Genomic DNA, 46,832 nt, shown 5'->3' on the forward strand with positions numbered 1-46,832 from the left:
CTGGCTTGGCGGCCGGTTTGGCAGCAGCGGTTTTAGCCACTGGCTTGGCGGCCGGTTTGGCAGCAGCAGTTTTAGCCACTGGCTTGGCGGCTGGTTTGGCAGCAGACGTTTTAGCCACTGGCTTGGCGGCTGGCTTTGCAGCAGCGGTTTTAGCCGCAGGCTTGGCAGCTGTTTTTGCAGCAGCCTTCGGCGCAGTAGCTTTTGCCGGCGTACGAGCGCCCAACGCTTTAGTCACGGCTTCCTTCACACGACCAACGCCCTGGGCCAGTTTCAGGCTTTCCTGAGCATCGCGTTTGAGTTGGGAAATGTAGGTGCGGGTTTCAGCTTGACGATCTTTAAGAGCATCCAGCAGGTCTTCAAGTTCTTTGACCGCGTCTTTGGCTTTGGCTTGTGCCTTGGCCTTGCCGGCTGTGGCGGCGCCTTGCAGTTTGGTGCGGGACTTGTGCAATTTTTCTTGCGCTTTACCGCGTTGCTTTTCCAGTTTGGCGAGCAGTTTTTCTGCATCAGCCAACGCTTGGGAACACGCGCTTTCCAGGTGTTCGAGCAAGCTGCCCGAAAGTTGTTGGAGTAAGTGCAACGGGGTATTTACAGGCTTCTGTTTGGCCGACATGGTTTACCTCCTGGCTGACGTGGGTGCGGCTCATACTAGCCCTCTGCTCTTACCGCCGCTAGGGCATGTTGACAGTATCGTTTGCCTTGCGTTGCACCTTCACAAAATTCTTATTGTTATAACGAAAAACCACGGCACTTTTTGCGTACTCACACTGGCATAATCCGTCGCACTTTCGGCGGGAGAATGCAGATGTCGCGTTACCTTTTTCTAGCACTTGGTTTGGCGATTTGCACAGCCAATGCAGGCGAGCAATCGCCGCCCAAAACCACTGACCAAGACTCCCACGACCTCGCGTACAGCTTGGGCGCAAGTCTCGGTGAACGCTTGCGCCAAGAGGTTCCCGACCTGCAGATTCAGGCCTTGGTCGACGGCCTCAAGCAAGCCTATCAAGGCAAGCCACTGGCGCTGGACAACGCACGTATCCAACAGATACTTGCCCAACACGAAGCGCAGAACGCGGCCGACGCTCAAGCGCCGCACAGTGAAAAAGCACTCGTTGCCGAACAGCAATTTTTAACCAGGGAAAAAGCCGCAGTCGGCGTGCGTGAGTTGCCGGAGGGCATTCTACTCACCGAACTGACGCCCGGCAGCGGCAACAAGCCATCGGCCAGTGATGAGGTGCAGGTGAAATACGTGGGGCGGTTGCCCGATGGCACGGTCTTCGATCAGAGCACGCAGCCTCAGTGGTTTCGCTTGGGCAGCGTGATCAATGGCTGGAACATTGCCCTGCAACAGATGCCGACAGGCGCGAAATGGCGCTTGGTGATTCCCTCCGCACAGGCCTATGGCGCCGACGGCGCAGGTGAACTGATCCCGCCGTATACACCGCTGGTGTTCGAGATCGAACTGCTCGGCACTCGCCACTGAGCGAATAAAAAACGGTGCGCAATGCGCACGTTTTTCAGTTACCACAGTGCGCATCAGACCAAGGCGTCGGCCTGTTCTTTGTGGGCGTTATGCAGCACTTCGATCAGGCAGTCTTCCAGTTCGAAACGCTCATGCAGCAACCCACCCAGCTCTTTGAATTTTTCTGCAACACACTGGCCGGCATCACACAGGTCGGTGAACGCCAGCAACTTCTCGGTGATGTCATCAATGCGCGGGTAAATGGTTTCAGCCAGGTCCAGACCACGCTGATCGTCAAAGGCTTCGGCCTCTTTGGTCAGTTGTTCGTAGACGCCGAAATGTCCAGCAGACACGTAGTCCACCAGCACACCACAGAAATCCTGCAACGATTCGCCACTCTCAGCCAGCGCCTCGGGCTTGGCGCCGAGATCATCAAAGGCCCGAACCAGCTCGTGACGTGCCCTCAGCCAGCTGTCGATCAGCTTGTGCACCCCACCCCAGCGTTCCTGAGCATTCTGACAACTTTCCAACATGATGTTCTCTCTTCCCTATAGGGGCGTTGCTGCCCTTTGCTCGCGCAACACTTCAAGGATAAAGCAGCGGGCGACCGAGGCCGCGAATGGCAAACGGATTCAATAATGCGTGCGGGCCAGATTATGCCCGCATGACTATGGCTTCAAGGTACGCAGGAGAGAAAGTTCATACAAGTGTTTAATCCCTGCCGACGTAACGTGAAGCGCTTTTACGGCTGCGCATGCTCCAAACGGCGGCTCAATAACAGCCGTGAAAACTGTATGACGCCGAGGAACAGCATCGCCAGGAAGAACAACAAGCTCCACTCGGGAAGGCTCAGATCAAGCAGCGTCCAGTTGATCTCCACGCAATCAACCGTGCCTTTGACCGTCGATTTCAGGGCTTGCCACAGCGACAGGTTTTCAATCATGTAATGCAGGCTTGGCCAGCAAGCATTGGCCTGCTCCGGCGCGGCATTTTGTAGCAGCACCTGGCGCACGGCGGTGATCGCACCGAACAGCGCACACCCCATGCTGGCCAAGCCGTAAAGGTAGGCGCCCATGCGTTTGGGGCTATGGAGCGCTCTGACCAGGTTGATCAGGGTGAAGGCCGCCAGAAAAATGCGCTGTACCTGGCAAAGGAAACAAGGCCGTAGCAGTGCGCCGTACTCAAGATAAAAAGACGCACCCAACGTCAGCGCACCGGCCAGGAACGCCAGAAGAAACAAGGAGCGTGAAGGGGCCAAAGACATTGTTATCCGTACCGCAAGAGATAGACCATTACGGTAGAGGAAAGGCCTTACCCCTTTCAATACGCGTTAGAGCAGACAATTCCGATAGAGCATAGGGATATGCCGTCAGAGCCTGGATGACTTAAAGCAACTGGCGGTAGGAATTTACTACCAAGCGCTCTACACCGAGCACTTGCAGCGTGCCGAGAGGCTGACCTCAGAAGTATCCGGGCCAACCCCAGGCGCTTTCCTACGTTAAACCCGAGCAGGCACAGGTAACGGTGACGCCAGCAAACGACTGTCCAGAAGGCCCAGGCCCTCCTGGAACAGTTGATTACTGCGCTCGGTATCACCCAACTGTGCCAGCAGACGCGCCAACTCCGCACAGGCTTCAGGATTACGCTGCACCCGCAGGCTGCTTTCCAGGTAGTCCCGCGACTTGCCCCACAAACTGTTTTGCAGACACAGGCGGCCAAGGGTCAGCAGCAGGCTGGCATCACCGGGATGGTCCTTGAGCCAGCCTTCGGCGAATTTCAACTGCCGGGCCGGGTCAGCGCCGCGCAGCAAACCATAGAGCCGGATCAGGTGGCTGTCATAGCCGCGCTTGATGGCGCCGCGCAACACTTCCTCAGCCTTGGCATCGGCGCCGAGCCGACGCAGTTGCTCAGCGTAAGCCACCACCAACTGCGGTTCTTGACGCTGGGCCGAAGTCAGTTGCTCCCAAGCGCGCTCCAGGGATTGCAAACCCGCTTCGCCCTGCTCTTGATGGTGCGCGGCCAAGCCCAGGTTTTCACCCCAGGCGCGACGCTCAAGTTCGGCCAACTCGGTGCCTGGAATCACTTTGTCTTTGCGCAATTCCGGCAACAGACGAATCACCGACGACCAATCACCACGCTGCTGATGCAGGCGCTGCAACTGGCGCAACACCTGTGGGTTACGCGGGTGACGCTCGTGCATGGCCTGCAAGGTCACCAGCGCACCGTCAGTATCGCCACGGTCCATCTGCAATTGCGCATGGCTCAAGGCGATGGCCAGTTCGGCCTGTGGCTGACGCTCCAGAGCGCGTTCCAACAGACCGTCAGACTCGTCATAACGGCCCTGCTCGTTGGCCGCACGCGCAGCCCCGAGGTAGTACAGCAAAGGGTGGCGCTCCGCCTCTGCGGCGCGATGCAAGTGACGTTCGGCACTCGCCCAGCGGCCTTCGGCAAGGTCCATCTGGCCCTGCTCAATCGCAATTTGCACACGACGGCTACGATTGCGCCGCGACCACGGGTTGACCATGCCACCGGAGGTGGTGAGCAAACTCAGCAACACACGAACTACGTAGATCGCCAGGCCGATGGCAAACAGCCCCAACAACGAAGCCCACAGGCTCGACTCGTAATTGAGCACATGGGGATAGGTAATCAGCACGTAGCCGGTGTGTTTCGAAATGCCCACGGCCAATGCCAGGGTGATCGCAATCACCAGCACCAGGATCACATAGAAACGCTTCATCGGCTCTACTCCTGCTTCGCCGGCGTGCCCGCCGACGCCTTGGCTTCATCGGCAGACAAATGCCGGCGCTCAAGGTAGGCCTGCACTGCCGCGAGGCTGGCGGCCAGGTCCGGCGTGACAACGGAGACGGCTTTAGGCTCAAGCTCGGCGATACGCGCCAGCATTGCCTTGCTCTGCGGGTTTTCCTGATTGAAGTTGTCTTGCAGCACGCTGCGCGCTTCACCCAGAGAACGGCTGTACACCGCCGTCTCGCCGTTGAGTGCAGCCCACTGCGCTTGTTCCAGCGCCAGGCTCAGGGCCAGACGTACCTGGTTCAAACCCTGGCCTGCGAGTAATGGGCGAATATTATCGTCAGGGTTAAAGTCGATGCGGAAGTAGCGGGAAATATGCTCCCACCATTGGCTCCAGCGGCTCTCGGGCTCAGCGCTCGACGGCCCTTTGGAGGACGGTTCGGTAAGCTCGTATTCCGGGGCGATAGCCGCCAACTGCACGACCTGATCGCGCAGCGCCGCCAGTTGCAGGTACAAACCGGTGCGGTCTGGCTGCTCGGTACTGCGCAACGCGGCAAGGCTTTTGGACAATTGCTCGCGCGCGGCGTAAGCGCCTGGATCGCTTTGCTCGCGTAGAATTTCGTCGGCACCCTGAACCAGCGACTGCGCACTGTTGATGTCCTGCAACGCCGACAAACGCAAGCTGGCAAGGCGGATCAGATGCTCGGCTTCGGCCAGGCGCCAGTCTTGGCGGCTGGCACCCAGCACGGTTTCCAGACGCTGGCTCAGGCGCTGTTGATCGCCCTGTAACTGGGCGACCAGACGGCGCCGCTCTTCCAGCTCATCCGCGGCAGGTAACTGCGCCAAGCGTGCGGCCAACTGTTGCTGGCTCTGCTTGAGGGTTTGCGATTGGTCATCAAGGGTCTGCACCTGGCTCAGCTGTTGCTGGCTGCTGGCTTGCAGGGCACGGACCTGCCAAATACCCCAACCGCCGACAGCAACCCCCGCGGCACCGAGCAGCAGGGCTACGATTGCCAGGCCATTGCCACGACGTGGCGCGGTGACCGGTGACTCAACCGGCGCATCAAGTGCGGGTTGAGTTTCATCTTTAGGCAAGGCTGTTTCGCTCACGTATCCGTCCTTTGCGTATCAGAGAGTGGCGGCGGCCTGCCTCATACGGCAGAGCTGCGCAACGCCACTAACAAAGCCGCGGCACTCGCGCCACGACAATCCACAACTTTTTCTGCGCCAGCGGCACGCGCCATTTCATAGACCCGCGGGCTGGGCACGAACAACGGCAGCTTCGCCACCTGCGGCCAATCATCGCCGGCCAGGGCTTGCAGGTGTAAAAAACCCTGCCCACTGCTGACCACCACGCCGTTCAAGCGTTCCAACTGGATGCGTTGCATCAACACCCCCGCGTCGTACGCCGGCAGTGAACGACGATACAACTCCAGGTAGTCGACACTAGCACCTTGCTCGCGCAAACGCTCAGCCAGCAGCTCTCGACCGCCCTCGCCACGCAAGATCAACACGTTGGCGGCGGGGCCTGCGACCGCCTCACGCAAGGCGGGCAATGCAAGCAACGCCTCGCTGTCATCGCCGGCTTGCGGGTATTCAACGTTGAGGCCGTGATCGGCCAATAGCTGCGCAGTGGCGGCGCCTACGCTGAACCATTGCACCTGCGGCCAAGGCTGATCCAACTGCTGCAGGGCAAGGCGCGCCGCTGGCTTGCTGACCACGATCACCGCGTTATAGCGACCCAGCTCACGAAACACCGCCTGTTGCTCAGCCGTGACTGGCAAGGCTTCGATGTCGAGCAAAGGCAAGCTGCTGCTGAAAATGCCGACGTCAGACAACGACGCAGCCAGCGCTGCCGACTCCTCGGCAGGTCGCGTCAGCAACACTCGCCAGGTGTTCACCGCGGCCCTTCCTCGCCGTAGATTTTTTGCAGGATGGCGCCTGCGCCTTTTTCCAGCAGCTCTTCTGCCACCTGGATACCCAGCGCGCTGGCATCGCGTTGCGGCCCGCGTATCTCAGCGGTGAGCAGCGTGCCGCCAGCCGGGTCGCCGACCAAACCACGCAGCCAAAGGTTTTCGCCTTCAAGCACGGCGTAGCAGGCAATCGGCACCTGGCAGCCACCGTTAAGGTGCTTGTTGAGCGCGCGCTCGGCGGTGACACGCACTTCAGTGTCAGGGTGATCAAGGGGTTTGAGCAGTGCGTGAATGTCAGCGTCGGCGGTACGGCACTCGATGCCGACTGCGCCCTGCCCGCCTGCGGGCAAGCTGTCTTCGACGCTGATGGCCGAGGTGATGCGGTCTTCGAAGCCCAAGCGAATCAAGCCTGCGGCGGCGAGGATGATCGCGTCATATTCGCCGGCATCCAGCTTGGCCAAGCGGGTGTTGACGTTGCCACGCAGGAAGCGAATTTGCAGGTCTGGGCGCCGGGTCAGTAACTGCGCCTGCCGACGCAAGCTCGATGTGCCGACGACACTGCCCAGAGGCAGCGCCTCCAGAGAAGCGAAATGGTTGGAGACAAAAGCGTCGCGCGGGTCTTCGCGCTCGCAGATGCAATACAGGCCCAAGCCTTCGGGGAAATCCATCGGCACGTCTTTCATCGAATGCACGGCGATGTCGGCTTCGTTTTCCAGCAGCGCGGTTTCCAGTTCCTTGACGAACAGACCCTTGCCGCCGATTTTCGACAAGGGTGAGTCGAGCAACTTGTCGCCGCGACTGACCATGGGCACCAGGGACACTTTCAGCCCCGGGTGGGCCTGTTCAAGACGCGCTTTGACGTATTCGGCCTGCCACAAGGCCAAGGCGCTTTTACGGGTGGCGATGCGGATCTCGCGAGAAGACATGGATCAATCCGTACTAAATAGATACGGCAGATAATAACAGCTCAGGCAAACACGCTTTGATTTGAATCAGCAAGTGCGGGGCCTCCCTGGCCATGTCGCACCGCGATAAAAAACGCACACCTCGCGGCAGCCCATAGGCTAAAGCTGCTGCATCATCTTGCGCACGCCCGCAACGTGGCGTCGGCTGACGATCAAGGCGTCGCCGTTAAGCCCTTTGAGGAACAACTGAAAGTGCCCCAGCGGCGTGCGTTGCAAGCGTTCAATGCGCTCGCGTGCGACCAGCGCGTTGCGGTGGATACGCACGAAGCGGTCGCCGAATTCATCCTCAAGCGCCTTGAGCGGCTCATCAAGCAACACTTCGCCGGCCTCGTGCCGCAGCGTCACGTACTTGTGATCGGCAATAAAATAGACCACCTGGTTCAGCGGGATCAGTTCGATGCCTTTGCGCGTTCGCGCGCTGATATGGCTACGCGGCCCGTTACCGCTTTGGGCGGCCGGCTGAGTCAGGGCAGCGAGTTGCACTCGGTTTGGGCGCTCGGCTTTTTTCAAGGCCTTGAGTAACGCATCGCCAGCCACTGGCTTAAACAGGTACGCAACGCCACTGTCCTCCAGTGCCTGCTCGGGGAACTCTTCTTGAGCGGCGCACAACACCACGGCAGGCGGCGATTCCCGCTCACTCAGGCGGGCGGCAACTTGCAAGCCATCAAGGCCTGGCAGGCGAATATCGAGCAGCACTACATCCGGCTTGAGGCTGTCGATCAGCGTCAACGCCTCCTCGCCGTTGGTGGCGCTCGGTTCCAGTACGGTGTAACCCTCGAGTTCACTGACCAAACGGCTCAGTCGCTCGCGGGCTTGGGGTTCGTCATCAACGATCAGGACATTCATATTGCGCTGGATTCCTGCGTGAGTCTCGCACAAGGATAGCGTAGACAGGTGCGGTGACTTGCGTCACAGCGATCCACGCTAAGACTAGCGCGAGCGGCAAAAAGTGCCCCGAGAGCGGCACCCAAATTTACCCGGACCTGTTCAATAACGCCCAAGATCTGCTGCCTTTGGGCATAGTCGTAGGGTTTGCTGATACACAATCCGAATACCCCGCTTTTTAATGGATAGTCTGGGCTATGACCGCAGCACCCGACTTTGGTGCGTTCACACACTATCAGTGCAACTGTAGACGCTCGCTGAGACGATATTGCTCATTCGTCAAATATTGCATCAATAAGTACCTGCTTGCAGTTTCTTCCCGGACGCGGTCCGCGGCAAGGCACTTAGCCATCCTCGGCACAAATAAAAATGCCGACCACCCGCAGCACCGCCTCCACGGGCAACCCTGTTATTATCGGCGACACACTTCCATGCCTCTTTTAAGCAGACCACGAGCGAATCCATGAGCACCGACAAGACCAACCAGTCCTGGGGCGGCCGCTTCAGTGAACCCGTCGACGCCTTCGTCGCCCGCTTCACCGCCTCCGTCACCTTCGACCAGCGCCTGTACCGCCACGACATCATGGGCTCGATCGCCCACGCCACGATGCTGGCCAAGGTCGGCGTGCTGACTGACGCCGAGCGCGACAGCATCATTGATGGCCTGACCACCATTCGCGGTGAGATCGAGGCCGGCACTTTTGACTGGCGCGTCGACCTGGAAGACGTGCACATGAATATCGAGGCCCGCCTCACCGATCGCATCGGTGTGACCGGCAAAAAACTGCACACCGGTCGCAGCCGTAACGACCAGGTGGCCACCGATATTCGCTTGTGGTTGCGCGATGAAATCGACCTGATCCTGTCCGAAATCACGCGCCTGCAAAAAGGTTTGCTGGAGCAGGCCGAGCGTGAATCGGGCACCATCATGCCCGGTTTCACTCACCTGCAAACGGCGCAGCCGGTAACCTTCGGCCACCACTTGCTGGCGTGGTTCGAAATGCTCAGCCGCGACTACGAACGCCTGGTCGATTGCCGCAAGCGCGCCAACCGCATGCCACTTGGCAGCGCCGCGCTGGCCGGCACCACCTACCCGATTGATCGTGAATACACCGCGCAATTGCTGGGTTTTGACGCCGTGGGCGGCAACTCCCTGGATGGCGTGTCCGACCGCGACTTCGCCATCGAATTCTGCGCCGCCGCCAGCATCGCGATGATGCACTTGTCGCGCTTCTCCGAAGAGCTGGTGCTGTGGACCAGCGCGCAATTCCAGTTCATCGACCTGCCTGACCGCTTCTGCACCGGCAGCTCGATCATGCCGCAAAAGAAAAACCCCGACGTGCCCGAGCTGGTGCGTGGCAAAAGCGGCCGCGTATTCGGCGCGCTGATGGGCCTGCTGACCTTGATGAAAGGCCAACCGCTGGCTTACAACAAAGACAATCAGGAAGACAAAGAGCCGCTGTTCGACGCCGCCGACACCCTGCGCGACTCGCTGCGTGCGTTTGCCGACATGATCCCGGCGATCAAGCCCAAACACGCGATCATGCGTGAAGCGGCCTTGCGCGGGTTCTCTACCGCGACGGACCTGGCGGACTACCTGGTGCGCCGTGGCCTGCCGTTCCGTGACTGCCACGAAATCGTCGGCCATGCCGTGAAATACGGCGTGGACACCGGCAAAGACCTGGCGGAAATGAGCCTGGAAGAGCTGCGCAAGTTCAGCGAACAGATCGAGCAAGATGTGTTTGCCGTACTGACGCTGGAAGGCTCGGTGAATGCACGCAACCACGTTGGCGGCACTGCGCCTGCGCAGGTCAAAGCAGCCGTGGTACGCGGCCTAGAGCTACTCGCCAGCCGCTAAAAGCTTCGCGAGCAAGCCCACTCCCACATTTGGCCGCATTCCAAGCCTGGAACTCGGTCAAGTGTGGGAGCGGGCTTGCTCGCGAAGGCGCCATCACCGGCGCAAACCCTCTATTTTTTGGCCGCGATCATCGCCATAAACGCCGGCATCGCCGCTTCCCGGTCCGCCGCGACTTTCTGTGCGTTGGGCATGGCATGCAATCGCTCCAACAACGCCTTGGCCGCCGGCAACTCCGCCAACAAATCCACGCCGAACAGCTTCTCGCCCACGGCGCAGGCAAGGTTCACGCTGTACATGAAGTAAATATCTGCAATCGTGAAGTTCTCCCCTGCGACATAGGGTGCGAACTTGCCATGTCGGCCTAAAGAGCCGGTCCCCAAGAGCAACTCAGCCCTTGATTTTTCCTTGATCGCCTCCGGCACCGGCATGCCGAAAAACGCTTCAGCGAAACACGCGCGGGCGGGCAACTCGATATACAGCTCGATTTCCCGGCACAGCGCCAGCACCTGAGCACGCTGAAACGGCTCGCCAGGCAGCAACGCAGGGCCTTCCTGGGTTTGCTCGATGTATTCGAGTATCACGCTGGTTTCGTTGATAAACCCCTGTTTGACCCCCAGAATCGGCACCTTGCCGCGAGGGCTGACCGACAGGGCTTCAGCCGTTTGGCCTGCGTAAAACGGCACCTCCTCAAACGGCAGGCCTTTCTCCAGCAGCGCCAGTTTGACCATGTTGTAGTAGTTGCTGACCGAAAATCCGTAAAGCTTGAGCATTGCGACTGCCTCCAGGCCGGGTGTGGGGTTGGCTGCAAGAGTTATAGATCCCCTGCGCCTGCCTTGCCAGCAGCATCACCCGCCTGAATGGGCGTAGACTGGCGGCCTTTTCCTTGAGGAGCCTGCCATGAGCGAGCCGACCGATATCGACAACGACGAAGAAGAGTTCACCGAAAGTACGCTGACCCAGGCCATCGAAAATCAGATCGAAAGCGACAATCCGCCTGCCGCCAAAGCGACGTTCAACAAGCTGACCCTGGTGGGTTACGAGCGCGACGACATTCTGAACCTGATGGCCCACGTGCTGGCTGTCGAAATTGACAAAATGCTCGAAGAAGACCGCGCATTCGATACCGAGTGGTACGAAACAGCGCTGCGGGCGCTGCCCGAATTGCCGCCGGAAAACGACTGAATCGAACACGTCCGTGGCGGCGGAGCCTGCTTCCTCGCCACAAACCTGCGCCATATCAAGACCCGGATGTTTCTGACTGGACAGCCCGGCAAAGTGCGTTCACCTTATGCCGTGCTAGCCTCTAATAAATACTTAGAACGTCTGGAGTCCTTATGTCGTATACCCCTGAATTGGTTGCCGAACTGGAAATCCTTGCACTCTTCAACCTGGGCAGCTCCCAGGAAGGCTTAAAAGTCCATCAAAGCGCAGCGCCCACTGCCATCGCCGCCGCCAAACGCCTTTTTGACAAAGAACTGACCACCCAGCCCGACGGTGGTTACCTGACCAGCCTCGGTCGGGATGCTGCCGAGCATGCCCAAGGCTTGCTGACGATTCTAAGCAAAACCCAAAAAGAAGCCGCCTGACCTTTGATACCGCCCATGGAGTCCGCCCCTTGCGGATTCCGAGGGCGTTGCTGTGGCCCGCACAAAATTCTGACGCCAAAAATCATTTCCCGCTAAACCTCCTGCGTTTCTGTCTGTAAACTCCTACACGGCCGCCCATGTCGGGCCTTGCGAGCCAACGAGTTCGACATGACCCGCACCCATGAAATACGCCCCGACCTGGACGAAGGCATCGACCGCAAGGTGCTGGCGCAACTGCGCACGCGGTTCATGGCCCTCAATGCAGGCCGTATGGCACGGGCTGTCGAAGGGCTGACACCGCGCCAACAAAGCGTACTGAGCGTGTTGCCGCTATTTTTTCACGTGAATCACCCGCTGTTGCCGGGTTATGTCTCCGGCAGCACACCGGCGGGCTTGTCGAATTTCGAACCGGATACTCAAGCCCTGACCGAAGCCCAGCGCCTGACCCGCTCGTTCTGCTACAAGCCGCGCCATGGCAACCCGTCGCTGCCGATTCACGGCCTGTTCCTGATGGGCAGCCTCGGCACCCTGGCCCAGGCGGATCAGAGCGATATGGACGTGTGGGTATGCCACGCGCCCGACCTCAGCGAAAACGAGTTGGCCGAGCTGCGCAAAAAATGCCAGTTACTTGAAGCCTGGGCATTGACCATGGGCGCCGAGGCGCACTTCTTCCTGATCGAACCGACGCGCTTTGTACTCGGTGAACGCGAGACCCAACTGAGCTCCGACGACTGTGGCACCACCCAGCATTACCTGCTGCTGGATGAGTTCTACCGCACCGCCATCTGGCTGGCCGGGCGCACACCGATCTGGTGGCTGGTGCCGGTGTACGAAGAAACCCGTTACGCCGAGTTCACCCACACGCTGCTCTCCAAGCGTTTTATTCGTGCCGATGAAACCCTCGACCTTGGCCACTTGGCGCACATTCCCCCCGGCGAATTCATTGGCGCCGGGCTCTGGCAACTGTTCAAGGGCATCGAGTCGCCGTATAAATCGGTACTCAAACTGCTGCTGACCGAGGTGTACGCCAGCGAACACCCAAACGTGCAGTGCCTGAGCCTGCGCTTCAAGCGCGCGGTATTCGCTAACCAGATCGACCTGGATGAGCTGGACCCGTACATCGTGGTCTACCGCCGCATTGAGGAATACCTAAAAGCGCGCAACGAGCCGGAGCGCCTGGAATTGCTCAGGCGCAGCCTGTACTTGAAGGTCAACCGCAAGCTCAGCGCGGGCCAACGCGGCACTGGCTGGCAACGGCTATTAATGGAACGCCTGGCGCATGAATGGGGTTGGGACCCACGCCAACTGGCCCTGCTGGACAGCCGCAGCCAGTGGAAGGTGCGCCAAGTGGCTGTCGAGCGCCGTGCACTGGTCAATGAGCTGAACCACAGCTACCGCTTCCTCACGCAATTCGCCCGTACCGAGCAAACCGTCAGCCTGATCAACAAGCGCGACCTCAACGTGCTGGGCCGACGTCTTTATGCAGCGTTCGAACGCAAAGCCGGCAAAGTCGAATTCATCAACCCAGGCATCGCCCCTGATTTGGCCGAAGACACCCTGACCCTGGTGCAATCGCCCAACCGTAAAGAGCCGGGCCTGCATGACTGGGGCCTTTACAACGGCAACCTTACGGCGCTGGAATGGGAGCACTTCGCGCCGATCAAGCGCAGCCGCGATCTGCTCGAAATGCTTACCTGGTGCCACCGCAACGGCGTGATCGACAGCAGCACCCACTTGGCGCTGCACCCGGGCGTCAGCGACATGACGGAATTTGAGCTGTTCAATTTACTCGGCAGCCTGCAACAAACCATCGCACTGCCCTTGGTCAGCGTCGACGAGGAGCGCCTGTTGCGCCCGGCGGTGCCAGAAGAGGTGTTGTTACTGATCAACGTCGGCGTCGACCCGCTCAAGCATCACCGCGACCTGAATATCCTGATGACCACCGAGCGCACCGACTCCCTGAGCTACGCAGGCAAACGCGACAACCTGGTACTGACGCTGGATCAGGTCACACTTAACAGTTGGAACGAGGTAATGGTGAGCCGCTACGACGGGCCTCACGCGTTGCTCGATTGCCTGCGTGACTACCTCAACCAACTGCCGCCCGACCATTTGCCCCGGCTGCGGGTGCGTTGCTTCTGTCACAACCGCGCGCCGTTCATTGCCCAGCGCGTCGAAGAAATTTTCGACACCGCGCAAACCCTGCTGCTCGGCCAGTCCAACCATCGCTACCTGTTGCAGGTGCAACAGCACTATCACGTGATGGAGCTGACGCCGGGCCATGCCACCCATGTGTCACTGCCAACGCAGGAAGCGCTGATCGCCTACCTCAGTGAAGAACTGGCCAGCTACACCCCGCTGCACCTGGACGCAATGGCCCTGGAAGACCACGACCTGGCGCTGCTGCTGCCGATGGGCCTGGCCGATTGCGTGCAGGTGTTTTACCGGGTCAATGAAGGCTTTGCCGAGCTGTATGTGTTGGATGAATTCAACGCGCTCTGGCAGCAACGCTTGCCGTTTCACGACGAGCAGAGCCTGTTGGCGCCGTTGCAGCGCTTTCTGCAATCGATACTCTATCGCCGGGAGGCGTTATCGCCGCTGAATACGCAACAGCCGCTGGGCGATGTACACACCCTGTATTACCAACTGTTGCCGTCAGGCAGTCATCGCGCACGCGGCATAGAGCCCCGACCGACCCCGCACAACCCCGCCAACCAGCCGTTTTATGACGTGCAGGCAATTATCGGCAAAGCAGCGCCCGGCCAAGTGGGCATTACCCTGTACTGCAATCAGCGGGAGTTTTCCGAACTGGAGTTTGGCGACCAACTGTTTGCAGTAGTCGCCCGGCAAATCGTCGAGCAACGCCGCGAAACCCAGCGCTATCGCTGCTACATCACCGACCTCGACCTGTCCGGCCTGCTCGGCGATGTGCAAAGCCCGAGCAACTTGTACCTGCGCTACAAGGCCGAGCTGGAGCTGGCGCTGAACGAAGCGCTGAACCAGGTTTAAAGCGGCTGTTTTTTACAGGGGGAATGCGCCGCCGTCTTTGGGCTGGCCCTCGACGCTGAGCAGTTCGAGCTTCAGGGTTTTGCCGCCGGGTGCCGGCCAGTCGATGTGCTGGCCCACTTTCAAGCCGAGCAATGCACTGCCAACCGGCGCCAGGATAGAGATCTTGCCTTCATCGGCATTCGCGTCTTTAGGGTAAACCAGGGTCAGGTGATAGTCCTTGCCGCTGCCTTGCTCGCGGCAATGCACGCTGGAGTTCATGGTCACCACACCTGCAGCCACGTCCTCGTGGCCAACCACCTCTTCAGCGCGGTCGAGTTCGGCTTGCAACGCTTCGACACCGGGAAATTCGTCGCCCAAACGGTCGATCAGTTGCTCCAGACGCTGTACGTCCAGGCGGGTGAGGATGATGGAAGGGACAGTGGTCATGATTCAGGCAGACTCCTTTTTTCTGCGCAAAAAAGCAAAACCCCGCCAGAAAAAGGCGGGGTTCTCACGGACCTCGATGAGTTGAGGTGTACCCGGACACTACCACAGCGTCACAAATAAACAAGACGACTCAGGCGTGGGCCTTGCGCTGCGCAGCCTCTGCGCAGATCACGCGGCGCCGGGCATCGTCGGCAGAGCGCCATTCGCGAATATCTTCCACATGGCGAAAGCAACCGAGGCAGACTTTTTGCTCATCCAGGCGACACAAACTGATACAAGGTGACGGCACCGCCGGGCTGACGTTGCTGAACAGCGGCTTGGGCGGGCGTACAGGTGCAGGCTGGCTCACAATCATTTCTCGTCGGGGTTCAGCTCATCAAAGTCCAGCTCGGCGCCGGATTGTTCCGACACCAGGCGCGCGAGCATTTCGCTCAACAGCTCTTCAGTGGTGTCGTGTACCCAACGCTTTTCATCTTCGTCGTAGTCAAAGTGAAAACCGCCCGAACGCGCTGCCAGCCAGAGCTGACGCAAGGGCTCTTGGCGACTGAAGATCAGTTGGGTGCCATTTTCAAACTTGACGGTCAGTACGCCGGCCGAGTTTTCCAGGTCCACGTCCAGACCGCTGTCGTCGAAAATATCTTCCAGCGCTTGCTGGGTCGAATCCACCAGGTCGTGAAAGCGGGCTTCGGTCAAACTCATTGTGGCAACCTCAAAAGTGTCTGGTTTTGCTCAAGCGCCGCACGATACGGGCGAGCCTCGCCGAATGCAAAGGATACCGATTTCATCCGTGATGGCTGCATGAAATATCCTCAGCAAGCGTAGCCCGCTTCTTGACTGTCTCGGCAAACCCCCGCTGGACGGGTATTCCAGCGCATAGGCAAGCTGCCGGGTGGTCGGTATACTCGGGCGCAATTAATGCATATTCAAGGATTTCGCCATGAAGCGCCTGATCTCTTCCCTTGCTGCGCTCGTCGCGGTCGCTTGCCTAGTTAGTGCCTGTGGTCAAAAAGGCCCGCTGTACCTGCCCGATGACAGCAAAGACCCGAATGAACAGGCGCAGTCGTCGCAAAAGCCGTCGAAAGCGCACAAGCACGACACTTACTAAGGTAACCCCATGGACGCTTTTAACTACCGGGACGGCGAGCTGTTCGCGGAAGGCGTGGCGTTGTCCGCGATTGGCGAGCGCTTTGGCACCCCGACCTATGTGTACTCGCGTGCCCATATCGAAGCTCAATACCGCAGCTTCGCCGACGCGCTGCAAGGCACGCCGAGCCTGGTGTGCTACGCGGTCAAAGCCAACTCCAACCTGGGTGTACTGAATGTCCTGGCGCGCTTGGGCGCCGGTTTCGACATCGTCTCCCGTGGCGAGCTGGAACGTGTACTGGCGGCCGGCGGCACGGCGGACAAAATCGTTTTCTCCGGCGTAGGCAAGAGCCGCGAAGACATGCGCCGCGCACTCGAAGTGGGCGTGCATTGCTTCAACGTTGAATCCACCGACGAGCTGGAACGCCTGCAAATCGTGGCCGCCGAGATGGGCGTTCGCGCGCCGGTGTCCCTGCGCGTGAACCCGGACGTCGACGCCGGCACCCACCCGTACATTTCCACCGGTCTTAAAGAGAACAAGTTCGGCATCGCGATTGCCGACGCCGAGGACGTGTACATCCGCGCCGCACAGTTGCCGAACCTCGAAGTGCTGGGCGTCGACTGCCATATCGGCTCGCAACTGACTACCCTGCCGCCGTTTATCGATGCGCTCGACCGCCTGCTGGCGCTGATCGACCGCTTGGGCGAGTGCGGCATCTACCTGCACCACATCGACCTCGGTGGCGGCGTGGGCGTGCGTTATCGCGATGAAGAGCCGCCGCTGGTGGCTGACTACATCAAGGCCGTGCGCGAGCGCATCGAAGGCCGTGACCTGACGCTGATGTTCGAACCGGGCCGCTATATCGTCGCCAACGCCGGCGTGCTGCTGACTCAGGTTGAATACCTCAAGCACACTGAACACAAGGATTTCGCCATCGTCGACGCGGCGATGAACGACCTGATTCGCCCGGCGCTGTACCAGGCCTGGATGAATGTCAGCGCCGTGAAGCCTCGCGCGGGCGAAACCCGTGCCTATGACATCGTTGGCCCGATTTGCGAAACCGGCGACTTCCTGGCCAAGGATCGTCAGTTGGCCCTCGAAGAAGGCGATTTGCTGGCCGTGCATTCGGCGGGTGCCTATGGGTTTGTCATGAGTTCCAACTACAACACCCGCGGGCGTACCGCCGAGGTGCTGGTGGACGGTGATCAAGCGTTTGAAGTGCGTCGCCGCGAGACGGTAGCCGAGTTGTATGCTGGCGAAAGCCTGCTGCCGGAGTAAGCCATGCTGCTGCGTTTTACCAAGATGCACGGGCTGGGCAACGATTTCATGGTCCTCGACCTGGTCAGCCAGCACGCGCATATCCTGCCCAAACACGCTAAACAGTGGGGCGACCGTCACACCGGCATTGGCTTCGACCAGTTGCTGCTGGTTGAGGCGCCGAGCAACCCGGACGTGGATTTCCGTTACCGGATCTTCAATTCCGACGGCTCCGAAGTGGAACAATGCGGCAACGGTGCGCGCTGCTTCGCGCGCTTTGTGCTGGACAAGCGCCTGACCGCCAAGCGCCAGATTCGCGTCGAGACCAAGAGCGGCGTGATCGAACTGGATATTCGCAGTGACGGTCAAATCAGCGTCAACATGGGCGCGCCGCACCTGGTGCCGGCGGATATTCCGTTCCTGGCCACCGAGCAGGCGACCCACTACGCGCTCGAAGTGGATGGCAAGACCGTCGACATCGCCGCCGTGTCCATGGGCAACCCGCATGCTGTGCTGCGGGTCAATGACATCAATAGCGCCCCGGTGCACGAACTGGGGCCGAAGATCGAACATCACCCGCACTTTCCAGCACGGGTGAACGTGGGTTTCCTGCAGGTGATCGACCGTTCCCGCGCGCAATTGCGTGTGTGGGAACGCGGCGCCGGCGAAACCCAGGCCTGCGGCACCGGTGCTTGCGCCGCTGCCGTGGCCGCGATCAGCCAAGGGTGGATGGATTCGCCGCTGCTGATCGACCTGCCCGGTGGACGTTTGTCCATCGAATGGGCAGGCCCTGGCCACCCGGTGATGATGACCGGGCCGGCCTCGCGTGTATACGAAGGACAGGTCCGTCTATGAGTGAGCCAAGCCAATGACCGATAAGCCTCAAGTACCCGCCCAAGCTAACCCGAGCGAATGCCTGGAGGCCGCTGCTGTTGCGGCGTACCTTGAGGCAAACCCGGACTTCTTCGTGGAACACGAAGAGCTGCTGCCCGCCCTGCGCATCCCCCACCAACGCGGCGACACCGTGTCGCTGGTGGAGCGACAGATGAAGATCCTGCGCGAGCGCAATATAGAAATGCGCCATCGGCTCTCGCAGTTGATGGACGTGGCACGCGACAACGACCGCCTGTTCGACAAGACGCGCCGCCTGATTCTGATGCTGATGGACGCCACCAGCCTGGAAGAAACGGTAATCGCCGTGGAAGACAGCCTGCGCCAGGATTTTCAGGTGCCGTTTGTCAGCCTGATCCTGTTCAGCGACAACCCGATGCCGGTGGGTCGCTGGGTCAGCGGTGGCGAAGCGCAAACCGCAATTGGCGGCCTGCTCTCGGACGGTAAAACCATCAGCAGCACCCTGCGTGAGCACGAGTTGGACTTCCTGTTTGGTGCCGAACAGCGCAAGCAGATCGGCTCCACCGCCGTCGTCGCGCTCAGCCACCAAGGCCTGCATGGCGTATTGGCCATCGCCAGCCGAGACCCTCAGCACTACAAAAGCTCAGTCGGCACACTGTTTTTGACCTACATCGCCGAAGTGCTGGGCCGCGTCTTGCCGCGCTTCACCACTGCCCTGCGCGCGGTGCGCTAGCCATGGAACGGCAACTGGACGCTTACTGCGCTCACCTGCGCAGTGAGCGCCAGGTGTCGCCGCACACCCTGGAAGCGTATCGGCGGGACTTGAACAAGGTCTTGGCGTACTGTGAAAAACACCAGATCGCCAGTTGGAAGGCCTTGGACATCCAGAGCCTGCGCAGTCTGATCGCGCGGCTGCACCAGCAAGGCCAGTCCTCGCGCAGTTTGGCGCGGCTGCTGTCAGCGGTGCGTGGCCTTTATCACTACCTGAACCGCGAAGGCTTGTGCGAGCACGACCCGGCCAATGGCCTGGCACCGCCCAAGGGCGAGCGCCGCCTGCCCAAGACCCTCGACACTGATCGCGCCCTGCAATTGCTCGATGGCGCCGTGGAGGATGACTTTCTCGCGCATCGCGACCAGGCGATTCTTGAGCTGTTCTATTCCTCCGGCCTGCGCCTGTCGGAGCTGACCGGGCTGAACCTCGATCAACTGGACCTCGCGGATGGCTTGGTGCAAGTGCTCGGCAAGGGCAGCAAAACCCGTGTGCTGCCGGTCGGCCGCAAAGCCCGAGAAGCCTTGCAACTGTGGTTGCCGCTGCGCCTTTTGACCAACCCGGCGGACGACGCGGTGTTTGTCAGCCAGCAAGGCCGACGCTTGGGGCCGCGGGCGATTCAGCTGCGCGTGAAGGCTGCGGGCGAGCGCGAACTGGGGCAAAACCTGCACCCGCACATGCTGCGACACTCCTTTGCCAGCCACATGCTGGAATCATCCCAAGACCTGCGCGCGGTGCAGGAACTGCTCGGCCACTCCGACATCAAGACCACGCAGATCTACACCCACCTCGACTTCCAGCACCTGGCAACGGTGTACGACAGCGCCCATCCACGGGCCAAACGCATCAAGGGCGGCGACTCATGAGTATCAAGCTGATTACCTTCGACCTGGACGACACGCTCTGGGACAACGTACCTGTCATCATCAGTGCCGAAGCATCCATGCGCGAGTGGTTGGCAACCCACGCCAGCAAGGTCGGCGACTTGCCCCTGGAGCATTTCGCCAGCCTTCGCCAAAACGTGCTGGAGCGCCACCCCGAGCTCAAATACCGCATCAGCCTCTTGCGCCATCGCGTGTTGATGCACGCGTTCGAAGAGGCGGGTTATCCACAGCCTGAGGCCACAGAAATGGCGGATGTGTGTTTCGAGGCGTTTATTCACGCGCGCCACCAGATCACTCCATTCCCTGAAGCCGAACCCATGCTGCAAGCGCTGCGCCAGCACTTTTTGCTCGGGGTGATCACCAACGGCAATGCCGATGTGCAACGCGTTGGCTTGGCCAACTATTTCCACTTTGCCCTGCGGGCCGAAGATATCGGCATCGCCAAGCCGGATGCGCGATTGTTTCACGAGGCGTTGCAACGCGGCGGCGTGGAGGCGAGCGCGGCGGTGCATGTGGGTGATCACCCCGGCGATGACATCGCCGGCGCCCAGCAGGCCGGGCTTCGCGCGGTGTGGTTCAACCCGGCGGGCAAGGCTTGGGAAGGCGATAAAGCTCCGGATGCGCAGATTCGCAAACTGGCTGAGTTGCCGGAGCTGCTGCGCAACTGGCAATAACATCGAAGATGGCAGCGCGCTGTAAGTTTTATTCCAGCCATGAAAAAGCCCGCAGCGACGGCGGGCTTTTTTTACAAGCGTGCAGCTGACCTCAGATAGGCCGGCTGCCGTACTTGTTATCCGGCTTCTTCGGCGGATCGGCAACCACGTTGGCCTCGACTTCCTGCACTTTGCCGCCTTTAGCGAGGAATTCTTCCATCGCACGGGCCAGCGCATCGCGCTCTTTGTTCTTGGCTTCAACGCTCGGCAATTCATCTACCGATACAGCGGCCTTGGCTTTGCCTTTGGATGCTTTGGCAGGGGCGTCATCGCCACCGTCATCGGCTTCGTCAGCCACGTCTTCAGCTGCCGCTTCAAGACCCTCTTCGGCCTCGTCGTCGTCACCTACTTCGAGTTCGTCGTTTTCCAGATCATCGTCGCTCATGTTCTACCTCATGACTTGCGAAAAGCAGATTAGTTATAGCCCAGCTTCACCCTCTGTCGAGGTCGCCGGAAAAAATCAATAGCCAGCGGATAACCAGTGGCTTATGCCCCATCACCGTGCAAGGTGGCGAGGACTTTACGAGCACCGCCATGATCACGGTGCTCGCCCAGATAAACACCTTGCCAGGTCCCCATAGCCAAGCGGCCAGCATTGACCGGCAAACTCAGCTGGCAGCCCAGGAGACTGGCCTTGAAGTGCGCCGGCAGGTCATCCGGCCCTTCGTCGTTGTGTTCATATCCCGCCGTACCTTGAGGCACCAGCGCATTGAAAAAACGTTCGAAGTCACGGCGCACCGCCGGGTCGGCATTCTCGTTGACGGTCAACGAGGCCGATGTGTGCTGTAGCCACAGATGTAACAGGCCCACACGACAAGCCTTCAATTCAGGCAAGCCAGCGAGCAATTCGTCCGTCACCAAGTGAAAGCCCCGGGGCTTGGCCCGCAGGGTTATCAGAGTCTGTTGCCACATACAGTTCTCCGCCCATCGGCGCGCATTCTAGCGCGCTCTGGGAAAAAACAAAGTGCCGAATACGCCTACATGCCTGTAGGACATCTGCACGGTGAAACGTACCGCGTGCGCACCCTCACAAACTTTGCGCAAAAACCGGTACAGCGTCTTATCACTGACAAACGCCAGGCAAAAAAATGCCCGGCAAGCCGGGCATCTTTTTTTCGCACGCTTACAAGTTGTAACCGCGTTCGTTGTGTTGCGCCAGATCGAGGCCAACGGCCTCTTCTTCCTCGGCAACCCGCAGGCCCATGACCGCATCCAGCACCTTAAGGATGATGAAGGTCACGATGGCCGTGTAGATCACGGTGAAACCAACGCCTTTGCACTGGACCCAGACTTGCGCCGCGATGTCGGTCGTCGCGGCGTTGAAGCCACCCATGGCCGGTGCAGCGAACACACCGGTGAGGATCGCGCCGAGGATACCGCCGATACCGTGCACGCCGAAGGCGTCCAGGGAGTCGTCGTAACCGAGTTTGCGTTTCAGCGTAGTGGCGCAGAAGAAGCACACCACGCCCGCCGCCAGGCCGATAACCAGCGCGCCCATCGGGCCCACGGTGCCGGCAGCCGGAGTGATTGCCACAAGGCCTGCCACCACACCCGAGGCGATGCCCAGTGCGCTTGGCTTACCGTGGGTGACCCACTCGGCGAACATCCAGCCCAGCGCCGCAGCAGCGGTAGCGATCTGAGTCACCAGCATTGCCATACCGGCAGTGCCGTTGGCCGCAGCAGCGGAACCTGCGTTGAAACCGAACCAGCCAACCCACAGCATGGCCGCACCGACCAGGGTGTAACCCAGGTTGTGAGGCGCCATTGGGGTGGTCGGGAAACCTTTACGCTTGCCGAGTACCAGGCATGCCACCAGGCCGGCAACACCGGCGTTGATGTGCACCACGGTGCCGCCTGCGAAATCCAGCACGCCCCAGTCGCCCAACAACGACCCCGGACCGCCCCACACCATGTGCGCAATTGGCGCGTACACCAGGGTGAACCAGACGCCCATGAAGATCAGCATCGCAGAGAACTTCATACGCTCGGCAAAAGCACCGACGATCAGCGCAGGCGTAATGATGGCGAACGTCATCTGGAAGGTGACGAATACCGCCTCAGGGAACAGCGCCGCAGGGCCGGTGATGCTCGCCGGGGTGACACCCGACAGGAACAGTTTGGACAGGCCGCCCACGAACGAGTTGAAGTTAACGACGCCTGCTTCCATACCGGTCGTGTCGAACGCCATGCTGTAGCCGTAAACGAACCACAGAATGCTGATCAGACCGGTGATGGCGAAGCACTGCATCATCACCGAAAGAATGTTTTTGGAGCGAACCATGCCGCCGTAAAACAGCGCAGGCCTGGAATAGTCATGAACAGCACCAACGCGGTGGATGTCAGCATCCATGCGGTGTCGCCGGAATTGAGGACTGGAGCTGGGGCTGGGTCCGCCGCCAATGCCAAGGCCGGCATTACGAGGGACAACAGGGCTCCGAGCCCTGCGAATTTACGCAGAGTCATAGTGTTTTCTCCTGGGGCGTTGGGGTTTGGCGGCTTAGATTGCGTCGGTATCGGTTTCGCCGGTACGGATGCGAATCGCCTGTTCCAGATTGACCACGAAAATCTTGCCGTCACCGATTTTGCCGGTGTTGGCCGCCTTGGTTATCGCCTCGATAACACGGTCAAGATCCTTGTCGTCAATGGCGACATCAATCTTCACCTTAGGCAGGAAATCCACCACGTATTCCGCGCCACGGTACAGCTCGGTGTGACCCTTCTGCCGACCGAAGCCCTTGACCTCGGTAACGGTAATGCCCTGCACGCCGATCTCGGACAACGACTCGCGTACATCGTCCAACTTGAACGGCTTGATGATGGCAGTGACTAGCTTCATGAAAACTCTCTCCCGAATTGGTGGACTTGCCCCAGGAAAACAAACCCGTCTCAAGTCTAAGCGCAGCGCCTGGCTTTGTAACGCGTCGTCGCCTCGGCATATGCCTTTGCGACGCCAGCGAACCACTGGTGACGAAACCTGTACCCCTGATCCGTCGGCGCACTGCATTCGTCACAGCGACTGCATCAGTGCATGGGTCATGATCGTCTAAGCAGAAACCTTGCCAGCTCCGTAAAAACCACTGAAATCAGTTCGTTGCCCGGTTATGCGTGCCTGCACGGCGGTTTGGCGACTGCAATGCGCACAATAACGGTGCGCCACTGCCCGCCCCTCTGCGCGAAAAACGTGCATCCAACACGGTAAAAAGACTATAGACGCTGCGTGATACACTGCCCGCCAACAGTATTCCGGAATATGTCCCATGCTCGCGCCCAAAGACCTCCTCGACGCCCTGAGCGGCCACGCCTCTCGCCTGTTCAGCGGCGACACCGCGCTGCCCCGCACTGAAATCGAAAGCCAGTTCAAGGCATTGCTGCAGAGCGGTTTCAGCAAACTCGACCTGGTGAGCCGCGAAGAGTTTGATAGCCAAATGGTAGTGCTGGCCCGCACCCGTGCGCGGCTGGAAAGCCTGGAAGCGAAAGTCGCAGAACTGGAAGCACGCTTGACGCCAGTGGCGCCTGAATAAACCCGGCTTGGGGGGGCTGGCTTGCGACCCGCCCCTGGATACGTTCTGTAAAACCTCTCCCACCGCGCTCTTCCCCACCTCGTCTACCCTTGAAAAACCCGCAGGAAGCGGCCCTCCCTTCAAGGAACACGCATGTCCCTCGCCATCGTCCACAGCCGCGCCCAAGTTGGCGTGGAAGCGCCTGCCGTCACCGTTGAGGTGCACATGGCCAATGGTCTGCCATCGCTGACGCTGGTCGGCCTGCCCGAAACCGCCGTCAGGGAAAGCAAGGACCGCGTGCGCAGCGCCATTCTCAACTCCGCGCTGCAATACCCGGCGCGGCGCATCACGCTCAACCTGGCGCCCGCCGACCTGCCCAAGGACGGCGGGCGTTTTGATTTGGCGATTGCCTTGGGCATATTGGCGGCCAGTGTGCAGGTGCCGGCGTTGATGCTTGATGAGGTGGAATGCCTGGGCGAATTGGCGCTGTCCGGTGCGGTACGCGCGGTAAAGGGCGTGTTACCGGCCGCGCTGGCGGTGCGCGCGGCTGGACGCACCTTGATAGTGCCTCGCGCGAACGCCGAGGAAGCGTGCCTGGCCTCAGGGCTCAAGGTGATTGCCGTGGATCACTTGCTGCAAGTGGTGGCGCACCTGAATGGGGTTGTGCCGATTGAGCCCTTCAAGTCCGACGGTTTGTTGTACCTGAACAAACCCTATCCCGACTTGAACGAAGTGCAGGGTCAATTGGCGGCGAAACGCGCGTTGCTGATCGCGGCCGCGGGCGCACATAACCTGCTGTTCAGCGGGCCACCCGGCACTGGCAAAACCTTGCTGGCCAGCCGCCTGCCCGGTTTGTTGCCGCCGTTGAGTGAACAGGAAGCGCTGGAGGTGGCGGCGATTCAGTCGGTGGTCAGCCTCGCGCCGCTGAGCCATTGGCCACACCGCCCGTTTCGCCAGCCACACCACTCGGCCTCTGCGGCGGCACTGGTCGGCGGTGGGTCAAAACCACAACCCGGGGAAATCACCCTCGCCCACCACGGCGTACTGTTTCTGGATGAACTTCCCGAATTTGATCGCAAGGTCCTGGAAGTGCTGCGCGAACCGCTCGAATCGGGCCATATCGTGATTTCGCGCGCGCGGGACCGGGTGAATTTCCCGGCACGTTTTCAATTGGTCGCGGCGATGAACCCCTGCCCTTGCGGTTATGTAGGCGAAACCAGCGGGCGCTGTCGCTGCACGCCGGAACAGATCCAGCGCTACCGCAACAAACTTTCGGGGCCGTTGCTCGACCGCATCGACCTGCACGTAACTGTGGCCCGCGAAAGCACTGCCCTTAACCCGTGCAAACAGGCCGGCGATGATACGGCCAGCGCATCGGCGCTGGTCGCTCAGGCACGCGAGTGTCAGCAACAGCGCCAAGGCTGCGCCAACGCGTTCCTTGATCTTGCGGGGCTGCGCCAGCATTGCGCGCTGTCAAAGGTCGATGAGGGCTGGCTGGAAAGCGCCTGCGAACGGCTGACCTTGTCCCTGCGTGCGGCCCACCGGCTGCTTAAAGTCGCACGCACCCTGGCGGACCTGGAACAGGTGAGTGCGATCCGCCGCGAGCACCTGGCCGAGGCACTGCAATATCGACCGACAAGCCCTTCTATATAAGGCCAGCACGCGTGCATCCAAAAGCATAGTTTGGCGCAGAGCATTGTCACGTTGACGGCGGCATCAAATTGACATTAAGGTCGCCATCTAAATCAGGGAGCGGTTACAGGCATTACGCCTGTCATTGTGCGCACATGAGCATATGGAGTCTGGATGCGCGGGGCATTGTTACGCAGTGGTAAAAGCGGGTCTTACACAGCCCTGGGCGAAACCGGTCAACCGGTATATCGTGCGGCGCTGCAGTTGCGCGAAGCGATTCGTCGCAAAGACCCGGAACTGGTCAAGCACCTGGCCGTTCCGCAGAGTGACGAACTCGGCAACCAGATCGACTGGTACAGCGATATAGACGGCGACGTCATTCCCTGGAGCAGCGCGACCGAAGAAGAGCGTGCGCCCGCACGCGAACAGCTCGAACGACTGAAAACCTCCCTGCAGGAACTCAGCCAGCGTTTTATTGGCCCGGAAGGCGATACCAATACCGGCGATAAAGCGGTGTTTGGCAAGTTGCTCAAGCGCGTGATTCACTTCCCCGACGAAAACTTCGTGTACCTGGTGCAGGGCAAACCGGTGCTGACCTTTTGGGGGTTCGAGCATGCACAGGCCGACGCCAATCGCGATCCGCTCATGTGCCTTTACCCGAAACCAGCGGCGCCGCTGGATTTTCAATTGCCACCCGAGCCGACGCCTGTCGCCACGCCGTTGCCGCCGGTGATCGTGCGCCCTTGGTGGCGCCGCTGGTGGTGGTTATGGCTGCTGCCATTATTGTTGCTTCTGCTACTGCTGCTCAGTCTGCGCGGCTGCATTCCCGGCGTGGTGCTGACAGTGCCGGGCATCACCTCGACTGAACGTGAAACACCCGACGTTATAGGCCAAGTGCCCGTTGTGACTGGCGTGAACGGCACTGCAACCGTTGGCAGCGGCGTTCCCGTGAATGGCGCTGTCGAGGTTCCGGCCGCCAGTGGCGAGGCCGCCGCAAACGCCGACGAACCCGGCGCCGAAGCCGAAGCCGCCGACGAACCGCCAGCCCAAGCACCGGAGCCTGCCGCCGAAGCGCCAAAAACGCCAGACGCGACGCCGCCAACACCGCCTGAAACCCCGCAAGCACCCGCCCCGCAACCGCCCGCCGGCGCTGCGCTGAGCATTCCGCCGACAGCAGCCGACGGCGCCGCCGACTTTCTCAATGGCCAGTACCGCGCCGGTGCCGGCATTCAAGACCGCAAGACCGGCAAGCCACTGCGCCTTGAATACGCGTTCAAGGACGGCAAAGGTGAAGTCACCGTGCACCGCGCCAATGGCGTCAACTGCACCGGGCCGGTGTCGGCAGCAATGAAAGGCGGCAGCCTGTCGATCGCGAGCCAAGGCCAGGCGGTGTGCGGCGACGGCAGTACGTACGACATGCCAAAGGTCGATTGTCGGCAGGGCGCGACCAGTATCGCGGACTGCACCGGCGGTTATGGAACTGAAAAATTCCCTATGTCCATGCGGCAGACGGGCGAATAAGACTGGAAAAATCTCCAATGCTGCCTGAAGTCACGCAATTCGAAGACACCGTCACGCTCGTCAGTGACACCGGTATCCAGTTCATGGATTTCGCGCTGCGCCTGGACGCCCGCAAGGAGCCGGCTGGCGAGTTCGCGCCGTTGAATATTGGCATCTGCCGCTTGCTGTACAACGAAGAGAAAGACTTCTACTTCTATGAGCCGGCGCCAGGGAAGATCGAAAAAGCCAAGCCGGTGTTCAGTCTCGACATGAAAAGCAGCCTGGAGCTGCTGGACGGCATCTGGTTGCCGATTCCGTTTTTCCGGTTCATGCCGCCCTACCGTTTCGACAGCGGCCCGGTGAACTGGTCGCGCATGCGCCTGGTCAAGCTGCCCGCCGCGGACATCGACGGCAACACGCACCGTCTGACCCTGGCGTTCGACAGCCGCATCATGCAAAAGCGCAGCGGCACCGCTTACCTGGCACCGAACGAAGAAGACGTCAGCTCTGGCGTGGCCTTCAAGCTCGCGGTCAATTCGGCCGAGCTGCAAGAATTCCTCAGCCAGCCGTGGGTCAACGAATGGCTGCAAGAGCTGTTCAACGAAGGCAATGTGCAACGCACGCGCGATGAACTGGACGCCGACCTGCGCGCCCACCATCACTTGGCGCATTACCTCAACGTGTTGAGCCTGCTGGCCAAACCGTCGGCGTCCCAGCAAAGCAACCTCAGGGCCAAGGTCGAGATCCCGGAAATCAAAGTGGTCGCCAATGACCCCAATGGCTTGGTCAAACCGATCCTGGTCGACCTGGTGCTGGACGTCGGCAACTCGCGCACCTGCGGCATTCTGATCGAAAATCACGGCCAGGCCGGTTCCGGGCTCAAGCAAAACTACGTGCTGGAACTGCGCGACCTGATCACCCCGGAACACACCTACAACGAGCCCTTTGAGAGCCGTGTCGAATTTGCCCAGGCGTATTTCGGCAAAGACCACTGCTCGGTCAAAAGTGGCCGTCACGATGCGTTCCAGTGGGCGACTATTGCGCGGGTCGGCAGTGAGGCCGGGCGTCTGGCCAGCCGTCGTCGCGGCACCGAAGGCTCCACCGGCCTGTCGAGCCCCAAACGCTACCTGTGGGATGAAAACGCCTACGGCCACGGCTGGCGTTTCAACGCGGCTTACGTAAAAACCGACAATGAACCTTATGCCACTGCCGCGCCGTTTTCGCACCTGATCAACGAAACCGGCGAAGCGCTTTACAGCCTCGACGAAGACGACCGTTTGCCGGTATTCATGCCGCGCTACTCACGCAGCTCGTTGATGACCTTCATGCTCGCCGAAGTGGTTGCGCAGGCGCTGTCGCAAATCAACAGCCCGGCGCAACGCTCACGTCAGGGCCACACGCGCAAACCGCGTCAGCTCAACAGCATCACCCTGACCGTGCCGCCGGGCATGCCTCAGGCCGAGCGCAGCATTCTTAATGAGCGACTGTTGCAAGCCATCGGTCTGGTATGGAAAAGCCTTGGCTGGCATGACAGCGAAGACAGCCCGCATGAAGACGGGCCAACCCCGCCGAGCATGCCAATTCCGAGTATCCGCGTGGAATGGGACGAAGCGTCCTGCGGCCAGTTGGTGTACCTGTACACCGAGGTCAACGAAAACTTCGCCGGCCACCCGGAAGAGTTCTTCGCCACGCTGGCTCGCCCGGACAAAAAAGACCGTGAGCGAATTACCCTCGCAACCATCGACATCGGCGGTGGCACCACAGATTTGGTGATCACCGATTACCGCCTGGACCGCGCCGGCAACAACAGCACCGGCAGCAACGTGCACATCGTGCCGGAGCAACGTTTTCGTGACGGCTTCAAAGTGGCCGGCGATGACATCGTGCTCGATGTGATTCAGGACTTCATCCTGCCTAGCTTCGAAAAAGCCTTGCAGAGTGCCGGCGTCAAATCCGCCGACTCGCTGATGTCGCGGCTGTGCGGCGCCGAAAACATCGACGCCAAAGACGTGATCCTGCGCCAGCAACTCAACCTGCAAGTGTTCACCCCGCTGGCGCTCGCGCTGCTCAAGGAATACGAGCACTACGACCCGCAGACCCAGGTTGAACTCAACACCCGTTCCTACCGCGAACTGCTGGGCGACGACGCCATCAGCCAGTCCGTGCTCGACTACGTGCACAGCGCCGTGCGCCGCGACGTTGGCGCGCAGAACGGGTTTGACCTGTACGCCACGCCGATCAGCTTCGACCTGCAAAAACTCCACGCTGCGTTCCTCAACGATCAGATCAACATCACCAAGATCCTCGGCGCGCTGTGTGAAGTGGTCGCGCATTACCCGTGCGACATGCTGCTACTGACAGGCCGGCCATCGCGCCTGCCGGGCATCCAGGCATTTATTCGCAAGGTCTTGCCGTTGCCGCCAGGGCGCATCCTGGCGCTGCAAAATTACCGCACCGGCGGCTGGTATCCGTTCCACAAGAACGGGCGTATCGACGACCCGAAAAGCACCGCGTCGGTGGGGGCCATGCTCTGCCTGCTGTGCGCCAACCACAGCGTGCCGAACTTCTACTTCCGCGCCTCGGCGCTCAAGCCGTACTCGACCGTCAAGCACATCGGCACCATCGATCAGAACAACGTGATCAAAGACGCCGACGTGCTGTACCGCAACATCGAAACCGAGCCCGAAAACTACAAGATCAAGCTGCCCGTGATCGGCGCCGGTGACGACGCCGACACGCCGCAACTGGAAATGCGCGGCGACCTGCGCCTGGGCTTCCGCCAACTTGCCGCAGAACGCTGGGCGGCCTCGCCGCTGTATACCCTGCGCTTCACCAACGCCGGGCGCGACAAGTTCTCGCGCGCCGTCGGTGAAGACGGTGCGGCGCCATTGCTCAAGGTGCGTTTTGAGGTCAAGGCCGGCGACAAGCACACGCGCAAGCAGGGCTTGGTCAGCGACCGGCTGGTGGTGCAAGGCATCGAATCCAATAGCAGCAATGTCAGCTTCAACCCGCGCAGCGACCTCGAACTGGAACTCAACACCATGCTCGACGCCGGCCTGAGCGAGACCAAATACTGGCTCGACAGTGGAAGTGTGAAACGCAAATGAATGACCTGACCCCAGAGCAAATCCAACTGTCTGCCAGTTGGGCCGCTGTTTATGAAGGTGCCGGTCAGGCGCTGGAATGGATCAGCCAGACCCGCGTCAACGCTCCGCGCCTGGACAGCGAGGCGGACAACCTCAATGTGCGCCTGCACCGTGCGCGCAACCTGGCCCACAGCTTGGGCCGCGTGGCGACCACGCCGATGACGATTGGCTTTTTCGGCCTGTCGCAGGCCGGCAAGTCGTACTTGATCTCGGCGCTCGCGGCCGGCCAGAACGGCAAGCTCGAAACCCAGTTGGGCGAGCGGCGCCTGGACTTTATCAAGCACATCAACCCGGTCGGCGGCGGCAAGGAAGCCACCGGCCTGGTGACGCGCTTCAGCCGCCGGGCCAAGCCGGGCGAAGACTCGCAGTTCCCGATCGAACTCAAGCTGTTCCGTGAAATCGAGCTGGCGAAGATTCTCGCCAACTCCTGGTTCAAGGACTTCGACCTTGAGCGCATCAATTACCAGATCGACGAAGAGCGCATCCAGCGTGCCCTTCAGCCGTTCGAAGGGCGCGAAAATGCGCCGCTGCAGAAAGGCGTCAGCGCCGACGATATTGTCTCGCTGTGGGATTACATGCGCGAGACCGCACCCAACTCGGTGAAAAAACTCGAGCACGCGTACTGGCCCAAAGTGTTGCAACTGGCGCCACGCCTGAACTTCCAGGAGCGTGCCGAGCTGTTGTCGATTCTGTGGGGCGAGCAGCGCGAGCTGACACGCGCCTACCAACAACTGGCGGGCGCGCTGCACAAGCTTGGCCTGGCCGAAACGGTTTTCGCGCCGCTCGAAGCACTGATCAGCTTCAACGGTGAGGCCTACCACCAGCGCGACAACATCATGAACGTCGACATTCTCGAACGTTTTGGCACGCCGCTGGATTTGCCGATCAATGTGCGACCGCACATTGACGGCCGCTTGCACAGCAGCCAGAGCATCCCGGTCGCACAACTGGCGGCACTCACCGCCGAGATGACCTTCGTGCTGCTTGAGGCGCCGCTCGATGACCTCGTCAATCAGGTCGACCTGCTGGACTTCCCAGGCTATCGCGGGCGCAAAAACCTGCTTGAAATTGCCGACTCCAGCGACCCGCAATCAAGCACCAAGGATAACTCCGTGGCGCAGTTGATTCTGCGCGGCAAGGTTGCCTACCTGTTCGAGCGCTACACCGATACCCAGGAAATGAACGCGCTGGTGGTGTGCACAAGCTCGACCAAGCAAAGTGATGTGAACGACGTAGGCCCGGTGCTCACGCGCTGGATCGACAAAACCCAAGGCCCGACGCCCGCCTCGCGCAGCAAGCGTGAAGCAGGGCTGATCTGGGCCTTGACCATGCTCGACCTGCGTGTGGCCACAGGCCTCAATCAAGAACGCGACCAGGACGACGAAGGCTGGAACGGCATGGTCAAGCTGACCATGCTTGAACGCTTTGGCAGCCTGCCGTGGATGACCGACTGGGCCGGCACGCCGTTCCAGAATACTTACCTGGTGCGCAAGCCACGCATGAATGCCGGGTTTATCCAGCAGGACAAAAACGGCCCGGAAATCGGCATCAACCCCGACAATCAGGTGCGCATCGACAGCCTCGGCGAAAGCTTCGCCAAAAACGCACTGGTTGGGCGGCACATCAAAAACCCGGGCAAGGCCTGGACCGAAATGCTGCGCCTCGACGATGGCGGCATCCGCTATTTCGGCAGCAGCTTCAACGGCGTGGCGAATATCGAGTTCAAGCTGGCGCGCATTCGCGAGCAACTTGAAGAATGCATCGAAAGCCTGACGGTGCATGGCCTGAGCACGTGGTACCACGCCGATGGCGATGGCGCCGCAGCGGCCAAAAAGCTCCAGGCACAGACAATCCTGACCGGCCTGGGCAGGCGTGCCACGGTGCTTGGCGAGTTTATCCACCAACTCGACATGCCCGGCGAGCACATCCGCGACCTGTACCTCAGCGGCGTGTATGAAGACGCCGACGCCACCACTGCGGATGAAAGCCAGCCGGTCGCCGCTGCGCCAAGCAACAGCCTGTACAGCGACAGCGCCGGGTTCGACTTCGACTTCAGCGACAGTTTCAACGACGACGCACCCGCCGCCAGCAGCGCGCCCAGCGCGGCGCCGGTGCCGGAGCTGCAAAGCAACGAACACCGCTTTGCCAAGGCCGCCTTTAAAGCCTGGATCGCGCATTTACGCGAGCTGACCACGCGCCAGAACCTGATGAGCCTGCTGGGTCTTGAGCGCTCGCTGATCGAAGCGGTGGTCGACGAGTTGATTACCGCAGGTTACCGCTACGACCTGCCGGGCCAACTCAGCCGCGCCGTGCTCAAGCGCGCTCAGAGTGGTGCGCGTCGCGACCAGTTGGTGGAGCGCCAAGTGCTGGAAGTGCAACTGGTGCTGCGCGACTTCGTGTCGTGGTTCGGCTACCTGCAGAAGCCTGTCAGCGAGCGGCCAAACAGCCGCGCCGGTGCCAAGGCGCCGCTGTTTTCGTTCTACACCGATGTCGCACCGGGCCAACTGCCGCAACTGCCGCCGCAGCCTGCAAACCAGGCGCAGCGGTTCCTCGGCGACTGGCTCTCGGGCCTGGCGTATATCACCGTGGAAAACGCCGGCCATGGCGCCGGGCGCGAAATCACCATTGAACAGAATGAACGGCTGGGCCACGTGCTCACTGCCTTCACAGCGAGATAAGTAATGCCCATTCGTGTAGATCTGCTTGCGTTAGAACCCAATGTGCCGGGTCAGGCGCGGTTGGCGGTGAAAAAATGGAACGGTGCTCAGGAGCAGCTGGAGTTTTCCATCCAGCGCAACCAGGACCACTTTTACCTGCAAGACCGCCAGCAGTGGAGCAACAACCCGTTCTGGTTCAAGGTCAGCCAATTCAACGCCATCGACGATGCGCTGGAAACGCTGGTAGGCCCGGATGTGGTGAACCCGTTGCTGGAAGGCAGCGGCAACTCCAATTTCCAGATCGAGCTGCGCGAACAAGGCTTGGGCCACAGTGACCGCGGCGTCGTGCGCCCGGGGCTGGGCCTGCTGTCGTCGACGGCCGGCGGGCAAACCCGCTCCACGTATGACGCGACCACCCTGCAAGCACCTGAGCCCGAGCCGAAAATTCCCGAGCTGCCGGAGCTGGTGCTGGAGCTGCCACCGGCCGAGCCTGAGCCCGAACCGATTGTGGCCACGCCCGAGCCTGAGCCCGTAGTAGTAGTGGTGCCGCCAAAGCGCAGCAACAAGCTGTTGATCGGCGTGATCATCGCCGTGGTCATCGCGTTGCTGGCTGCTGTGGCGGCCTGGCTGTGGCTGCGCAATTCAACCCCTGCACCGGCGCCCAAAGTGGAACCCGCGCCTGCGGTCGCCGAAGCGCAACCTTGCGATGTCGCCAGCATGAACAGCCAGCCGGAATTGGCCTTCGTGCAAGGCTGCATCAAGGCCGCACCGGCCAGCGCGCAGTTGCTGGAAATTATCGAAGCCGCCAAAGCCAACAAGCATTGCGGTGTAGCCCAGCGCTTGTACGCCAACCGTGCGCAAGGCGGCGACATGTTGATCGCCAATGCGTATGCCCGCGAATACGACCCCAAGTACCTGAAACCCAGCGAATGCTTCCCGAAACCAGACAACGCCACCGCCGCGTACTGGTACGAAACCATTCTTGGCCACGAGCCGGATAACGCCGAAGCCAAACAGCGTTTCGAGGAGTTGCAACCGTGAGCACCCCGACGTTTTTGCAGCGCTGCGCGCTGGGCGCCGCCGCCCTTCTGGCCTTGAGCATCAGCTCGCTGGCGAGTGCCGACGACAAGCCGCTGATCCAGGAAGGCAAAAAAACCCTGTTCCAGCGCGTGCTGACCACCCCCGGCTGCAAAGTCAGCCCCGCCGCAGGTGGCGCGCCCGGTGCGACGCAACCCACCTTCAGCCGCTTCTACGTGTATGAGCGCGCGCAGGCCGCCAATGCCGAATGGCTGAAAGTCGGCCCCGACAGCTATGGCAAAACCATTGGCTGGTTACCGGCGGCGTGTACCACCGACTGGAAAATGCAACTGACCCTGGCCTTCACCAACCCGGCCAACCGTGACCGCTTGCTGTTTTTCAAAGAGCGCGCCACGGTCGAAGGGATTCTTGATGCGCCAGACCCGGTCAGCAAAGTTGCACCGCTGCGCGCAGCACTCAAACAAGGTAAACCGGCGCCCGGCGTACTGGCTGAAGAGCCGGCCTACTTTGTCGACCTGCAAAAGCAGTTCTATTTACTGCCGGTGCTCAGTGGCGAAGAAGTCATGACCGAAGGCGGTTTTCGCACGCGCCTGCTCAACGTCGCCTCGGTCAGCAAGGCCGATGAGGCCGACGCCAAAAATGCCGGCAACGCAGGCAGTACCGACCCGGCTGCAGCCCAAGCCAACGCCAGCAGCCAGTTGAAGGAATTCAGCGCGGCGGTGGTGTTTGTCATCGACTCGACCATCTCGATGGACCCGTACATCGACCGCACCCGTGAGGCGATTCGCAAGGTTTACCAGCAGATCGAAGCGGAGAACCTCGGCAAACAGGTTAAATTCGGCCTGGTCGCGTTCCGCTCCAGCACCAAGGCGGTGCCTGGCCTGGACTACGTGAGCAAAATGTACGCTGACCCGAATCAGGTCAAAGACAGCGCCGACTTCCTCAGCAAAGTCGCCGACCTCAAACAGGCCAAGGTTTCCAGCAGCAGCTTCGATGAAGATGCGTTTGCCGGCGTGATGCACAGCATCGACAAAGTCGACTGGACCCAGTTCGGCGCGCGCTACGTGGTGCTGATCACCGACGCCGGGGCCATTGAGGGCGACAGCAAACTCTCGCAAACCGGCCTCAGCGCGTCACAGGTTCGCCTCGAAGCGGCCAACCCCGGCGTAGCGATTTACACCTTGCACCTGAAAACCCCGGCGGGCATCAAGGACCACAGCAAAGCCGAGGCGCAGTACCAGAACCTCTCGACCTACCCCGGCACCAACACGTCGCTGTACTACCCGGTGAATGCCGGTGACGTGCAAGAGTTCGGGCGCAAGGTCGACTCGCTGGCCGCCGCGATTACCTCGCAGGTAAAAGCCGCCTACTTGGGCGAAGACGCCATCGGCAGTGCCCTGAACGCCAAGGCAGAACCGGGCGACAAGAAGATGCTCGAAGACGCCGCGCTGATCGGCCACGCGATGCAGTTGGCTTATCTCGGCGAGAAGACCAACAGCAAGGCGCCGCCGGTGTTTCAGGCGTGGATCACCGACCGCGACTTGATCAAGCAAAACATCCCGACCACCGATGTACGGGTGTTGCTGACCAAAGCCCAGCTCAGCGATTTGAGCGCAGTGATGAAGCAGATTCTCGACGCCGCCAACGAAGGCCTGATCTCGCCAACCGAGATGTTTGACCGCCTGCGCTCGGTGGCCGCGACCATGGGCGCCGACCCTAACCAGCTCAAGCAAAACAGCAACGCCAAGCTGGCGGACATGGGCGTACTGGGTGAGTACCTCGAAGGCCTGCCGTACCAGAGTGAAGTGTTGAACCTGGATGAAGAAACCTGGAAGAGCTGGGACGGCCTGGCACAGGAGAAATTCATTCGCACGCTGAACACCAAACTTCGCCATTACCAACGTTACAACGCCGACGTCGACCGCTGGGTTGCCCTCGCCAAAGACAGCGACGCTCGGGACAACGTGTACCCGGTGCCGCTGGAAATGATGCCGTAAGCCCATGCCCATTCTTGAGATCGACAACCTGCTGGTGCGCCGAGGCGACGGTGCGCAAGCGCATCAGGTGCGCCTGCCGCGCTTGCAGGTCGGCGCCGGGGAAATTCTCGCGATAACCGGCGAGAGCGGCTGCGGCAAGAGCACCTTGCTCGAAGCCCTCGGCCTGCTGCTGGCGCCAGTAGAACTCGGGCGCTTTCAGCTAAGCCCGCGCGCGCCGAGTGAGCCGCCGCTGGATATAGCCCAATTGCTTGCACACAACGATCAACCGGCGCTGGCCGCTGTGCGGTCGCAGCATTTGGGGTTTATTTTGCAGAGCGGCGGCTTGCTGCCGTTTCTCAGTGTGCGTGACAACATCAGCTTGCCGCGCCAGATGCTCGGCATGCCGCTGCACAGTGCGCACATCGAGCATGCGGTCGAGGTGTTGCGCTTGGGCGGGCTGCTCGACAAACGCCCACAGGCATTGTCGATCGGTGAGCGGCAGCGCGTCGCCTGCGTGCGCGCAATCGCGCATGAACCGCAATTGTTGCTGGCCGACGAACCCACCGCCGCTCTCGACCCACACAGTGCGCGGCGTTTGTTTGAATTGCTGTTGAGTTTGGTGGCAAACCTTGGCTTGAGCGCACTGGTGGTGTCGCATGACTGGGCGCTGCTGAAAGACTTTGGCTTGCCGCGCTTGGGCGCTGTCAGCCGTCAGGGAGAGACGCGGTTTGAACCGATGGATTGACCGGCTGAAATTGCTCGGCAAGCTGGCCCTGGAAGACCTCTGGCACGACCGCAAGGTCTCGCTGTGCATCGCCGCCTCTTTAGTGGCGGTGATCGCGCCGTTGCTGTTGCTGTTCGGCCTCAAGCATGGCGTGGTCAGCCAGTTGCAGGACGAACTGCTGCGCGACCCGCGCAACCTCGAAATCAAAATGCTCAGCAGTGGCAACTATGACAGCGCCTGGATCACGGCCCTGCAACAGCGCCCGGAAACCGGCTTTGCGATTGGCCAAACCCGCACGTTGAACACTCAGGCCGATCTGTTTGTGGGCATGCAGCGGTTTGTCGAGGGCGCCGAGATAATCCCCACCGACGCTGGCGACCCACAACTGGGCGCGGGCTCGCTCGCGCCCAGCGGCCAGCAAGTGATTCTCAGCGACCGCGCGGCGCAACGCCTGCAGGTCAAGGCCGGCGACAGCGTGCGGCTACGCGCCGAGCGCCGGCTTGACGGGCGCAGTGAGCGCGGTGAGTTGAACCTCAGCGTGTTGGCAGTGCTTGATGGCGCGCGCTTCGGGCGTGCCGCAGGTTTTGTGGCGCCGGCGCTGCTGCTGAGCCTCGAACATTTTCGCGACGGTTACCAGGTCAGCGCCTTTGGTGTTGACACCGGCAAACCGCTGGGTGCGCTGCCACCGCTGTATGCGCGCGCCCGCGTGTATGCCCGCGACATCGACCACGTTGCGCCGCTGGAGCGCTGGCTGAATGAGCAACGGATAGAAACGTCGAGCCGGCTGGCCGACATCGATAACGTCAAAGCCATCAACCACGTACTGGGGCTGATCTTCAGCGTGATCGCCCTGGCGGCGTTGATCGGCTGCGTGGCGTCGATGGTCGGCGCGTTCCTGGCCAACATCGACCGCAAGCGCAAGAGCCTCGCGGTGCTGCGCCTGCTGGGGTTCAACCGCCCGGCGGTGGCAGGCTTCGTGGTGCTGCAAGCGTTGTTGCTCAGCCTGGCCGGCTACCTCGGCGGGCTGCTGTTTTATTTCATCGGCAGCCAACTGTTCGACCACTTGCTGGGCAGCAGCCAGGCGACTGGCACGTTTGTGTGCCACATCACTATCGGGCATGGCCTTGCGGCCCTGTTGTTGACCTTTTTGGTCGCGGGGCTGGTGGCCGTTATCGGCGCCGTGCGCGCGATCAGTATCGAACCTGCGGAGAGTTTGCGTGAGCTATAAACGTATTGCCTGGCTATTGCCCCTGAGCCTCAGCCTGGGCTGTGCGCTGGAGGCCTCGGCCGCGGGTTGGGACGAGAAATACTACAACCCGATGCCGGCGGATAACGACGTGGTGCTGCCGATGCCGTGCGACGGCTCGATGGTGTTTCGCAAGGTGTTCATTCCACTCGCGGGGCCGCTCGACGATTACCCGATCAACATTGGCCAGGACGGCGCGGAATACGGTTACGTCGAGCAAACGCGCCCGGCGTTCATTGCCGGCAGTTTTACCGCAGCCAAGGGCGACAAGTCGCGCTACTACCTGCTGGCCAAGTACGAAATGAGCGAGCTGCAATACGCGGCCCTCACCGAAGCGACCTGCCCCACCGCGTCGACCAAACTGCGCTTGCCGCAGGTCTCGATCAGTTGGGTGCAGGCGGTCGAGGCCGCGGATAAGTACAACCTGTGGCTGCGCAAAAACGCCGCCGACAAGTTGCCCAAGGAAGACGGCACGCTGGGCTTCCTGCGCCTGCCCACCGAGACTGAATGGGAGTTCGCCGCGCGCGGTGGCCTGGAAGTCGGCGCCGCAGAATTTCGCGACAGCCGCTACCCGATGCCGGACGGGCTGAACGCCTACGAGTGGTTTGCCGGTGCGCAGTCGTCCAACGGCAAGCTGCAACTGAGCGGGCTGCAAAAGCCCAACCCGCTGGGCCTGCACGACATGCTCGGCAACGCCGACGAAATGATATTCGAGCCGTTTCGCCTGAACAAACTCGACCGTCAACACGGCCAAGCGGGCGGCTACGTGGTGCGCGGCGGCAACTACCTGACCGCCCAGGCCGACCTGCGCACCGCGCAGCGCAAGGAAGAGCCGTATTACAACGCTGACGGCCAGGTGAAAAACAAAACTACCGGGCTGCGTCTGGCGCTGGTGTCGCCAACCCTGACCTCGCGCGAACGCGTAGCGAGCATCGAAAGTAGCTGGAAGAAACTCGGCAACGGCAGCGCTGCGGGCGCCTCAGAAGCGCCGGGCACCGCACAGGCCCTGAGCACATTGGCCTCGGGCGTCGAAGACAAAGCCCTCAAGGAAAAACTCCAGGCGCTGGAAAACCAGTTGCGCGCCAGCAACCAGCAGCAGGAAGAAACCCGCGACCAGGCGATTCGCGCCAGCCTCAACCTCGGTGCCTTCCTGTGCACCAAAATGCTCGATGACGGCCAGTACGTGGACTTTCTGCAAAAGAACTACGCGCTCAATTGCGAAGCCGCCGACAAGGACGCCAGTTGCGACATGCGCAAAGGCAAGCTCGACGAACAGAAAGACCGTCTGCACAAGCTCAGCCGTTACTACGCCAGCAGCCTGGTGGAATCGGGCACCTTGTATGGCCAGCCACTGCTCGAAGCACAGGTGCCGGTGATGGAAGAAATCATCTCGCGCAACAAACAACTGCAAGAACTTAAACCGTACCTGCGCACCCACTGGGCCAACCAGAAGACCTTCCTGCAAAAACAGAAGATCGACACTGAAGCCTGGCTGAAAAGCTGCAAATCCGTCACTCAATAACAAATGGCCAACACCGTTATCAGGAGCAACACCATGTCACGCAGCCTCTGGACTCGTTTCAAGCTACAGATCGCCGTTATCCTCACGGGTAGCCTGTTGCTGGGCGGTTGTGCGAGCACCGGCAGTTCAATGCTCGACGGCGGCAAGACCGACCCGCGCCTGACCCAAGGCACCGACGCGCAGTTTTTCAGCAAGTCCGGCTATCAGGCCTGCGCCGTGGGCGCGGGTATCGGCATCCTCAGTTGCGCGCTGTCCAACAGCAGCAACAAGGCCGTGTGCGCGATAGCGGCCGGCATCGCTACGTGTGGTGTGGCCATGGGCGCCAACTATTACCTGGACCAGCGCCGCAGCGAATACTCCAACACCGGCCAGCGCCTGACCAAGATGAACAATGACGTGCAACTCGACACCCAGAATGTCATCGCGCGTACAGCGACCGCACAGCAAGTGATCAACGATGACCAAACGCGCATCGCCCAGATCAAGCAGGCCATGGCCGTTAAAAAACTCAACACCGCCAAGGCCAAAACCGACCTGGCAGAGATCGACAACAACATCGCGCGCATGCGCAAAGACCTGACCAACATGCGCAGCAAAGCCACCGAGTACGCCAAGGTTGCCCAACAGGAGCGCCAGGACGGTGCTGGCGCGCAGGTCGAGCAAGTGGACGCGAGCATTGCAAAAATGAACCAGAAAGTCGCTGCGCTGCAAAAAGAAGTCGACGGGCTTTACAACCAACGTTCCGCAATCACCCTGGGCTGAGAACTTCACGATGAAGACTGTTAAATACGCGCTCGGGCTGGCAGGCATTTTGGCACTCGCAGGCTGTGCCACACCGCCTGGCAGCTGCGATGCGGGCAACCGTGACAGCAGCATGCTGACCAAAATGAATTGCGATTACTCCGGCGGCTACAGCGACCAGATCAAGCAAAAAGAAGCCGCCCTGACCGCCTCGCGTGAAGAGAACGCGATGTTCCATCAGGTGTACCAAAATATTCAGGCGCAGCAAGCCAACAGCCGCCGTGACCTCGCCACCCAAGAGCAAGCGCAGGCGCAGTTGAACCAGTCGCTGGCGCAATTGCTTGGCACGCTGAAAAAACGCCGCGCCAACCAGGGCGATGTGCAAAAGCAAATCGCTGGCCTTGAGCAGCAATTGCAGGCCAACCAGGCGCAAGCGCCGAGCGGTTCAGCCACGCCCAAGCAATTGGCGGCCAAGCAGGAACAGTTGAAAACCCTGCAGAAAAAGGTCAACCAACTGCAGTTCAGCCTCGGCTACGAAGAGTAAAACGCAGGTTTTGCCACTTTGCAGGCACCTTGCGAGGTGCCTGCTTCATTTTCAGGAGTTGCCTTCATGCAACGGGTCATCAGGGACACGCAAGCCTTCCCGGACGGAACCAGCGCGCTGCAAAACACCCTCGCGCTAATCCAGAAACACCTTCCGCCGGTGGCTGCCAGTCTATTTGCGATCCCGCGCACGGGCGCCGATGACGCAGTCGAGTGGTGGACTGAGCTCGGCGGCCAGCCAACGCCTTACGCCGACCTGGACACAGACAGCCAGCGACGTTTGCTGCAAACCTACCAGCAACGCCAGGACGCGATCAGCCAGCTTGTCGACGCGTTGAAAAAACGCGATCAGCCAAGCGACGCCCACGCGCTGGAGGCGCTGATTGGCGATCCAACCCTGAGCGATCTTTACAGCCTCAACGGCGAGCCGCTGGTGATTCGCTGGCACACGCCACGGCCGCCCAAAGTGCTGCCGCCGCCGGTGATTGCGCCAGCGGCGGTCGCGCCGGTGGCCGCCGCCGTCGCCACCTCCAAAGGCTGGCGCCTGGCTGCGCTGCTGCTCGGTTTGTTGCTGTTGTTACTGCTGCTGCTCGCGCTGTGGGCCTGGTGGTTCTGGCGCCCGGTGACGGTGGTTGAACCGGTGGCCCCGACGCCTATCGTCGAACCCGCGCCTGTGGCCACGCCCGAACCTGAGCCCGAGCCTGCACCCGTGGTGGAGCCTGCGCCAGAACCTGAACCTGAGCCTGAACCAGAGCCAGAACCAGAACCTGCGCCGCCGCCCAAGCCGGTGCCGCCGCCTAAACCGGTGCCGGTTGCCAAACCTGCGCAACCGCCTTCACTGGACAACTACGCCTGCCGCAAGGACGGCCCGGCCGTCGAAACGCCGCAGTTCGTGGTGGTGCTCGACACGTCCGGCTCGATGATGTTGAACATCAACGCGGTGAAGGCCGACGAGGACTGGTTCTTCGGCGACCCAGCCAATCAATACCGCGACACACCCCGTAAACGGCAGATCTTCCAGCCGCCAAACCGCATGGACGTGGCCGCCGATTCGCTGAATGGCATGATCCAGGCGCTGGACCCGAAAATTGATATGCGCCTGATTACCTTCAACGGTTGCGAAAGCACGCCGGACCACGGGGTTTTTCGGCTGGGTGATCGTCCGCGCCTGATGTCCGGCATTCGTCGGCTGATCGGCAACGACGGCACGCCGTTGGCTGCCAGCCTGGAAAAAGCCGCCAGCACCGTGGACGGGCGCAACCGTGATGCGATGATCGTGATGTTTGTTGACGGCGAGGACGGCTGCCAGCGCGATGCCTGCGCGGTGTCACGCAGGATCGCGCAGCAACAGCCGCGCCTGCGGGTCAATGTGGTCAACATTGGGGTGGGCGGCGCCTCGCGCTGCATCGCCGAAAACACCGGCGGGCGCACCTACGCCAGCAGCAACGCGAAAGAGTTGGCGAATGCGCTGAAGCTGGCGACCAAGGAAGTGTCCAGCAGCGCAAATTGCAAATAAGCGCTGCGGTCAATCTCAGCGGAAGCGGTCGACTTCCTGGCGCAGCCCGGCCGCCAGGGTTTCCAATTCCTTGGCGGTAATCGCCAGGTTCGACACCACTTCACGCTGCTCGCTGTTGGCCAGCGCAATGCTTTGCAGGTTGCTACTGAGCACGTTCGCGGTGCTGCTCTGCTCTTGAGTCGCGGTGGTGATGGCGGCAAATTGCTGCCCGGCCGAGCGGCTTTGCTCGTCGATACGGGCCAACGCTGAAGCCACGTCGGCGTTGCGCGACAAGCCTTCCTGCATCAGCACTTTGCCTTGCTCCATGGTGCTGATGGCGTTGCCGGTTTCTTGCTGGATGCTTTGGATCATCACCGAGATTTCGTCGGTGGCCTGGCGGGTGCGCGAGGCCAGGTTACGCACCTCGTCGGCGACCACCGCAAAGCCGCGGCCTTGCTCGCCGGCGCGCGCGGCTTCGATGGCCGCGTTGAGCGCCAGCAGGTTGGTCTGTTCGGCGATGGAGGTGATCACGCCAACAATCCCGCCGATTTCCTGCGAGCGCTGGCCGAGGGTGTTGATCACCGTGGCCGTGCTGTTCAATGCGGCAGCGATATGTTCCAGAGACGATGACGCCTCTTGCATCGAGGTACGGCCAATACGGGTTTGCTGTGCGTTTTCCTGCGCCAGCCGTTCGGTGTTGCCCATGTTATCGGCGATGTTCAGCGAGGTGGCGCTGAACTCTTCTACCGCGCCCGCCATGCTGGTGATTTCACCGGACTGCTGCTCCATGCCGTCATACGCGCCGCCGGACAAACCGGACAACGCCCGGGCACGGCTGTTGACCTCTTCGGCCGCCGTGCGGATATGCGACACCATGGTCGACAGCGCTTCGCCCATCTGGTTGAAGCTGCGCGCCAGTTGGCCGATTTCGTCATGGCTGGACACGTTCAAGCGTGCGCTCAAGTCACCGGCGCCGAGGGCTTCGGCTTGGCGCACGAGGTCACTCAAGGGCTGCAATTTACTGCGCAGCAACCAGACCGCCGCGCCCACCGCGATCAACATCGCCAGCACGCTACCGATCACCAGGCGAATACCGACGGCCCAAGTAACCTCGCGGATTTCGGATTTCGGCATGCTCGCTACCACCGCCCACGGGCCGCCTTCGAACGGCACCGAGACGCTGTAGAAGTCTTCGTTTTTGTCGCTCCAGAAGCGGCCTTCGCCGGGCTTGCTGGCCAAATCGAGCATCAACGGAATCGCCTGGTCGAGTGCCTGCACGCCTGCGGGCGGCACCAGCCAGCGCTTCTGCTCGTCCAACAGCGCCAGGGAACCGGTCTGGCCGATACGGAAGCGCTTGAGGTTGTCGAATTGCACGTTCTGCGCGTTGGTGTAGTCGAAGCCGACAAACAGCACCGCGATCACCTTGCCGGCCGCATCACGTACCGGCGTGTACTGGGTCATGTAGGAGCGGTCGAACAATACCGCGCGGCCCACGTAACTCTGCCCGCCGAGCAGGCGCTGATAAGCCGGGTGCTGGTGGTCGAGGACGGTGCCGATGGCGCGGCTGCCATCCTGTTTGGTCAACGAGGTGCTCACGCGAATAAAGTCTTCGCCGCTGCGCACAAACACCGTGGCCACGCCGCCGGAGGTCTCCTTGAATTCATCGACCTCAGCGAAATCGTTGTTCAGCAGGTTGCTGCCCAGGAACAGGCTCGGGGTCTGTGTGCCGGCCACTGCCACCGGCTGGTCCACGCGCACACTCAAACCTGCGCCGAAGCGCTTTTCAAACAGCCCGCTCAAACGCTGAGTACTCTCGCGCAAGGTGCTGTGGAAGGTATTGAGCTGGTCGGCGAGCAAGCGCGCCTCGCTGGCCAAGTGTTCCTGGCGAATGTCGAGGTTGGCGGAGTCAAGGGAACGCAGCGCGAAAACCGTACTGCCGCTGATAACGACAGCCAGAATAACGGCCAGTGCGAGACCTAATTGTGAGGCGATCCTAGCGCGGGGTTGAGACATGACAGCTCCTGGCCGAGGCCAGGATCATCCTGATCTCATAGCATTACGGCAAATTATCTAGTGAAAAACGTTGGCGCATGGTTGCTCCAACACACCTGCTTCGGCGGGTGCGGGGAATACTTGAGCGATTCAGGGGGGCATAACGCATGCGATTACACCAGAAATTAGAAAAAGTTCAATCCAGACGATCAACGCGGGGCAATTCCATGGCGTTAACCTCACCCTGAAGAAACTCCGCCAACCGCCGTAAACGCTCACCGCCAGGGCGGGTTTTTGGCCACACCAGGTAGTAATTCTCGCCACTCGCCACGGCGGTCGGCCACGGCAGGCTTAATCTGCCTTGGGCCACGTCTTCGGCCACCATCAACAGGTCGCCCATGGACACGCCGTAACCGCGCGCGGCGGCAATCATGCCCAGCTCAAGGGTGTCGAACACCTGCCCGCCCTTGAGCGACACGTGAGACGAAAGCCCCATGCGCTGCAGCCAATTGCGCCAATCGCGGCGGTCGGGCGTCGGGTGTAACAATTCGGCAGTCGCCAGCCGCGCGGCATCCCACGGCCCGTCACTGAGCAGGTTCGGCGCCCCGACCGGTATCAACAGTTCGGGGAACAGGTAGCAGGCTTCCCAGTCCGCCGGGAAATGCCCGTAGCTGAGCAGCACGGCGCAATCGAACGGTTCCTGATTAAAGTCCACTTCATCCACGCTCATCCACGCGCTGGTGAGTTGCACTTCATTGCCTGGCTGCAAGGCACGGAAGCGACTGAGCCGCGCCAGCAACCAACGCATGGTCAGGGTCGACGGCGCCTTCATGCGCAGGATGTGGTCCTCGGTGTTCAGGGTATCGCAGGCCCGCTCCAGCGCCGCGAAGCCTTCGCGCACACCGGGCAACAGCAAGCGCGCCGCTTCGGTGAGTTGCAAGTTGCGGCCGCTGCGCTGAAACAGGCGGCAGGCGAAGTGTTCTTCGAGCGTGCGGATATGTCGGCTGACCGCACTTTGCGTGATCGACAGTTCCGCCGCCGCGCGGGTGAACGAGTTGTGCCGTGACGCCGCTTCAAACGCGCGCAAGGCATACAGCGGAGGGAGACGGCGGGGCATAAAAGCCTCCTGACAGAGCAATAACCAACCCTACCAGAATTATCAGGCATGAGTTTTAGTCATGCGAACGATCGCTTTTATCCTTTTGTGTAATGCGTCAGGAGCGCCGAGAATCAAGCCTTCCTAAACCTTCTGACTTTTTGAGCGTGATGAACATGCAGCATCCGGTGCGTACCGAACTCTGGGCCATTCTGCGGCTGTCGGGGCCGTTGATTGCCTCACAGTTGGCGCACATGCTGATGGTGCTGACTGACACGCTGATGATGGCCCGCCTGAGCCCCGAAGCCTTGGCGGGCGGCGGCTTGGGCGCGGCGAGTTATTCGTTCGTGGCGATTTTTTGCATCGGCGTGATCGCGGCCGTTGGCACGCTGGTGGCGATTCGTCATGGCGCTGGCGACATTCAAGCCGCGACGCGCCTGACCCAAGCCGGGCTGTGGCTGGCCTGGCTGATGGCGATTGGCGCCGCGCTATTGCTGTGGAACCTCAAGCCCGTGCTGCTGATGTTTGGCCAGACCGAAACCAACGTGCACGCGGCGGGGCAATTTCTGACGATTTTGCCATTCGCCCTGCCCGGCTACCTGACCTTCATGGCGTTGCGCGGGTTTACCAGCGCTATCGGCAAGGCCACACCGGTGATGGTGATCAGCCTGTGCGGCACGGTGCTCAACTACTTGCTCAACCATGCGCTGATCGAAGGCATGTTCGGCCTGCCCAAACTGGGTTTGATGGGCATTGGCCTGGTCACGGCGATTGTCGCCAACTGCATGGCCCTGGCGCTGATGTGGTACATCCGCATTGACCGCGCTTACGCGGCCTACCCGCTCGGCAAAGGCCTGTTGCGCCTCAATACGCACTATTTGCGCGAGCTGTGGCGGCTGGGCCTGCCGATTGGTGGCACCTACGCGGTGGAAGTCGGGTTGTTCGCCTTCGCGGCGCTGTGCATGGGCACCATGGGCAGTACGCAATTGGCCGCGCACCAAATCGCCCTGCAAATTGTCTCGGTGGCGTTCATGGTGCCGGCGGGCATGTCCTACGCAATAACCATGCGCATCGGCCAGCATTACGGCGCCGGGCAATTGCTTCAGGCACGCATGGCCGGACGCGTCGGCATAGGCTTTGGCGCGGTCGTGATGCTGGGGTTTGCGGCGGTGTTTTGGCTGTGTTCCGACGCGCTGATCGGGCTGTTCCTCGACCATAACGATCCGGCCTTTCACGATGTCATCGTGCTCGCCGTGAGCTTGCTGGCCGTCGCGGCCTGGTTTGAACTGTTCGACGGCGTGCAGACCATCGCCATGGGCTGCATTCGCGGGCTGAAAGACGCCAAAACCACCTTCCTGGTGGGCTTGGGCTGTTACTGGCTGATCGGCGCACCCGCCGCGTGGTTGATGGCCTTTACCTTGGGTTGGGGGCCAACCGGCGTGTGGTGGGGCCTGGCGCTGGGCCTGGCCTGCGCGGCCGTCAGCCTGACGTGGGCGTTTGAGGCGAAGATGAAGCGCATGATTCGCCAGGAGCCGGACGTTCGCACTGCATTCCAAACCATGCAACCTGACTAATAGGATGGGCTCGGTCAATGTGGTAGCTGGCTTGCCTGC

The 46,832-nt window shown here is 60.9% G+C and carries 42 protein-coding genes and 1 pseudogene; 25 read left to right on the forward strand and 18 right to left on the reverse strand.

The annotated features are described in order from the left end of the window. A partial coding sequence (locus F0169_RS27350) for an AlgP family protein (RefSeq protein WP_194166010.1) occupies positions 1–610 on the reverse strand: 610 nt, incomplete at its 3' end. 192 nt (positions 611–802) lie between these two features. Between F0169_RS27350 and F0169_RS07440 the strand changes: the two genes are divergently transcribed. Next, positions 803–1,480 (forward strand): FKBP-type peptidyl-prolyl cis-trans isomerase, encoded by a 678-nt coding sequence (locus F0169_RS07440; RefSeq protein WP_152746138.1) that lies wholly within the window; start codon positions 803–805, stop codon positions 1,478–1,480. 53 nt (positions 1,481–1,533) lie between these two features. On the opposite strand, the gene F0169_RS07445 is transcribed toward F0169_RS07440, so the two are convergent. The 7 genes from F0169_RS07445 to F0169_RS07475 form a co-directional block, all read right to left on the reverse strand. Then, positions 1,534–1,992 carry an Rsd/AlgQ family anti-sigma factor gene (locus F0169_RS07445; RefSeq protein ID WP_058413794.1) on the reverse strand — a complete coding sequence of 153 codons (459 nt, stop codon included), beginning with the start codon at positions 1,990–1,992 and terminating at the stop codon, positions 1,534–1,536. A gap of 209 nt (positions 1,993–2,201) precedes the next feature. Then, positions 2,202–2,723, reverse strand: a complete 522-nt coding sequence (locus F0169_RS07450; RefSeq protein WP_152746139.1) for a disulfide bond formation protein B — start codon at positions 2,721–2,723, stop codon at positions 2,202–2,204. A 234-nt stretch (positions 2,724–2,957) separates the two neighbouring features. Next, on the reverse strand, positions 2,958–4,199 hold the full coding sequence (locus tag F0169_RS07455) for a heme biosynthesis protein HemY (RefSeq protein ID WP_152746140.1): 1,242 nt from the start codon (positions 4,197–4,199) through the stop codon (positions 2,958–2,960). Positions 4,200–4,204: 5 nt separating this feature from the next. Beyond that, positions 4,205–5,320 (reverse strand): uroporphyrinogen-III C-methyltransferase, encoded by a 1,116-nt coding sequence (locus F0169_RS07460; protein WP_172979366.1) that lies wholly within the window; start codon positions 5,318–5,320, stop codon positions 4,205–4,207. 41 nt (positions 5,321–5,361) lie between these two features. After that, positions 5,362–6,111, reverse strand: a complete 750-nt coding sequence (locus tag F0169_RS07465; RefSeq protein ID WP_172979367.1) for a uroporphyrinogen-III synthase — start codon at positions 6,109–6,111, stop codon at positions 5,362–5,364. Beyond that, positions 6,108–7,049: a hydroxymethylbilane synthase gene (gene hemC, locus F0169_RS07470; RefSeq protein ID WP_122249585.1), complete on the reverse strand. Its 942-nt coding sequence runs from the start codon at positions 7,047–7,049 to the stop codon at positions 6,108–6,110. The genes F0169_RS07465 and hemC overlap by 4 nt, the downstream gene beginning before the upstream one ends. Before the next feature lie 138 nt (positions 7,050–7,187). Continuing rightward, entirely contained in the window at positions 7,188–7,934 is a 747-nt protein-coding gene (locus F0169_RS07475) for a LytR/AlgR family response regulator transcription factor (RefSeq protein WP_058413800.1), read from the reverse strand. Positions 7,935–8,436: 502 nt separating this feature from the next. Here F0169_RS07475 and argH point away from each other — a divergent pair. Continuing rightward, positions 8,437–9,831, forward strand: a complete 1,395-nt coding sequence (gene argH, locus F0169_RS07480) for an argininosuccinate lyase (RefSeq protein ID WP_152746141.1) — start codon at positions 8,437–8,439, stop codon at positions 9,829–9,831. Positions 9,832–9,941: 110 nt separating this feature from the next. Here the strand turns inward: argH and F0169_RS07485 are convergent, their stop codons facing one another. Beyond that, complete coding sequence (locus F0169_RS07485) at positions 9,942–10,601, reverse strand: glutathione S-transferase family protein (protein WP_152746142.1); 660 nt, start codon at positions 10,599–10,601, stop codon at positions 9,942–9,944. A 127-nt stretch (positions 10,602–10,728) separates the two neighbouring features. On the opposite strand from F0169_RS07485, the gene F0169_RS07490 reads away from it, so the two are divergent. The 3 genes from F0169_RS07490 to F0169_RS07500 all read left to right on the forward strand — a co-directional run bounded on the left by F0169_RS07490 (position 10,729) and on the right by F0169_RS07500 (position 14,426). After that, positions 10,729–11,013: a hypothetical protein gene (locus tag F0169_RS07490; RefSeq protein ID WP_058413803.1), complete on the forward strand. Its 285-nt coding sequence runs from the start codon at positions 10,729–10,731 to the stop codon at positions 11,011–11,013. 152 nt (positions 11,014–11,165) lie between these two features. Next, positions 11,166–11,417, forward strand: coding sequence for a TIGR02647 family protein (locus F0169_RS07495; protein WP_058413804.1), 252 nt, complete (start codon positions 11,166–11,168; stop codon positions 11,415–11,417). 168 nt (positions 11,418–11,585) lie between these two features. Further along, a complete protein-coding gene (locus F0169_RS07500) occupies positions 11,586–14,426 on the forward strand; it encodes a class I adenylate cyclase (protein ID WP_152746143.1) in 2,841 nt (946 codons plus the stop codon). Between the two features lie 12 nt (positions 14,427–14,438). Here F0169_RS07500 and rnk read toward each other — a convergent pair whose 3' ends face one another. The 3 genes from rnk to cyaY all read right to left on the reverse strand — a co-directional run bounded on the left by rnk (position 14,439) and on the right by cyaY (position 15,551). Beyond that, positions 14,439–14,852: a nucleoside diphosphate kinase regulator gene (rnk, locus tag F0169_RS07505; RefSeq protein ID WP_122249589.1), complete on the reverse strand. Its 414-nt coding sequence runs from the start codon at positions 14,850–14,852 to the stop codon at positions 14,439–14,441. Between the two features lie 130 nt (positions 14,853–14,982). Continuing rightward, positions 14,983–15,201: a DUF1289 domain-containing protein gene (locus tag F0169_RS07510; protein WP_058413840.1), complete on the reverse strand. Its 219-nt coding sequence runs from the start codon at positions 15,199–15,201 to the stop codon at positions 14,983–14,985. Positions 15,202–15,203: 2 nt separating this feature from the next. Next, positions 15,204–15,551: an iron donor protein CyaY gene (gene cyaY, locus F0169_RS07515; protein ID WP_152746145.1), complete on the reverse strand. Its 348-nt coding sequence runs from the start codon at positions 15,549–15,551 to the stop codon at positions 15,204–15,206. A 238-nt stretch (positions 15,552–15,789) separates the two neighbouring features. Here cyaY and lptM point away from each other — a divergent pair, with 238 nt between their 5' ends. Genes lptM through F0169_RS07545 form a run of 6 tightly spaced genes read left to right on the forward strand, consistent with a single transcriptional unit; the run spans position 15,790 to position 20,372 of the window. Continuing rightward, complete coding sequence (lptM, locus tag F0169_RS07520) at positions 15,790–15,957, forward strand: LPS translocon maturation chaperone LptM (RefSeq protein WP_003195417.1); 168 nt, start codon at positions 15,790–15,792, stop codon at positions 15,955–15,957. A gap of 9 nt (positions 15,958–15,966) precedes the next feature. Continuing rightward, positions 15,967–17,214 carry a diaminopimelate decarboxylase gene (gene lysA / locus F0169_RS07525; protein ID WP_058413808.1) on the forward strand — a complete coding sequence of 416 codons (1,248 nt, stop codon included), beginning with the start codon at positions 15,967–15,969 and terminating at the stop codon, positions 17,212–17,214. Between the two features lie 3 nt (positions 17,215–17,217). Beyond that, positions 17,218–18,048, forward strand: coding sequence for a diaminopimelate epimerase (gene dapF, locus F0169_RS07530; protein ID WP_152746146.1), 831 nt, complete (start codon positions 17,218–17,220; stop codon positions 18,046–18,048). A 13-nt stretch (positions 18,049–18,061) separates the two neighbouring features. Beyond that, complete coding sequence (locus F0169_RS07535) at positions 18,062–18,778, forward strand: DUF484 family protein (protein WP_058413810.1); 717 nt, start codon at positions 18,062–18,064, stop codon at positions 18,776–18,778. Between the two features lie 2 nt (positions 18,779–18,780). Continuing rightward, positions 18,781–19,680: a tyrosine recombinase XerC gene (xerC, locus tag F0169_RS07540; RefSeq protein ID WP_122249592.1), complete on the forward strand. Its 900-nt coding sequence runs from the start codon at positions 18,781–18,783 to the stop codon at positions 19,678–19,680. Next, positions 19,677–20,372, forward strand: a complete 696-nt coding sequence (locus F0169_RS07545; protein ID WP_152746147.1) for an HAD family hydrolase — start codon at positions 19,677–19,679, stop codon at positions 20,370–20,372. Before xerC ends, F0169_RS07545 begins: the two co-directional genes overlap by 4 nt. A 91-nt stretch (positions 20,373–20,463) precedes the next feature. Here F0169_RS07545 and sutA read toward each other — a convergent pair whose 3' ends face one another. The 4 genes and pseudogenes from sutA to glnK all read right to left on the reverse strand — a co-directional run bounded on the left by sutA (position 20,464) and on the right by glnK (position 23,247). Continuing rightward, on the reverse strand, positions 20,464–20,796 hold the full coding sequence (sutA, locus tag F0169_RS07550; RefSeq protein WP_058413813.1) for a transcriptional regulator SutA: 333 nt from the start codon (positions 20,794–20,796) through the stop codon (positions 20,464–20,466). A gap of 101 nt (positions 20,797–20,897) precedes the next feature. Then, on the reverse strand, positions 20,898–21,323 hold the full coding sequence (locus F0169_RS07555) for a secondary thiamine-phosphate synthase enzyme YjbQ (RefSeq protein ID WP_099234959.1): 426 nt from the start codon (positions 21,321–21,323) through the stop codon (positions 20,898–20,900). Between the two features lie 211 nt (positions 21,324–21,534). After that, a pseudogene (locus F0169_RS07560) lies at positions 21,535–22,874 on the reverse strand (ammonium transporter). Between the two features lie 34 nt (positions 22,875–22,908). Next, positions 22,909–23,247: a P-II family nitrogen regulator gene (gene glnK, locus F0169_RS07565; protein WP_002555808.1), complete on the reverse strand. Its 339-nt coding sequence runs from the start codon at positions 23,245–23,247 to the stop codon at positions 22,909–22,911. A gap of 421 nt (positions 23,248–23,668) precedes the next feature. On the opposite strand from glnK, the gene F0169_RS07570 reads away from it, so the two are divergent. The 13 genes from F0169_RS07570 (at position 23,669) to F0169_RS07630 (ending at position 42,152) form a co-directional block, all read left to right on the forward strand. Beyond that, positions 23,669–23,932, forward strand: coding sequence for an accessory factor UbiK family protein (locus F0169_RS07570; RefSeq protein ID WP_058413816.1), 264 nt, complete (start codon positions 23,669–23,671; stop codon positions 23,930–23,932). 132 nt (positions 23,933–24,064) lie between these two features. Continuing rightward, entirely contained in the window at positions 24,065–25,564 is a 1,500-nt protein-coding gene (locus F0169_RS07575; RefSeq protein WP_152746148.1) for a YifB family Mg chelatase-like AAA ATPase, read from the forward strand. 153 nt (positions 25,565–25,717) lie between these two features. Further along, on the forward strand, positions 25,718–27,064 hold the full coding sequence (locus F0169_RS07580; protein ID WP_152746149.1) for an SrfA family protein: 1,347 nt from the start codon (positions 25,718–25,720) through the stop codon (positions 27,062–27,064). 17 nt (positions 27,065–27,081) lie between these two features. Further along, positions 27,082–30,150, forward strand: a complete 3,069-nt coding sequence (locus tag F0169_RS07585; RefSeq protein ID WP_152746150.1) for a virulence factor SrfB — start codon at positions 27,082–27,084, stop codon at positions 30,148–30,150. Further along, positions 30,147–32,867: a putative virulence factor gene (locus F0169_RS07590; RefSeq protein ID WP_152746151.1), complete on the forward strand. Its 2,721-nt coding sequence runs from the start codon at positions 30,147–30,149 to the stop codon at positions 32,865–32,867. Before F0169_RS07585 ends, F0169_RS07590 begins: the two co-directional genes overlap by 4 nt. Positions 32,868–32,870: 3 nt before the next feature. Further along, positions 32,871–33,887, forward strand: a complete 1,017-nt coding sequence (locus F0169_RS07595; protein ID WP_152746152.1) for a hypothetical protein — start codon at positions 32,871–32,873, stop codon at positions 33,885–33,887. Between the two features lie 14 nt (positions 33,888–33,901). Beyond that, positions 33,902–35,881, forward strand: a complete 1,980-nt coding sequence (locus tag F0169_RS07600; RefSeq protein WP_152746159.1) for a vWA domain-containing protein — start codon at positions 33,902–33,904, stop codon at positions 35,879–35,881. Between the two features lie 10 nt (positions 35,882–35,891). Next, complete coding sequence (locus F0169_RS07605) at positions 35,892–36,605, forward strand: ABC transporter ATP-binding protein (RefSeq protein WP_058413842.1); 714 nt, start codon at positions 35,892–35,894, stop codon at positions 36,603–36,605. Next, positions 36,589–37,812: an ABC transporter permease gene (locus F0169_RS07610; protein WP_152746154.1), complete on the forward strand. Its 1,224-nt coding sequence runs from the start codon at positions 36,589–36,591 to the stop codon at positions 37,810–37,812. The genes F0169_RS07605 and F0169_RS07610 overlap by 17 nt, the downstream gene beginning before the upstream one ends. Next, on the forward strand, positions 37,802–39,352 hold the full coding sequence (locus tag F0169_RS07615) for an SUMF1/EgtB/PvdO family nonheme iron enzyme (protein ID WP_122251796.1): 1,551 nt from the start codon (positions 37,802–37,804) through the stop codon (positions 39,350–39,352). The genes F0169_RS07610 and F0169_RS07615 overlap by 11 nt, the downstream gene beginning before the upstream one ends. A 33-nt stretch (positions 39,353–39,385) precedes the next feature. Next, positions 39,386–40,114 carry a hypothetical protein gene (locus F0169_RS07620; protein ID WP_058413824.1) on the forward strand — a complete coding sequence of 243 codons (729 nt, stop codon included), beginning with the start codon at positions 39,386–39,388 and terminating at the stop codon, positions 40,112–40,114. Between the two features lie 10 nt (positions 40,115–40,124). Then, positions 40,125–40,637, forward strand: a complete 513-nt coding sequence (locus F0169_RS07625; protein ID WP_099234985.1) for a hypothetical protein — start codon at positions 40,125–40,127, stop codon at positions 40,635–40,637. Between the two features lie 66 nt (positions 40,638–40,703). Continuing rightward, entirely contained in the window at positions 40,704–42,152 is a 1,449-nt protein-coding gene (locus F0169_RS07630; RefSeq protein WP_152746155.1) for a vWA domain-containing protein, read from the forward strand. A gap of 15 nt (positions 42,153–42,167) precedes the next feature. Here F0169_RS07630 and F0169_RS07635 read toward each other — a convergent pair whose 3' ends face one another. Both F0169_RS07635 and F0169_RS07640 read right to left on the reverse strand, forming a co-directional pair. Further along, a complete protein-coding gene (locus F0169_RS07635; RefSeq protein ID WP_058413827.1) occupies positions 42,168–44,144 on the reverse strand; it encodes a methyl-accepting chemotaxis protein in 1,977 nt (658 codons plus the stop codon). 175 nt (positions 44,145–44,319) lie between these two features. Beyond that, positions 44,320–45,240 (reverse strand): LysR substrate-binding domain-containing protein, encoded by a 921-nt coding sequence (locus F0169_RS07640; RefSeq protein ID WP_122251800.1) that lies wholly within the window; start codon positions 45,238–45,240, stop codon positions 44,320–44,322. 149 nt (positions 45,241–45,389) lie between these two features. Between F0169_RS07640 and F0169_RS07645 the strand changes: the two genes are divergently transcribed. After that, positions 45,390–46,793 carry a NorM family multidrug efflux MATE transporter gene (locus F0169_RS07645; RefSeq protein WP_122251801.1) on the forward strand — a complete coding sequence of 468 codons (1,404 nt, stop codon included), beginning with the start codon at positions 45,390–45,392 and terminating at the stop codon, positions 46,791–46,793. Positions 46,794–46,832: the final 39 nt, after the last annotated feature.

The organism is Pseudomonas kitaguniensis (assembly GCF_009296165.1).
Taxonomy (GTDB): Bacteria; Pseudomonadota; Gammaproteobacteria; order Pseudomonadales; family Pseudomonadaceae; genus Aquipseudomonas; species Aquipseudomonas kitaguniensis.

Excerpts from the sequence above, each read along its gene's own strand:
- F0169_RS07440 (WP_152746138.1), top strand. The coding sequence starts at position 803 with ATGTCGCGTTACCTTTTTCTAGCACTTGGTTTGGCGATTTGCACAGCC.
- F0169_RS07445 (WP_058413794.1), bottom strand. The coding sequence starts at position 1,992 with ATGTTGGAAAGTTGTCAGAATGCTCAGGAACGCTGGGGTGGGGTGCAC.
- F0169_RS07450 (WP_152746139.1), bottom strand. The coding sequence starts at position 2,723 with ATGTCTTTGGCCCCTTCACGCTCCTTGTTTCTTCTGGCGTTCCTGGCC.
- F0169_RS07455 (WP_152746140.1), bottom strand. The coding sequence starts at position 4,199 with ATGAAGCGTTTCTATGTGATCCTGGTGCTGGTGATTGCGATCACCCTG.
- hemC (WP_122249585.1), bottom strand. The coding sequence starts at position 7,049 with ATGTCTTCTCGCGAGATCCGCATCGCCACCCGTAAAAGCGCCTTGGCC.
- F0169_RS07475 (WP_058413800.1), bottom strand. The coding sequence starts at position 7,934 with ATGAATGTCCTGATCGTTGATGACGAACCCCAAGCCCGCGAGCGACTG.
- argH (WP_152746141.1), top strand. The coding sequence starts at position 8,437 with ATGAGCACCGACAAGACCAACCAGTCCTGGGGCGGCCGCTTCAGTGAA.
- F0169_RS07485 (WP_152746142.1), bottom strand. The coding sequence starts at position 10,601 with ATGCTCAAGCTTTACGGATTTTCGGTCAGCAACTACTACAACATGGTC.
- F0169_RS07490 (WP_058413803.1), top strand. The coding sequence starts at position 10,729 with ATGAGCGAGCCGACCGATATCGACAACGACGAAGAAGAGTTCACCGAA.
- F0169_RS07495 (WP_058413804.1), top strand. The coding sequence starts at position 11,166 with ATGTCGTATACCCCTGAATTGGTTGCCGAACTGGAAATCCTTGCACTC.
- F0169_RS07500 (WP_152746143.1), top strand. The coding sequence starts at position 11,586 with ATGACCCGCACCCATGAAATACGCCCCGACCTGGACGAAGGCATCGAC.
- rnk (WP_122249589.1), bottom strand. The coding sequence starts at position 14,852 with ATGACCACTGTCCCTTCCATCATCCTCACCCGCCTGGACGTACAGCGT.
- cyaY (WP_152746145.1), bottom strand. The coding sequence starts at position 15,551 with ATGAGTTTGACCGAAGCCCGCTTTCACGACCTGGTGGATTCGACCCAG.
- lptM (WP_003195417.1), top strand. The coding sequence starts at position 15,790 with ATGAAGCGCCTGATCTCTTCCCTTGCTGCGCTCGTCGCGGTCGCTTGC.
- lysA (WP_058413808.1), top strand. The coding sequence starts at position 15,967 with ATGGACGCTTTTAACTACCGGGACGGCGAGCTGTTCGCGGAAGGCGTG.
- dapF (WP_152746146.1), top strand. The coding sequence starts at position 17,218 with ATGCTGCTGCGTTTTACCAAGATGCACGGGCTGGGCAACGATTTCATG.
- F0169_RS07535 (WP_058413810.1), top strand. The coding sequence starts at position 18,062 with ATGACCGATAAGCCTCAAGTACCCGCCCAAGCTAACCCGAGCGAATGC.
- xerC (WP_122249592.1), top strand. The coding sequence starts at position 18,781 with ATGGAACGGCAACTGGACGCTTACTGCGCTCACCTGCGCAGTGAGCGC.
- F0169_RS07545 (WP_152746147.1), top strand. The coding sequence starts at position 19,677 with ATGAGTATCAAGCTGATTACCTTCGACCTGGACGACACGCTCTGGGAC.
- sutA (WP_058413813.1), bottom strand. The coding sequence starts at position 20,796 with ATGAGCGACGATGATCTGGAAAACGACGAACTCGAAGTAGGTGACGAC.
- F0169_RS07555 (WP_099234959.1), bottom strand. The coding sequence starts at position 21,323 with ATGTGGCAACAGACTCTGATAACCCTGCGGGCCAAGCCCCGGGGCTTT.
- glnK (WP_002555808.1), bottom strand. The coding sequence starts at position 23,247 with ATGAAGCTAGTCACTGCCATCATCAAGCCGTTCAAGTTGGACGATGTA.
- F0169_RS07570 (WP_058413816.1), top strand. The coding sequence starts at position 23,669 with ATGCTCGCGCCCAAAGACCTCCTCGACGCCCTGAGCGGCCACGCCTCT.
- F0169_RS07575 (WP_152746148.1), top strand. The coding sequence starts at position 24,065 with ATGTCCCTCGCCATCGTCCACAGCCGCGCCCAAGTTGGCGTGGAAGCG.
- F0169_RS07580 (WP_152746149.1), top strand. The coding sequence starts at position 25,718 with ATGCGCGGGGCATTGTTACGCAGTGGTAAAAGCGGGTCTTACACAGCC.
- F0169_RS07585 (WP_152746150.1), top strand. The coding sequence starts at position 27,082 with ATGCTGCCTGAAGTCACGCAATTCGAAGACACCGTCACGCTCGTCAGT.
- F0169_RS07590 (WP_152746151.1), top strand. The coding sequence starts at position 30,147 with ATGAATGACCTGACCCCAGAGCAAATCCAACTGTCTGCCAGTTGGGCC.
- F0169_RS07595 (WP_152746152.1), top strand. The coding sequence starts at position 32,871 with ATGCCCATTCGTGTAGATCTGCTTGCGTTAGAACCCAATGTGCCGGGT.
- F0169_RS07620 (WP_058413824.1), top strand. The coding sequence starts at position 39,386 with ATGTCACGCAGCCTCTGGACTCGTTTCAAGCTACAGATCGCCGTTATC.
- F0169_RS07625 (WP_099234985.1), top strand. The coding sequence starts at position 40,125 with ATGAAGACTGTTAAATACGCGCTCGGGCTGGCAGGCATTTTGGCACTC.
- F0169_RS07630 (WP_152746155.1), top strand. The coding sequence starts at position 40,704 with ATGCAACGGGTCATCAGGGACACGCAAGCCTTCCCGGACGGAACCAGC.
- F0169_RS07635 (WP_058413827.1), bottom strand. The coding sequence starts at position 44,144 with ATGTCTCAACCCCGCGCTAGGATCGCCTCACAATTAGGTCTCGCACTG.
- F0169_RS07640 (WP_122251800.1), bottom strand. The coding sequence starts at position 45,240 with ATGCCCCGCCGTCTCCCTCCGCTGTATGCCTTGCGCGCGTTTGAAGCG.
- F0169_RS07645 (WP_122251801.1), top strand. The coding sequence starts at position 45,390 with ATGAACATGCAGCATCCGGTGCGTACCGAACTCTGGGCCATTCTGCGG.